This window comes from uncultured Rikenella sp. (genome assembly GCF_948810725.1).
Taxonomy (GTDB): Bacteria; Bacteroidota; Bacteroidia; order Bacteroidales; family Rikenellaceae; genus Rikenella.
Window position 1 is genome coordinate 57,672 of record NZ_CAQIVA010000005.1, and the last position, 43,619, is coordinate 101,290.

Sequence of the window (43,619 nt, forward strand, 5' to 3'; positions counted from 1 at the left end):
GAGTTGTTTCCCTATCCGAAGGTGTTCGGGATGCTGAAGTTTCTGAACATCGATCTGGGGGGGATTTCGGGTTCGCTGGGGAGGCAGGAGCACCGGACGCTCATCGTCAATCCGGAAGGAACGCGCGCGGGGGTGGCGATCTGCTACGAATCGGTCTACGGAGCGTACTATACGGAATATGTGCGACGGGGGGCGCAGGTGATGTTCGTGATTACGAACGACGGCTGGTGGGGCGACACGCCGGGATACAGGCACCACTTCAACTATGCGCGGCTGCGGGCGGTGGAGACGCGCCGGGCGATCGCACGGTGTGCGAACACGGGCATCTCGGGCCTCATCTCTCAGCGGGGAGAAGTGCTCGACCGCAGCGGCTGGGACAAACGGGACTTGCTGGCGGGCGACATCCGGTCGAACGACTCGCTGACGCCGTATGTCCGGGGGGGGGACTACGTAGCGCGCTTGTCGCTGCTGGTACTGGGGTTGTGCGTGCTCTACTCGGTGGCGTGGCGCTTCCGAAAACGCTCGCTCCTTGATGAATAAATTGTTCGTTGGCTGTGTCTACCCGCAGGGAACTGCCGCTTTCTTGTAAGAAAGCGGCGCAAAGAACTTTCGTGATAGCTACGCTACTCCTTAGGCTCCGCAGTCCTCAGGCTTTGTGACTGCTTTTGGGTCGGGGTTCTCCGGGCGCGTTAGGGTAATTCCCGCATTATCGCGCCCGGAAGAATCCCCGGCCCAAAGAAGAGTCCGAGAGCTGGGCCGCCGGCAGCTTTAGGATGCGTAAGCATCCTCTAAAGTTTTTTTGGTTCTTTTTGTTCACAAAGAGAACAGTACCCTCCCGATAAGCACAAGCAAAACAAAATAAGATTATGCAATAAGCTATGGTTCGAAGACTGATAGAGCGACCGATCGCCGTGACCATGTGCGCCATCGCCGTGATCGTGCTCGGGATCGTGGCCTCTCGGCTGCTGCCCATCTCGTTGATGCCCGAAGTGGACATTCCGCAGATCACCGTCCGGATCCACGCCCCCAACACCCCCGCCCGAGAGCTTCAGGCCTCCGTCATCGCCCCGCTGCGGTCGCAACTCATGCAGGCAGGCCACCTGCGCGAGATCACCGCCGAAGCCAAAGACGGCGCCGGTCTGATCTTTCTGCAATTCGACTACGGCTCCGACATCGACTACCTCTTCATCGACGTCAACGAGCGCATCGACCGCGCCATGGGTTCGCTGCCCAAAGAGGTCGAGCGCCCCACCGTCGTGAAAGCCAGCGCCACCGACATTCCCGCCTTCTATCTGAACCTCACCCTCTCCGACGAACGACCCGCCGACGGAGCAGCTGCCAACAGCCGTGCCCGCGAGAACCGGCTGATCGAACTCAGCAACTTCGCCGCCACCGTGATCGCCAAACGGCTCGAACAGCTTTCGCAAGTCGCCTTCGTCGACATGAGCGGCCGCCTGTACCCCGAACTCGTCGTGATCCCCGACGCCGCCCGGCTCGAAGCCTTGGGCATCGAACCCTCGCAGCTCGAAGCCGCCATCCAGGCCAACCACATCAACATGGGCAACCTGACCGTCCGGGACGGCCAGTACCAGTATAACATCCGGTTCAACTCCACCCTCTCCGGCCGGCGCGACATCGAACGAATCCCCCTCAACATCGAAGGCCGGATATTCCGCCTCGGCGAACTCGCCACCGTGGTCGAACGGCCGCAACAACGCCAGGGCATCGTCCTCTCCGACGGCCGCGAAGCCGTCACCATGGCCGTCATCAAGCAGTCCGACGCCCGGATGGGCGACCTCAAAGCCGAAATCAACCGCCTCGTCCACCATTTCGAACACGACTACCTCGACATCGACTTTACCCTCACACGCGACCAGACCCAACTGCTCGACTACTCCATCGGCAACCTCGAGAGCAACCTGATCGTGGGTGCCGTGCTGGCCTGCCTCGTGATCTTCCTCTTCATGCAGGACTTCCGCGCCCCGCTCCTCATCACGCTGACCATTCCGCTGTCGTTGCTCGTGTCGCTGCTCTTCTTCTTCATCCTCGGCATCTCGATCAACATCATCTCGCTCTCGGGACTGATGCTCGGCCTCGGGATGATGGTCGACAACTCGATCATCGTCATCGACAACATCTCGCAACGGTGGGACCGCGGCGAACGGATGAAAGAGGCCGTCGTCGTCGGGACGGACGAAGTCTTCTCGGCCCTGCTCAGTTCGGTGTTGACCACCTGTTCGATCTTCGTGCCGCTGATTTTCCTGAGCGGCATCGCCGGCGCCATGTTCTACGACCAGGCGATGGCCGTAACCATCGGCCTCGTCTCCTCGCTGATCGTCGCCATGACCATCATCCCCGTCTACTACCACCTGCTCTATCGCGGGAAAGAGCAGCGCGGCCGGAACCGCATCCTGCAACGAATCGGCGTGCGGGACATGGCCGGAGCATACGAACGGAGCCTCAAGTGGGTCTTCCGACACCAGCGGCTCGTGTGGTTCTCCGTCGCCGGATTCACCCTGGCCGGCATCTGGTTCTATCGGGAACTCGACAAGAGCACCATGCCGGCGATGGACAAAGAGGATATTATTTTGCACGTGGACTGGAATCAGCCGATTACCGCCGCCGAAAACCGCCGCCGGACAGACCGGCTGGTCGGCGAACTGGGAGCAGGGGCCGAGCATGCCACCGTGCTGGCCGGCCGGCAACAGTTCGTCCTCTCGCATACCCGCGAGACGGGAAACAATGAGGCGTTAGTCTATGTGCGGGTGAACGATCCGGACTCCTTAGGGGCAGTCGTCGCGCGGGCACAACGGTACGTGCAGCGGGAGTTCCCCGAAGCCGCCTTTCAGACCGAAGAGGCGGGGAACATCTTCGAGATGATCTTTTCCGAGACCGGCGCGACCCTGACGGCGCGGCTGCGTCCCACGGCGGGGAGCGCCGAGCCGGACAAACTCAATCCGCTGCTGGCGGCCCTTCGGGACAGTCTGCCGGGGGTGCGGATCGAGCCCGTCGTCTGGCAGGAGCACCTCACCCTCTACGCCGATCCCGACCGGATGTCGCTCTACCGGGTGGGGTACGACGAACTTTACTATGCCCTGAAAAGCGCCTTCAACGAGAACCGGATTATGGAGATTCGGCAGGGACAATACTCCCTGCCCGTCTCGTTAGGGGCCGCGGAACGAACCGTGCGGGAGGTGCTGGCCACCCACACCGTACTGTCGGGCGACCGGGTCGAGATCCCCGTATCGCTCCTCCTGACCGAGAGCCCCGACCGCGACTTGCGGAGCATCGTCTCGGGCGCCGAAGGAGAGTACTACCCGCTGCACCTCGACGTGGCCGACGAACAGGTGCCGGAGACGATGAACGTCGTCCGGCGAGCGGTGGAACGCGACGGCAACTTCGAAGTCGGCTTCTCGGGCGGCTGGTTCGACAGCCGCGACACCCTGCAACAGCTCGTGACCGTGCTCGTCGTCTCGCTGCTGCTGCTCTACTTCATCCTCGCCTCGCAGTTCGAATCGCTGGTACAACCCTTCATCATCATGTCCGAAATCGTCGTGGACATCTCGGGCGCGCTGTTAGTGCTGTGGCTGTGCGGATCGAGCCTCAACCTGATGTCGCTGATCGGCCTCGTGGTGATGAGCGGGATCGTCATCAACGACTCGATCCTGAAAGTCGACACCTTCAACCGGCTGCGGCGCGAAGGCCACGGCCTGTTGCGCGCCGTGCTGACCGGCGGCGACCGGCGGCTCAAACCGATCGTCATGACCTCCCTCACGACCATTCTGGCCATCCTGCCCTTCCTCTTCTCGGGCGGGATGGGGAACGACCTCCAGCGGCCGCTGTCGCTCGCCATCATCGGCGGGATGGTCTTCGGAACCATCGTCAGCGTCTACTTCATTCCGATCTTCTATTACCTCATCTACCGCCGGAGCGATAAACGGCGCCCCTCTTCCCGGTCATGAGCACGCCGACACGACGCATATCCCCCTTCACCGTGATTCTGGTGATGGCGACCCTGATGGTGATTGGGATCGCCATGATCCCGCTGCTCCATGTGCAATATGCGCCCGGCGTGAGCCAAAAAGGGATCACCGTCTGGTTCAGCTGGCCGGGCGCCTCGGCACGGGTGGTGGAACAAGAGGTCACCTCGAAAATCGAAGGCACCCTCGCCTCCATTTCCGGCATCCGCGAGATGTACTCCGCCTCCTACAAAGACGGCGGCAGCATCTCTCTCAGTTTCAAAAAAGAGGCCCGGATGGACGCCGTCCGGTTCGACATCTCGTCGCGGCTGCGCCAGCTTTACCCCTCGCTGCCCGACGGCGTCTCCTACCCCCAGCTCTCGACCGGGATGGACGGCGAGAGCGCCTCGCCGGTGCTCACCTACACCATCAACGCCGACCTGCCCACCTGGCAAATCGAGCAATACGCCGAAAAGAACATCGCCGAACCCCTCTCGCGGGTCGAAGGGGTACGACAGGTCTCGGTGACCGGCGCCACGCCGTTCGAGTGGGTCGTGACCTTCGACCCGAACCGCTGCGCCACACTCGGCCTGACCGGACAGGATATCCGGAACGCCTTCCAACGGCTGGCCCGCAACGACCAGCTGGGGATCGGCACGCTCGAAACGGACGACCGGACAGGCGAACCGCGACAGATCCGCATCGGTCTTCGGCCGCGCCCCGTACCGCCCGAAGCGTGGGAACGAATCGAAGTGGGCAACTGCAGCGGCCGGATCGTTCGTCTGGGCGAAGTCGCCACCGTCGAACACCGCCAGAAGCTGCCCGAGACCTACTACCGGATCAACGGACTGAACAACATCAACCTGACGATCTACGCCGAAAAGCACGTCAACACGCTGGTGGTGACCGACGCCCTGAAAGCGAAAGTCGAAGAGATCCGCGCCTCGCTGCCGCCGGGCTACGCCATCCTACTGGCCGACGACACCTCGGTCTATATCCGGGGCGAGCTCAGCAAAATCTACTGGCGGACGGGGCTGTCGGTGCTGATCCTGCTGCTCTTCGTCTTCCTCACCAGCCGGAGCTGGCGCTACCTCTGGATGATCGTCCTGACGCTGGCCTGCAACGTGCTGGTGGCCTTCATCTTCTACAACCTCTTCGGGCTGGAGATCCACCTCTACTCGCTGGCCGGCATCACCGTCTCGCTCGGGATGATCATCGACACCTCGATCATCATGATCGACCACTACGGCCGGTTCCGCAACCGGCGGGTATTTTTGGCGATTATGGGCGCCCTGCTCACCACCATCGGCGCGCTGAGCATCGTGCTCTTCCTGCCCGAGAGCCAGCGCGAGAATCTGGTCGACTTCTGCGCCGTCATCGTCATCAACCTCGTCGTCTCGATGGCGATTTCGGTCTTCTTCATCCCCGCCCTGCTCGACAAGAGCCCGATCTACGGACGACAGCGTTCGAAACGGGCACGCCGTTTCCGCACCCGCGGCAAACGGCGCGCCGCACGGATGACAGCCCGCTACGCCCGGTTCCTGCGATTCGCCCGACGGTGGCGATGGGCCTTTATCGCAGCGGCGGTGCTGGGATTCGGCCTGCCCGTTCAGCTGCTGCCCGCCAAGATCGAGCACAAGAACGATCCGGCCCGGGATTCGACCCTCTGGGTACGGGCCTACAACGCCACGATCGGCAGCACCTTCTATCAGCAGAAAGCCAAGGAGTGGTTCGAAGGGGCCTTGGGCGGTTCGATGCGGCTCTTCGCCAAGAAGGTCTACAACTCGAACTTCTATAACGATCCGGAACGGACGCGGCTGATTATCGGCGCCCGGCTGCCCGAGGGGTGCACCGTGCACCAGCTGAACGAGACGATGCGCGACATGGAGAATTTCCTGAGCGGATTCGACGAAATCGACATGTTCCGCACCTCGATCACGGGGTACGACAACGGGCAGATCACCGTGACCTTCCGACCCGAAGCCGACCGGCAGGGCTTCGCCTTCCGGCTGAAAGACCTCGCCACCTCGAAGGCCATCAGCCTCGGCGGCGCCGACTGGAGCATCTACGGCGTGGGGCAGGGATTCAACAACAGCCTCAGTTCGGGATGGAAATCGAACCGGATCACACTGCGGGGCTACAACTACGAACAACTCTACCGCTATGCGCAGGAACTGGTGGACTCGATTTCGGTCAACCCGCGAGTGTCCGACCCGGAGATCATGGGGCGGGTCACCTTCGGCGGGAAAGACAACCGGACGGAGTTCTACCTCGACCTGAATTTCGACCGTTTCGCCTTGTACGGCGTGACCCCGTCGGCCTACTACCGGACGCTGAGCGAACAGGTCTACCGCCAGGGATTGCCGTCGTTCTACCACGACGGACGGATGGAACAGGCGGTGCTGGTCTCTTCCGAAGCGGAACGGTTCGACGCCTGGCACATGCGGAACGACATCCTGACGGTCGGCGACCGGAATGTCAAACTCTCGGAGCTCGGCGAGCTGGCCAAACGCCGCTCGGGAAACAACATCTACAAATACAACCAACAGTATTCACTGATCGTGGCATTCGATTTCGTGGGCTCTTACGAGCTGGCGAACCGCTTCACCGACCGACAGGCGGAGCGGCTGCGGGCCGAGCTGCCGGTGGGCTACAGCGTAGCGAACGACCGGGGCGGAGGCTGGTGGGGCGATGGCGGCGGCACACCGTACTGGCTGCTGGGCCTGATCATCGTCATCATCTACTTCATCTGCTCGGTGCTCTTCGAATCGCTTCGCCAGCCGCTGGTGATCATCGCGATGATTCCGATCTCGTTCATCGGCGTTTTTCTGACCTTTTACCTCTTCGAGTTGCGGTTCGACCAGGGCGGCTTCGCCTCGTTCGTCCTGCTGAGCGGGCTGGTAGTCAATGCCGGCATCTACCTCATCAACGACTACAACCTCTTCCTTCGGAACGGTGTGCGGACAGGTTTGCCGACCTACCTGCGGGCTTACAACCGCAAGATCGTGCCGATCCTGCTGACCGTGCTTTCGACGGTACTGGGGCTGGTTCCGTTCGTGGTGGTGAGCCGCGAACCCTTCTGGTTCTCGTTCGCCGCGGGAGCGATGGGGGGTATGCTCTTTTCGCTGATCGCAATCCTGCTCTTCCTGCCAATCTTCCTGCCCCTGAAACAGCCAAGAAAATCATATATCGACAGTACCAAAACCATACATCATGACTAAATTGGGAAATCGGTTTCTTATCCTTCTTCTAACCGGTACGCTCTTTTCGGCGCAGGCCCAGGAGCCGGCGGACAGCACCTTCCTGACCCGGGAGCAGCGGGACGAGGAGTTGGCGTTTATCGTTCGCCAGATCGACTCCGTATATATCTACGGTCACCGCGGAGCCAGCGACGAAGAGTGGGAGAAACGGGTGGAGGCGCTACGCGAGAAACTGCAAGCCGCCAGGACGCAGAACGAATATCTGTATGCCTTGCGGTATACGGGGACGTTGATCCAGGACGGCCATTTCACCTTTTCCGACATGACGTATTACAACCGTCATCGAGTCTTCCAGCCGACCGACACGCTGTTTCCGATCAGCATCAAGAACTGGAAAGACAGGACGACGTTCGTTCAGAGAGACCCTACGGGACACCTGCCGGAGGATGCCCGGATTCTTCGTGTGAACGGCCGGTCGGCGCAGGAGATGGCCTGTGTCATGCGCTCCATACCTGCTTGGGAGAAGGACGGCGAGGGCTTTTCTATCATCGAAACGGGAGAACCTGCCTATTTGGTATAGCCTGATGAACTTTCTGTTCATGGAAGGAGAACAGGCGCCCTATCGGGTGGAGTACGTTTTGCCGGGGAGCGAACGGGTCGATACGGTTACGTTGGCCGGCATGACCCGCGGAGAACTTCGGAAAATAGCTAAAAAGAAGAGACAAAGATCCAGGGACGACAATGTGTGGAGTCTCTTTTTCGGCGACAAGACGATCTCCCGACAGCGGATCGGCGCGCACAGCGCGGTGGTGAGTATCGATTATTTTGTGGGTCAGAGTCCGGTGGCTATGCTTCTCGGCTTGGGTAAGAAAGACCGGCGTTATTCCCGAAAGCTGCGGCGGGCCATGGCATGGGTCGACCGGAACCGGATCGACACGCTGGTGCTCGACATCAGCGGGAACGGCGGCGGGATGATCGACAACGTCTACAAGACGCTGAACTACCTGACGACCCGGTCGGTGGATGCGAACAAGGCCTATCGGGTGACGGACGCGAACCGCGAAAAGATCAAGACCGTGATTCGGAACACGCAGTACGACCTGTTCGGCCTGACACCCGAACAACAGGAACAGATGGCGGCGTATGTGGACAGCATTCCGGACGGGAACTTTTTCACGACTGACATGGTGTACGATCTTCGTTTCCGGCCGGACTCGGTTCTGAAACACCGGTATCGGGGGCAGGCGGTCTACCTGCTGACCGGTTCTGGGACTTACTCGGCAGCGCAGCTCTTTGCCCAGCATTTCAAGGAGCAGGAGATCGGCCTGACGGCGGGCGAGCCTTGTGGAGGCTATGCGAGCATCAGCGGCGGAAATGCGCAATGGGTCAGGCTGCCGTATACGGATTTTTCGTTCACGATTCCCTATTCGAGTTTACGAAATGATGTTCATGCACCACGGTTCGAGTTCGAACCGGTGGACATTCCGTTGCAACCCGAGCCGATCTCCTGCGAGGAGTGGCTGGCCGGGAAGCAAGAAGAAGGCATTCTCCCGCGTTTCCTCCGCTGGTTGCAGGAACAACACCTTTCGAAATGATCGGATTGAAAAGCCACAAGCAATTTCCCTTTCACTACAATGAAAAGCTGGTTTTCCGACTTTTACGCAAAAACGGCACAATCAGGAGGAAAGCCTGACGGATTTACTCCTTCAGCGGCAGCATCGCCACCACCAGATTACTCCGTTCCGTCACGCCGGCAGCAACCGCCCGTAACGCCGGATCCGTTATCCGCTCTTTCCGATCCAGCAAATCCAGCAGATCGAGTTCGCCGACCAGCCGGTTCCGGCGGAGGCTCCGTGGCGTAAAGCGCACCCCGTCCACGAACAGCCCCTGTCGCCCGTCATCTCCCTTCGGGATGTAGCACGCCCCGTCGCTCTTGTCATACACCAGCAGCGTCCGATCTCCCATCAGCCCGTTTTGGAGCGAAAGAAACAGATATCGATCCCCGGCCAGCAGATCCACCAGCCGGTAGTAATCCGGCCACTCGTTCATCGCCTCGAAAGTCATCTTTTCCGCCGGGAATCGATACCGCCCCATCTCCAACCGGCAGGCAGGCCGCACCGAATCGCCGCTCAGACGACATATCGTATCGCTGAGCTCCTCCTTGAACGACAACCCGTTCCCCCGATCGCACAGCACCTGGAATCCGACCTCCACCGCCACCCGCCCCTTGTCCGCCCCCGAATCTCGCCCCGGGGCGTCAGGTCGTCCGCCGAGTAGCGGGTGAAGAGCATCCGACCATCCCGACGGTCGCCGCAACCCATAAAAAAGCAGCCTCATGACCTAATAATGAATCATATCCGCAAGATAGTGCATATATTTGAGAAACGATTTAACAACATTCAAATTATTTCCGAATGAACGCAGTTCGATACTGGGCCTCGCCCGCGGCGGGAATGCTGTGCCAAATCCTGATTTTCGGGCTCTATGCGGCCGGCGACGCCCTGTGGGGAGAGCATGCGGAGACAGATCCGGGGCCGATCGGCGACGGAATCCTGCTGTTCATTTACGGTGTGATTTCGATTCCCGTCACGCTCTATGCCTACGGTTACCTGATTCTCCTGAGACGACATCCCGGCAAGTACCGTCTCCTGACCTGGATCGCAGCCTGCCCGGTAGCCGTATGCAGCATCTTTGTCTGGTACGAACTCTTCGGATGCCATGCCTCCTCGTGGAGCGCGGGAGTCCGATCGTTCATTGGCTATTTCATCTGGGCGAGCGGTTATTTCGCGCCGGTTTTTTGGGCGGGATACCGATATGCGAAGCGTAATAAGAATTGATCATTCTTTTTTCATGAAAATATCGATCGGATGGTTCGGATTGTTGCTGGGAGCGGGATTGAACGTACTGCCCCTCCGGGCGCAGCAGCATCGGACGGAGCGGCAAAACCCGATAACCCGCTCCCTGCACGAAGACCTCGCCGCCGTTTCGCCGGACGGGAAACAGTGGGAATTGATGGATTTACGCGGGAATATCGTCCTGCCGGATACGGAATACGACTATATCTGGCCCTTGCAGTGTAGTAATGGCCGATATTATTACGGAGTGGAGAAAAACGACCGATACGGTGTACTGGAGGCCGGGACATGGCGGATGGTCGTTCCGTGGGACGACTACGCCTCGGACGAAGCGTTGTGCGACGGCTGGAGCGACCCTCAACTCAAGAAGCAGGTTTCGATACGGGTAAAACCACATATCAAAACCTGCTTCTTGAATTGAGGTCGGTAGCAGATTCGAACTGCTGTACGAGGTTTTGCAGACCTCTGCCTAACCACTCGGCCAACCGACCCGATTGTAAATTGCAGGGCAAAGATAGCGTTTTTTCCCGAATCCGCAAACGCGAATCGACAAACACCCCCATTTCACCGCTCCGACGAACCGCCCTCCGCCGAAAAACCGGCGATGGCATCCGCCACCCGCTGCATCAGCCACTTCGGCGTCGACGTCGCCCCGCACACCCCCACCGATGCGATCCCCTCGAACCACTCCCGCCGGAGCTCCGTCGCCTCCTCCACCTTGTACGTCCGCGGATTCGCCCTCCGACACACCTCGTAGAGCGCCTTGCCGTTCGAACTCTTGCTGCCGCTCACGAAGATCACCGCATCGAACCGGGCGGCAAACTCGCGCAGGTGCGGATTCCGGTTCGAGACCTGCCGACAGATGGTGTCATGCACCTCCACCGTCTCAGGCCGCTCCGCCCGCCGGAGAATCTCGTCCCGAATGGCATTGAACTGCGCCAGGCTCTGCGTCGTCTGCGACAACAGACAGATCGGCCGGCTGAAATCGATCCGTCCCAGATCGGCCTCCGACTCGATGACGATCGCCTCCTCGTTCGTCTGCCCCGTCAGCCCCACCACCTCGGCGTGCCCCGGCTTGCCGAACAGCACGACCTGCCCCTCCACCCGCCGCATCGCCTCCCACGCCCGCCGCACCCGCTCCTGCAACTTCGCCACCACCGGACAAGTGGCATCCACCAGTTCGATTCCGTAACGCCGCGCCTCGGCATACGTCGCCGGCGGCTCGCCGTGCGCCCGGATCAGCACGCACCGGCCGGCCAGCTCCGGCAACCGGTCATGCCCGACCGTCTGCAGCCCCAACTGCTCCAGGCGATCCACCTCGACCCGGTTATGGACGATATCGCCCAGACACCACACCGCCCCCTCTCTGGCCCTCAGCCACTCCTCGGCCGTCGAGATCGCCTTGACGACCCCGAAGCAGAAGCCCGATTGTTCGTCGATTTCAATTCTCATCGCACCGGCGTATTTTCCCCCACCAGCAGCTCGTCGGCCGGAAAATCCGGCACCGCAAACTCCCGTCTCCCTCCCGGCGACCATTGCAGATAGGTGATCGGCAGCCCCTCCGCCAGAAAGCGCGTCTCGTAAGCCGTCTTGATCGCCAGCGCCGCATCGGCAATCCCCTGCGGCCCGTAAATATCGTTGCAGCAGACCGTCGGCGCCATCCCATTGGCCGCCAGCACCGCCTTCGTGTATTCGTGCAGGTGCCCCGAGTCCGTCTTCAGGTGGATCGTCCCCTCCGGTTTCAGGAAACGCGCATAGCGTTCCAGAAATCCCGGCGCCGTCAGCCGCTTGGCCACCCTCCGTTTGTTCATCTGCGGATCGGGAAAGGTGATCCAGATTTGATCCACCTCGCCCGGCGCGAAGAACGAGTCGATGAATTCGATCCGCGTCCGCAGAAAAGCCACATTGGCCATCCGGTTCTGCGTAGCCGTCTTGGCCCCGCGCCACATCCGCGCCCCCTTGATATCGACCCCGATGTAGTTCGTCGCCGGATCGGCCTCAGCCAGCCCGACGGTATATTCACCGCGTCCGCATCCGAGTTCCAGCACGATCGGCCGATCGTTGCCGAAGAACTCGCTCCGCCACCTCCCCTTGAGCGGGTGGTCGTGACGGAATACCTCTTCGAATTGCGGTTGGATCAGGCAGCGAAAGGTGAGATTTTCGCTGAATTTTTTGAGTTTATTTTTTCCCATGCTCGCAAACAGGTTCACAAAAAAGAGCGGTCACCGTCTCCGCACCGGCCGCGCTCCGCTGACGACGACCCCGATGGATCGAATCCCCCGGATCCGCTCCGTCCCGGTCAGCTGGCGCACCGACAGCGCATATTCTCCCCGCTGAGAGAACCGGACGCCGCTGCGGTAACGACGCGTGATATCGTTGTGATTGGAATAGTGCCTTCCGGCCCTGCGATACGCCCCTTCGCCCGGCTCTCCGTCTGCCGCCGGCCTCCTCAGTGCGAATTCGACCGTGTCGGCCCAAAAACGTTTGTCGGGCGTCACCGCCTTGATCACCAGCGGCAAAGCGACATACGGATAGTCGTCGTCATACCGGATCGAGATATCGATCCACTGCCCCCCCCTCGCCCCCGCCGCCGAGTCGGTCTCGAAATAGAAGACGACCGCCTCTTCCCGTCCCCACCCCTCGCGCGGCAAGTCGTACATTTCCATATACTTCCCCCCGCTGCACCCCACCAGGAGAGAGGCCCACACGAGGCCGAAGAACACGCATCCGTATCCGATCCTCCGCCCCATGCCGTCAAGCCCCCTGCCCGCCGTTGTTCGTTCCTCCGCCCTGCGAGCGATTGCCCGGCCTCCGCCGCGGACTGCGGTTCCGATAGTTGTTTCCTCCCCGGCCGCCGTTATTACCGCCATTCCCCCCTCCGTTTCCAGCTCCGCCTTGCTCGCCATTCGCCTTGGCCAACAGTTCCGGCCTCGCCGTCGGTCGTGCCTCCGCCCGTCCGTCCGCTTCGGCCCGAGCCGCCATTTCCGGTCTTGCCGTAGGCCGCCCGCCGCCCGATTTCTCCGATTTCTCCGCCTTTTCCGTCCGGTCTCCCCGCTGATTATTGCCCCGGTCGCGATTGTTCTCGCGGTTATCGCGATTGCCATTCCCCCGGTTCCGTCCCTGTCCGCCCCGCTTCCGACCTCCGCTCCGTGCGTGGTCGAACCGCGTGATGCTCTCCTCGCCCACCACATTCTTGATCTCCGGCTCTGCCGGCGCGCTATGCTGCGCCGCGAGCAACGCCGCATCCTCCAGTTTGTCCACCTTCTCGCCCCGACGGTTCATCACCACGATCTGCCGCACCCGTTCCGTGGTCAGCGGAATCATCACCGCCGTGGAGTGCGGATCGGGGCTGAACCACATCAGTTTTTTGAAGATATCGCTCTTGACCAGATGATAGCTGCCGTCCATCGCCTCCAGCGGCCCGTTAAGCCGCGGAAACGCCCGCCGCGCATCGATATAGGAATCCAATTCGTAATTGAGACAGCATTTGAGCTTGCCGCACTGTCCCGCCAGCTTCTGCGGGTTGAGCGAGATCTCCTGATGCCTTGCCGCCCCGATCGTGACCGACGAGAAGCTGTTCATCCAGGTCGAGCAGCAGAGTTCGCGTCCGCACGGCGCAATTCCGCCGATCCGTCCCGCCTCCTGCCGTGCGCCGATCTGGCGCATCTCGACCCGAACGCGGAACTGGTCGGCCAGCACCTTGATCAGTTCGCGGAAATCGACCCGTTCGTCGGCAATGTAATAGAAGATGGCCTTCAACTTATCCCCCTGATACTCCACATCGCCGATCTTCATATTGAGGTGCAGGTCTGCCGCGATCTGCCGCGAGCGGATCATCGTCTGATGCTCCAGCCCGATGGCCTCCTGCCACTTTTCAATGTCGTAAGGTTTCGCCTTCCGATAGATTTTCTTGCATTCGAGCCCCTGCGGATTGAAGCCCGTGCGCTTCATCTGCCGGGTCACCAGTTCGCCCGTCAGGGTGACGATCCCGATATCGTGTCCCGGGCTGGCCTCGACGGCCACGATGTCGCCCACCTTGAGCGAGATGCCCGTATTGTTCCAGTAGTATCCCTTCCGGGTGTTTTTGAACTGCACCTCGTAGATGGCGTTTTCGGCCAGCGGATCGGGCAGATCGGCCATCCAGTCGAAGACTTCGAGTTTATGCGCCCCCGGACAGTTTTGCGCCGTCGGTTCGCCGTTGGCGTCGGTCGAAAAGCAGCATCCCCGGGTAATATTTTTCTGACAAGTCATCCTCTTCGCGTATTGAATGCCCCGACGACAAAACGGTCGGAGCCTGAATGTACAAAGGTATGACTATTACAGCACTTCTGCAACCGTGAAGGTGCTGCCCCCGACGAAGACGAGGTCTCCCGGCCCGGCCAATTCGCGTGCCCGACCGAGCGCCCGCGGGACGTTGGCGACCGTTTCGCCCCGTAACCCCGCCGCGCGACAGACCTCCGCCAGCCGTTCCGCCGCCAGCGCCCGCGGCAGCGCAGCCTGTGTGAAGAGATAGTGCGCCTCCCGCGGCAACAGCGGCAGAATGTGCTCCAGCTCCTTGTCCGCCACGACGCCGAGCACGAAATAGAGTTTTTTATAGACCTGCTTTTCCAGCTGCCCCGCCACAAAGGCCAGCCCCGCCTCGTTATGCCCCGTATCGCAAACGATGGGACACGGATCCTCTCCCGTATCGATCCGCTGCCACCGCCCCGGCACCCGCGCCTCGGCGAGCCCCCGCCGCACTTCGTTCGTCGTGAGCGGCCTCGGCAGCCGTTCGGTCAGGATATCCAACGCCGCCAGCGCGGTGCAGAGGTTCCGCTGCTGATAGTCTCCCTCCATCCCGAGCTGTACGGTAAACCGGTAGCCGTCCCCCCGATTCTCGACCTCGAACATCCGCCCGTCGTGCCCGTCGCAACGATACCGCTGGTCGGCAAAAAGAATGGGCGAGCCGGTCTCGCGGGCTTTTGCGATGAAGGTCGGCGCGGTCTCCGGCTGAAACTCGCCCACGACGACCGGCACGCCGGGTTTGATAATCCCCGCTTTCTCGCCGGCAATCTCGGGCAGCGTCTCGCCCAGGAACTGCCGGTGGTCGAAGCTGATATTGGTAATGACGCTCACGAGCGGAGTAATGACATTGGTGCAGTCGAGCCGTCCGCCCATCCCGACCTCGACGACGGCGATATCCACCGCTTGGCGGCGGAAAAAGTCGAAGGCCATGGCGGTGGTAATCTCGAAAAACGAGGGTTTCAGCCGTTCGACATGGGGTTTCAGCCGTTCGACGAACTCAACGACCTCCTGTTCGGAGATCATCCGGCCGTCCACCTGCATCCGCTCGCGGAAGTCGCGCAAGTGGGGCGAGGTATAAAGCCCCGTCTTGTATCCCGCCTCCCGCAGCACGGCGGCGAGCATCTGCGAGACAGATCCTTTGCCGTTGGTTCCGGCGACGTGCACGGCGGGATAAGCCTTATACGGGTTCCCGAGCAGTTCATTGAGGGCTTCCGTAGTTTCGAGTCCCTCTTTATAGGCGCGGCTGCCAACGCTCTGGAACATGGGGGCGGCGGCGTACAGATAGGCTATGCTTTCGTCGTAATTCATGGAATTTCTAAGAGAACAGAAAATCTGGTTATGCGATTCATTCGAGCAGGGGGTCGCCGGAGGCAGACGGAGCCGATCGTCTGTGGTAGAGGCGGTCGTTTTTCGAGCATCGAGCGACCCGCCCCGGGCTACCGCGATTCGCACTCGGGCGTACAGGTAAATGTCGGCTACCACGGATTCAGCTATTCGTCGTCGGTGAGCGGCAACAGCGGGGTATACTTGAATTTCAGCGTGACGGATCTTAATCCCAGCGGTACGTACTACCGCGGCTACGGTTTTCAGTTGCGGTGCCTCTCGGAATAAACGGGGAAGAGAGGCACTCAAATACTGGCTAGAACTACCCAAGGGGCAGCCGCTACCCGAAAGCGACCCCAAGCGGCCACATCTACCCTACTTTTGAGTGGAATCCTGCGGTTCGTAGAACCGCTCGGGCCGGAGCCACCCCAGGCGTAGGGCCGCAACTTCGCGGAGCTCGTTCGGCCCACGCTGGCTCCGACCCTTAATATTCACTCTCGACTAAAGTGGGCCGGACGCCCGGGAGGAACGGCAACTCTCGACGCGCGAGCGGCGTGTTGCGGGCCGACCGGTGGGAGGCGTCCGGCCCGCGCGACCCAATGGGTCGCAAGAGCACGGCCTCTTTGCGATGAGCTTCGTCCTCGGCGCGCCCCCCTCGCGCCGCTAATGCGTCGCTCTTGCCGAGGACGGCGATTCCGAACGGAATCGCGCTATTCGCTCTCAGACTAAAGCACTACCCAAAGTACGGCCAACAAGTTCAGCCCAAATCTCAGCCCCAAGCTCGGCCCGGCGCAGCGGGAAAACCGATTGCGGTTTTCCCGCCCAAAGAACAGGCACAGCCCAATTCTCCGCCCCGTGTCCGCCTCACTGCGGCTCCGCTGTCGCTCCGCCGGTGCCGCTCGGCACTCAAAAAATGGACGTATCTACTCCTAAACGTCGCCCGCGGCAATTCTTGCCGGATTGGCTCATCGCCAACCGGCAGAATATGCCCGTTCAAGCAGGCGGGCGACGGAGTTTTTGCGCACCACTCTTTTTTCGCGCGCCTTGGGAAATCCTGTCAAAACGCGCCAGCGCATTTTGACGATTTCCCTCTTAAGGCGGGGCGCGCGTCGTCCTACAGGAGGGTACTGCCCTCGGGCCGGGCAGGCCCCACGTCCCGTGGACGGGCGAAACTACGTTTCGCTGTGGCAGCCTCTACCCCTGTTCTCTGTCCGCGCGCTGGCGGAAATCTTATTCAAAGCGTTTTACGCTTTGAATGATTTCCTACTTCAGCAGTCGCGCGCGGGCGAGCTTTGTCCCGTCTGAAACTGCCCTACGCGGGCGGCGTCCGGTTAGTAAGGCAAAGACAACCCTAACAAAACGATGGGCGCACCGGCGGGACGGAGCGATACTACGTATCGCTTAATCTGTTCGGCCCAATCGCCGTCCGCCACCCCAAATGAAACAGTCCTCGGCCCCAACCCCCTCCCCACCACAACGAGCCTTACTCCAACTCGGCCAAACGCAAGTCGATCCACCGCATCTGTTCCTCTACCGTCATCCCGCTATTATCCAGCACCACCGCATCCGCCGCCCGACGCAACGGACTCACCGCCCGCGTCTCATCCTGATGATCCCGTTCACGGATATTCCGTTCGATTTCAGCCAACGAGATCTCTTCCCCCTTTGCAATCAACTCCTTATAACGCCGCTCCGCCCGTACACGCGGATCCGCCGTCATGAAAATCTTCAGTTCCGCCTCCGGAAAAACCATCGTCCCGATATCCCGCCCATCCATCACCACCCCCTTGCGCCGCCCCATCTCCTGCTGCATTGCCACCAGCTTGGCCCGCACCGCCGGAATGCAGCTCACCCCACTCACCCGATTGCTCACATCGATACGACGGATTTCCGTTTCGACATTCTCGTCGTTCAAATAGACATCGCTGTGCCCCGTCTCCTGATCGAACCGGAAATCGATCCGCACCTCCGGCAGCCTCTCCGCCAGCGCCTCCGGATCGTCCGTCAAACCGTTCCGCATGGCGAACAGCGTCACGGCACGATACATCGCCCCCGTGTCGATAAAAATATAACCCAACTTCGCCGCCACCGCTTTGGCAAAAGTACTTTTCCCGCAGGACGAATAACCGTCTATGGCAATAATAATCTTTTTTTTCATTGTCGGAATTTAAGCTAAGATCCGCTCCACCGGCCCCAAATCCACCACCAGACTCAATACCAGCAAGACCCCGAAAAGGATAATCACCGCCCCCGTAATTTTGTTGATCCACCAAAGGTGCCTGAGCCGAAACCTCCTCCGCAGTTTGTTCACCGCATAGGTCAGCAGAAACCACCAGCACGCCGCCCCCACCAGCACGCCGAAGATCAGCGACAGATTTCCTCCCGTCTGCCCCCCCTCGCTGCTAATCCCCAGCGCGGCGAACAGAGTAATGAATACCAGAATATAAGCCGGATTGGTCAACGTCAGAAAAAAGATCGAGAGGTAGTCGCTCAGCAAGCTGCTCCGGGTCTGCCTGCGCTGGCTGGCCCTCCTGACCCGTTTGTAAAAGATCGAAAAGCCGACCACGATAATCAGAATCCCCCCGATCGCCGTAAACCAATGCTTATGGGCGTTCATAAAATCGGTCATGAACGATAGGGAAAAGACGGCGAGCGTGGCGAACAACGTGTCAGCCGTCGCCGCACCGAGTCCGGAGAAGAAGCCGCTGCGGTGTGTACCGTTCAAAGTCCGTTGGATACAGATGACGCCGATCGGCCCCAATGGCACCGAGGCCAGGAAACCGACTAACAACCCTTGTAACGGCAACAATAACGAATTCATATTTACTTACTCTGGTGACCGGGGCTTTCCCTGCCCCTATCTCCTCCTGCCAATTTCTGCTGCTTTAACTTCCGAACGCCGCCAGGCGGAGTTCCGTCTTTTCCGCTCGGTCGAGCAACTGCTCCTCTCCGTTTATTCCGAGAGGCAACGCAACTGACGACCCGTGGCACGGTCGTTCGCATCGCTGGGATCGAGGCCCTGCGAATTGAACCACAAGAATCGCCCGTAGATACCGCTAACCGTGCGGTTGGTTGTAGACGACCAGCTGTAACCGTAATGGCCGATGCCGCCCAGCACGCCCGAGGTGTAGTAGCGGTAGCCCGGGGCGGGGACGGAACTCTGCGAGCCGCAGAAGATCAACCCAAAGCACAGCCCAACCCACCACTCAAAGTTCATCCATTCTTTCAAGTTCGTCCTCGGCCGCCCCCCTCGCGCCGCTAATGCGTCGCTCTTGCCAAGGATGGCGATTCCGAACGGAAACGCGCTAATCGCTCTTGACCTCCAACTGTTTGCCGCCAGCGGTAGCGCAACGAGACGCAACCAAGCCTAAGAAAGTCCAATTGCCTTAGCGGGTTGAAACCTGCGGGGCCTAAAACGAGCATGGCGAGTTGCGGGCCTCCGCGGTCGGAGGCTTCGGCCCGCGCGGCTCTGCGAGCCGCAGAAGCTCGGCCCAAAGCGCCGCCCCGTGTCGGCCTCACTGCGGCTCCACTATCGCTCCGCCGCTTTTTCGCGCGCCTTACGCGATTCATCTATATTTGGCTCACTGCCGAAATAGTTGAATCGCTTCTTTAGGCGTGGCGCGCGTCGTCCTACGGGAGGGTACTGCCCTCAGGCCGGGCAGGCCCCGCGTGCCCGCGGTGGGCAAAGGGCTGTGTTGGCCCAAATTTTCGCCCCGTTCTCTGACCGCGCGCTGGCGGAAATCTTATTCAAACACGAATCACGTGTTTGAATGATTTCCTACTTCAGCGGTCGCGCGAGGTCGAGCTTTGTCCCGCCTAAAACTGCCCTCAGGCCGCGCGGGCCCCATGTCCCGTGAACGGGCGATACTACGCATCGCTACAGCAGCCTATACCACAAAGCCGCACAAGTTCTCACCGCCGTTTGATCTCCACCGCAGAGCCGTCCGCCAGGTTGAGATTCCCCGAAACGATCACCGCATCCCCCACATTCAGCTCCGCCCCCCGATCCGTATTCGGCACCACCGCATGCGAATCGCTGTTCGACATCTCGATCAGCACATACGTCCACATCGCCCGCCCCGTCTCCCGATCGTAACGGAAAAGCACCTCCCGGTCGTCCCGCACCAACACCGCACTCTTCGGCACCACCAGTTTGTCCCCCACCGAGCTCTCGACAAAGACCTTCACATTCATCCCGTCGATCAGCGTCCCCGGATTCGGGATATTCGCCGTCACCGTAATCTGCCCCTTTTCATCCACCGTCGGATTGACCTGCACCACCCGCCCCGCATAACGTTTCGTCGGTTCGACGAACGTCGCCACCCGCACCTCCTGCCCCGGCCGGACACTCGAGAGCTCGCTTTCGAGGATATTGAACTCCACGTCGAACGAACGGTCGTTGATCACCGAACAGAAAAAGTCCCCCTTCGGATTCTCGTGCAACTTCGTTTTCAGGTTCGCAATCCGCCCGCCGAACGGCGCCGTGAGCACACAATTATCCGCCGCCAAGCGCGCACTCCGCAAGCCCGTCACCGCCGCATCGTATCCCGACCTCAACCGGGCGATCCGCATCGTCTCGTCCGGCACCCTCGCCGTATCCGCCACATCGTACCCGAACCCCAGCAACGCATCCTGCAAGTCGAGATCCGCCTTGTGCATCGCCTGCCGGGCCTGTTCCAACCGGATCTGCGCCTCGCGGTCATCGATCCGCGCAATCTGCGCCCCCGCCCTCACCGCCGTCCCGTTTCCGCCCGCCAGCCACGTCACCGTCCCCGACGCCGCAAACCTCAGGTCGCTCTTCTGCTGCGCCCTCAGCTTTCCGTTGCTGATGAGCTGCGACCGGAACGTCCCGCGCCGCAACACGATCGTATCCACCGGATTGGCGATCTGCGTCTGCGCCTTCTTCAGGACAGCCGAATCCCCCGCCTCCTCCGAAGTCGCCCCGCCCGCGCAGGAGACCAGCCAAACCCCGCCCCACCCGAATAACAAACGGAAGATATGCCGAAATAAGTTCGTTCCCATGACCGACTATTGTTTTTCCAGCGAAACGACATCGAAACACGCCGCGATATTGCGCCCGTGCATGAAATCGAACAGCGTATAGCGCTGTATCGCATAGTAGTAGTTCCAGTAGTTCTGCAACTCCGCGAGATAACTCGTGTGCGCCGTATTGCGTTCGCTCTGGGCCGTATTGAAGTCCAGCACACTGATCTTCCCCGCCGCGAACTGGCGCAGCGAGAGCGCATACCGCTCCGCCGCCACCGAATCGGCCCGAGCCGAAATCGCACACTGCGCATTCTGGTTATTGAACTGCATCACCTTCAGGTAGATATCCTGCTTCCGGTCGATCCGCTCCTTGTCGATTTCCGCCTCCGTCACCTCCTGCCTGAAGAGCGCCATCCGCACCTTTCCGCGCGCCACCCCGCCGTCGAAGATCGGCACCGTGATCCCCATCCTCACCGTCTCCTGATCCAGCGGATTGCGATACGCCCCCCCGATCGTCTCCGCCACCTGATTGAGCCCGAACCGCGCATAGACCGTCGCCTGCGGTCTGCGATTCGCCTTCGCCTGCGCCACGCTCATCTCCGCTTCGAGCTGACTGATCCGGTTCCGGTACTCGAACGACGTATTGGTAAAGGCCAGCCGATACGCCTCCTCGATCGGAATCTCCACCCCCGGGACACTTCCCGGAATATCGAGCGCCACCGAGTCCCCCTCGTCGAGCCGCAAATAGGACTTGAACCGCGCCGCCGCCAAATCCAGCTGCAATTTATTGGTATTGATCGACATCCCCTCGTTCAGCAGCCTCAATTCGAGCTGCATGAGGTCGTTTTTCGAGATGGAGCCGATCCGGAACCGCTCCTGCGATATTTTGTAGAGCGTATCCGTATTGTCCCGATTTTTCCGGGCGATATCGAGGTTCTGCTGCGCCACGAGGAGGTCGAAAAACAGCGTCACCGCTTGGGCCGTAATCGCCTCCATTGACTCCAGATATTCATACTTCGCCTTTTCGTACCTGACCGGTTCGATCCGCTTGTCCCACCTGAGCTGATTGAAGCCGCCGATCGGCTGGTTGAGAATCAGGCTCACCGGCGCCGAATTCCAGGTCACCTCCCGCTCCGGCGCGAACTGGTCGAGCCGGTCGAGCCCCGTGTAGAGCTGGATATTCCCGCCCGTGGCCGCGATATTCTGTTGGAGATAGAGCCCCAGCGAGTTGCGCATCGCGTAATTGTCCACATAATTATACCCCCCCGTCACCGCATTCTGGAGCGACGTGTACGACTTGTCGAAATTGGGAATCGTCCCGCTCAAAGAGAGCGAAGGCAGCATCTGCGCCCGGTAGGAGCGATACTGCCAGTACTGGCTCAGGTAGGTATGCTTGGCCATCATGGCATCGATCGAGCAAGCCTGCGCCCGCTCGATCGCCTCCCCGAGCGACAGACGCACCGCCCCCGTCTCCCGCCCCCCCGCCGACCCGACGGCCGCCCCGAGCGACAAAAGACAACTCCAGAGACAGATGCTTATCCGATTTCCCATTCCGATCGTATGTATAGGACAAATATCGTTATTTTCCGCCGGTCGGACAAATCGAATCGCCGAATAATGATCGATTCGGAACAGGTCGCGCAAGGCTCCGTTTCTCCGAATCGGGAAAAGCGTCTATTTTTGCAGCCGACCTAAACTCAGTCATTCATGAAAACCATCCGTTTGCTTGCGGCCGGAGTGTTGCTGCTGTGCACCCATCCGCTCGTTGCCCGTCAGACCTTTCGCCTCGCCGACCTGCGCCCCGAAGCCGTACACCAGATCTACGGTACCGCCCGGATCGGCCGTTCCGTCACCGGCCGTCCGGCCACCGTCGGCGGAGAGACCCTCGCCGAAGTGATCGGCACCCATGCCCCGTCGATACTGAAAATCGACCTGCACGGGACGGCCCGCTCGTTCCGGGCCCGGGTCGGTGTGGCCGACAACGACATCGACTACGCCGCCCCCTCCGGCCTGAGCCCCATCGCCCTGACGGACGGCTCCAGACTGTGGTATGCGACGGACGGAGACACCCGGCAATTCGTCGGCCTCGCCCGACCCGACGGGACAGTGGGCCCCGGCTCCGTGCGGTTCGTCGTGCGGGGCGACGGCCGCGACCTTTATGACAGCGGCATCCTGCACGCAGGCGATGCGCCGAAAAGCTACCGCCTCGACCGGGAGTACCGGGCGACCCTGCACGTTACTATTCCCGCCCGGGGCTACACGTGGTACACCATCGAATAGCGTCCGACCGCCCCTCTCACTCCTCGCCCTCGGCGTGCCTCGTCTCGTCGTTTTTGGTCATCTCGCCGAGGGTCAGCGGCTGGGGCGCCTCGAACGGCTCCCGCCGGTAGGGACAATCCGCCACCTCGCAATGCGCACAGTGGCGCTCCTCGCACGAATCCGAATGCGTCGAGACCAGCACCCGCCCGTCGAACACCGCATAGAGCGCGTCCTTCAGCTCCTCGCACGCATCGTGCCCCTGCGCGACATTGAAATACCACGGCAGCGTCAGGTCGCAATCGACATAGAGGAAACTGCCGTACCGAATAGCCTTGAGGTTGTGCACATCGATCCACTCCGGCCTCCTTCGCGCCGCCACCCCGCGGACGATCTGCTCCAGCACCTCCCGATCCGCCTTGTCCATCAGCCCCCCGATCGTCTTGTGCAGAATCCGGCCGCCGGCCACGCCGATCAGCACGCCGAAGAGCACCGCCAACGCGCCGTCGATCCACGGAATGCGGGTGAAATAGAGCAACAACAGCCCCGCCACCAGCCCGACCGTCGACCAGGTATCCGTCTGCAAATGCTTTCCGCCCGCCACCAGCGCGATCGAGTCATACCGCCGCCCCATCCGGATGCTCCACCACCCGGCGATATAGTTCACCGCCCCGGCCGCCGCCACCACCGCGATCCCGATATCCAGCCTCCCCGGCATCCGGGGTTCGAAGAGCCGCTTCACCCCTTCGACACCGATCCAGGCCCCGGCCAACAGAATCATCAGCCCTTCGATCGACGCCGAAATCAGCTCCACCTTCCCGTGCCCGAAAGGATGCCCCGCATCCTTCGGTTTGGCCGCCAGATGCAGGCTGTACAGCGTGATGAACCCAGCCGTCACATTCACGATACTCTCCAGCGCATCCGTCAGAATCCCCACCGAATCCGTCAGGAAAAAGGCGACGAACTTGCCGACCATCAGCACCACCGACACGGCCACCATTCCGGCCTGTACCCGTTGTTTTACACGATCCACTGTCTTCATAACGGACAAATATACGAAAAAAGGCCCGCCGCCTCCCCGCCTCGCCGGCAGCGAGACGAACGGAAGCGGCAGACCTGCCGTTTTTTATGAAGAAAAGATAGAGCGGACTAATCCCTACAGCTCGTTCTTGACGCTGTCCACGATCTGGCCGTCCAACAGGTTGATGATCCGGTGGGCATAAGTCGAGTCGCGCTGCGAGTGCGTCACCATGATGATCGTCGTCCCCTCGCGGTTCAGTTCCGAGAGGAGCGTCATCACCTCCTGCCCGTTCTTGGTATCGAGGTTACCGGTCGGTTCGTCGGCCAGAATCAGCTTCGGCTGCGCCACCACCGCCCGGGCGATCGCCACACGCTGCTGCTGCCCCCCCGAGAGCTGCTGCGGGAAGTGCCCCGCCCGGTGACTGATGTTCATCCGGTTCAGGATGTCGTTCACCATCTCCTTCCGTTTCTTGGCCGGGATCCGCAGGTAGATCAGCGGCAGTTCGACATTTTCGAACACATTGAGTTCGTCGATCAGGTTGAAGCTCTGGAACACGAACCCGATGTTTCCCTTGCGGTACAGCGTCCGTTCCTTCTCCTTGAGCGACCCGACCTCCTTGTCCAGCAGATAGTAGGTCCCGTCCGAAGGATTGTCGAGCAGGCCGAGGATATTCAGCAGCGTCGATTTGCCGCACCCCGACGGCCCCATGATCGCCACGAACTCGCCCGGCGCGACCTCCATCGAAACATGGTTCAGCGCAATGGTTTCGACCTCTTCCGTGCGGAAATATTTGCTCAGGTCTGTGATGCGGAGCATCGGATCGGTGATTTGAATGGTATTTTCCATGATTGTTTAATGTTTTGTCGTTTGGTTTGATTGGTTAGCGACATCCTGTTTCATGCCGAAATCATGCCAAAGTTAATAATTTTCTGGTTCACAGCATCTTGCAAATTCAGCTTCCCGGCTTTTTTGTCTAAAAATTAGACAGTCGGTGTCTATTTTTTAGACACCGCACCGCCTGTCGCAAATCCCTACTCCGTCTTGAACGCCTCCACCGGATTCGCCGTCGCAGCACGCCAACTTTGGATCGTCACCGTAGCCAGCGTAATCGCCAGCACGATCAGCAGTGACACCGCGAAGACCCACCAGTAGATCGGCGTCCGATAAGCGAACGTCCCCAGCCACTCCCGCACTCCGTACCAAGCCAGCGGAGCCGCCACCACGAAGCAGATCAACACCAACCGGACAAACGAGCGGTTGAACATCGCCAGAATCTCCGCCACCGTCGCCCCCATCACCTTGCGCACCCCGATCTCCTTCCGCCGGTACTGCGTCTCGAAGACCACCAGTCCGAAGACCCCCACCAGCGAGAGCACCACAGCCAGCAGCGAGAAGACCGTAATCAACGTCGTCACCTTCAACTCCTTCCGGTACAGCGCATCGAACGCCGCATCGAAGAATTGCAGGTCAACCGGGTAAGCCGGATCGATTTCGGCTGCCGCCCGCCGGATGTGTTCGACCGCCGCATAAGGGTCGCCCTTGATTTTGAAATAGGCGGTCTGCAGCCGGTCGGCATCGAGCCCCGACTCCCTTCCCACCAGCACCATCGCCATCGGCCCCACTCCGGCATGCAGCGACCCGTAGTTGAAATTCCGGGCGATTCCCGTCAACCGGGCCTCTCCTCCCCATCCCCGTTCGTTCAGCGGCTCCTGCATCGAGAGTCCGAACTCCCGGGCCGCCGACTCGTTGAACAGATAGTGATAACACCCCTCGCGCCGCGCATCCGTCTCCGTGAAGTAGTCCCCGTCCAACAACTCGACCCCCAGCATCCGGGGCAGGTTCCACGACACCATATCCGCCGCAAACAAAATCGTCGTTCCCCGGAGTTCGCGGCCCCACTGAGCATGCAGATTGGTCAGCCCCAGCGGCCTCTCCGAATAGCCCACCTCCTCGACCAGCGGCGACTGCACCACCCGCTCCTCGAACGCCTTCGATCCGCGGAGCTCGCCGCCCATCCGGGCCATCGCAATCCCCTCGTAATCCAGTCCCGTATTGATTCCGCGCAGATAGCGATTCTGCAACTGCATGAACATCGCCGCCACGATCAGCCCCAAAGAGACCACGAACTGGAAGCCGATCAGCGCCGTCCGCAGCTTACGCCCCTTCGGCGAGAGACCGAACGTCCCCTTCAGCACCAGCGCCGGAGGGAACGAAGTGGTGTAGACCGCCGGATAGATCCCCGCCAGTATCCCGACGCCCAGAGCTACCCCCAGCCCCAACCAGATCACCCCACTGTAGGTCGAGAAAGAGATACCGCCCGAGATCAGTTCGTTGAAACCGGTATCCCCCAGCAGGTAGACCCACAACAGGCCGAGGCCGAAGCCCAACAACGAGATGCCCACCGACTCGAAGACCAGTTCCGCCCGCAGTGTCCCGACCGGAGAGCCCAACACCTTTCGTGTATTGATATTCTTGATCCGCAACGGAGTAAGCGAAGTGGCGAAATTGACGAAGTTCACAGCGGCGATACCGATCACCAACAGCGCGATCGACAACAACAGCGTCATCGTCGTCCGGTTGCCGCGTTCCGTCAGCGCGCCCGTCCCGAAAGCCGCCGACCGGTCGTCGTAATAGCGATCCGACAGCCGAACGAGATTCGCCGTTATCTCCATCCCCATATCCATCTTATTGGTAAGCGGAAACGCTTTCCACCCCTCCACGATCTGCGCCGGATCGACCCCCGGACGGAGCAGCGCATACATCTGATAGTTGGCGTTATCCCAACTGTACTCGTCGGACCCGAAAACGAGCGGCAGGATGACCCGGTTTTTGATCTGCGAATTGTCCGGGAAATCGCGGTAGACCCCTCCGACCTCATACTCCTTTCCTCCCACCGTCATTCCGCGCCCCACCACACCGTGTTCCGTTCCGAACAAGCTCTGCGCCAGCGACGCCGGCAGAAGCACCTTGCCCGGTTCCCGCAGCGCATCCGCAACCCCTTCCACCATCTCCGGCGTGAAGATATCGGTAAACGCCGCCTGGGCCGCCACCACCGGCTGTACGAATCCGACCTTCGTCCCGTTGCGTTCGACCGTGATATACGTATCTTCAAAAGGCGGTATCAACAGCGCATACGCCTCGATCCCCGCCCCCATCCCGCCGAACGTCCGGCCGAACTCCGACGAGACGACCGGCACGAACCCCTCGGCCATCAGCATTTCGGCCTGGCAGATCCGGTCGGCATGCCGGTGGAAGCGGTCGAAAGTCGACTCATACCTCACCTGCATCAGGATCAGGATAAAAGCTGCGAAAGCCACGCTCAGCCCCACGATGTTCAACCCGCAGGCCAGCCGGAAACGACGCATCGTCGTCAGAAATTGACGGAAAAACAGTCTCATTTTACTTGCATTCAAAAAATTAAAAACCGAAAGAACGACAGAGCGGCCATACCGTCCAGCCACCCCGTCGTTCATAAGACGCATCGAAACGGGATTTCGGATGCGTCCGAGGGTCGGTTTCAACACCCTTTCAACAAATGTTCATACAAGAGACGCATCCCGGCCCCGTTTCGGATGCCCTCCCCCGACGATTTCGTCGCGCCGCCCCCCTATTTGAGCAGCAGCACCTGATTGTCGCCGTAGGTATCGTAGCTCGACACAATCACCCGTTCGCCGTCCTCGAGCCCTTCGAGCACCTCGTAGTACATCGGATTCTGGCGTCCGATCCTCACCGGCCGGCGGTAGGCCTTGTCCCCGTCCGGCGACACCACGAAGATCCAGCTGCCGCCCGTCGTCTGGTAGAACGCCCCGCGCGGGATGATGATCCCCTCCGTCGGCTGTCCCAGCTCCAGATTGATGTAGTAAGTCTGCCCCGAGCGAATATTCTCGGGCCGCTCGCCCGTCAGGTAGCACCACGTCCGGAACTGGCCGTTGCGCACCTCCGGGAAGACCGTCCGCACCACCAGTCCGAACTTGTTTCCCTGCCGTTCGAACGTCCCTTCGAGCCCCGGTTTCACGCGGTCGATGTAGTGTTCGTCGATCATCGCCTCGATCTTGTAGTCGCTCAGGTCGTTGATCTGCCCCACCTTCGTCCCGGCGTTGACATACTGCCCGAGCACCACATCCAGCTGCCCCAGCTCGCCGTCGATGTTGGCCTTCACGTTGAGGTTGTCGACCCGCTGGCGGATCAGCTCCATGTTTTTCTTCATGCTTTCGAGACTGATCTCCATGTTGTCGACCTGGATGCTCCGGAAGATCGAGTCATGGAGCTGCCGTTCGAAGACCAGCTCTTTCTGTTTCAGCGAGAGTTCGTAATTCTCCTTGGCCTGCAAGTACTCTTCGTTCGAGATGAGGTCTTCGCGGTGGAGCGCCTCATACTGTTCGTACTTGCGTTTGGCCCGCGCCACATCCATATCGAGCTGGAGTCGCTCCTTCTGGAGATTCAGCTTCTCCTGTTCCATGCTCACCCGCGTGTTTCGGAGCAGGTTCTCCTTTTCCGCCAGGTCGGCCTCGCTCGTCAGGATCTGCATGTTGAGCTGCGGGTTGGTGAGCCGGACGATCACATCGCCCTTGCGCACCATCGCCCCCTCCTCGACCACCTTGACATCCACATTTCCGCTCTCCAGCGGGCTCACCTGCACCGTCGTGATCGGCAGCACATTGCCGTTCACCCGCACATAGTCGTTGAACTGCCCCCTGCGGGCCGTCTCGATCGTCACCGTCCGGCTGTCCACCTTCATCGACGCGCTGTGGTCGCCGAAGATCAGCCAGCCCAACAACACCAGCAACACCGCCCCGCCGGCTACATACGGGATATGTTTTTTCCGCAACCCCTTCTTTTTTTCGATTACTCTGTCCATAGTTCTTATCTGTTTTTACTTATTTATCACCGTTAAAAAATCCCCGCCATATCTCCCCGCATCCCCCTTACTCCCGTTTGATCGCCACCGCCGGGTTTTCGACCGCCGCGCGGTAGCTCTGCCCCAGCACCGTGAAGAGCGCGATCACCGCCGCCGCGAGCCCCGCCACTGCGAATATCCACCAACTCATCCCTGTCCGATAGGCATACCGGCTCATCCATCCGTTCATCAGCCACCACACCAGCGGCACCGCGATGACGAACGCCAGCCCCAGCCACCTCAGGAAGCTCAGACAGAGCATCCCCACCACCTCGCCGACCGTCGCCCCGTGCACCTTTCGGATCGCGATCTCCTTCCGCCGCCGCTCCACCGAGTATCCCACCAGCGCGAAGAGCCCCAGACAGCCGATAAAGATCGCCAGCACGCTGAACGTCAGCAACCGGGCCCGGAACAGGTTCTCCTGTTTGTACATCCGGTCGAACTGTTCGTCCATAAATTCATACTGGAAGACCTCGTTCGGAAACATCTCGCGGAACGTGCGTTCGATATGTCGGAGCGCCGGTTCGATCTGCCCCGCCGCAATCCGGACATAGGCGTCTCCGCTCCATGCCCGAAACAGGATCAACGGCATAACCCGTTCCGTCATCGGCCGGTTCTGGAAATCGCGGAATACCCCGATGAACTTCGACCCAGGAATCTGTACCTCCGGCGCCACGCTGCGAATATAGTTGGCGAACGATTCGTTGATGACCATACACTCCCATCCCAGTCGGTCTAAATTGGTCGCCATGATCGAATCCCCTTCGACCATCGGCACCCCCAGCACATGGAGTGTATGCTGGTCACCGTTCAGGAGCCTGGGCGTAAAGCTCTCCGTATCATTGATTTTGATCGTCGTCATATTGGAGACATACATCGGATCGCCTCCGATGAGCGACGCGTCGATAATCGTCGGTGAAGTGAGCAGCTGTTCGCGATAGGCCTCGAATCGGTCATTATTCATGAACGGCCCGCCCGTCACTTTCACCACATTCTCGCGACTGTAGCCCAAATCGATCGTCGCGAGGTAGCGCATCTGTTTGTTGATGATCAGCGTCGCCGCGATCAGTCCGATCGAGATGACGAACTGGAAGACGATCAGCACGTTCCGCACCGTCGACATCTGCCGTCCTCCGCTCGAACGGTTGGCGATGGCATCGATCGGCTTCATCCGCGTGAGTACCACCGCCGGGAAGATCCCCGACAGCACCCCGCATACCAACGGCAAGACTCCGAACAACACCAGCAAAATATCCCAGCTCAGGTCGAACGGTAGCGCACTCCCGAGCAGCATCGGATAGAGCGGCCTCAGCAGGTAAGCCAGCCCGAAAGCCGTAACGGCCGAAACAAAGGCAATCAGCACCGAATCCCCGATAATGAAGCCGATCAGACTGCTTCGGCTCGCCCCCATGATGCTCTTGATCCCCATCGCTCGAACCACCTCTGTCGAACGCGCCGTATAGATATTGACATAGTTGACGATGGCGATCACCAGCACCAGCACAGCGATAATTCCCAGTACCACCAGCGCCCCGGGGTCGTACGTATTTCCGTTTTCGCGCACCTCAGGCGTGAAATAGCACTCGTTGAAGGGCCGTATCTGTAACAGTTTCGGACTTTCCGGCCCGCCAGCCTGCATAATTATCGTATCGATATCGTTCGTCGATTCGTCGTAATAGTAGTCGGACTCGAACATCCGCTCCAACAATGCCCGCTGGAATTTGCGACCGGAAACCGCCGCGTCCGTTTCCGGATGGACGCGGAAATAGCACTCGCTCATCCAGGTAGTCCACCTGTCGTTCTGATAATTCGGCTGTCCGTTCATGATGTTGATAAACTTCATCATCAGAATCAACTCGGGGGTGTAAACCGAATTCTGCGGCACATCCTCGAAAACTCCCGTCACCGTTACCGGATAGGTATTGTTGATTGCGACCTGTCGCCCCACGACATCCGTCGTGCCGAACAGCCGCATAGCCGCCGACCGGCTCAACATCCCTTTCGTCGCATCGGCCATCGCATCGGCTCCCCCGCCGTTCACCATCCGGAACGGCAGCACCTGCAACAGCGTCGAATCTCCGACGACGGTGTTCAGATGGAAGCGCTCGCCATCGGCCCGATCCGCTGCAGAGACCGTCATGCCGATGCCGGACATCAGCCTCGTCGCCGTCACCACCTCCGGAAACTGCGTCATGAACCGCGCCAGCGGATCGGGACAGGTCGAACCCATCTCGTCGGACTCGATCTCGCACCGCCAGACGTCGTCCATCGGCCGTTCGAAGCAGTCGTCGTGCCGCACCTGCCCCATGATGAAGATATACATCACGATCACGGCCGCAAACCCGAAGGTCAACCCCAACCAGTTGATGAAAAATGAAAACGGCCGATTCTTTTTGGTCCGCCAGCTCTCGATGAAAAATTTTCCGAACATATCCTGTTTTGTTTATCGATTTCCGCCCCTCCCTATCCACACCCCGTGCCATAACATAAAATCGACTCATTATCAAACTCTTGCAATTTCACCCTTCGCCTCCGAATGTCTAATTTTTAGACACCCTCCGTCTATTTTTTAGACACCGCACCGCCTGTCGCAAATCCCTACTCCGTTTTGAACGCCTCCACCGGATTCGCCGTCGCCGCCCGCCAGCTCTGGATCGTCACCGTGGCTAAAGTAATGAAAAGCACGATAGCCAGCGACACCGCAAACACCCACCAGTAGACCGGCGTCCGGTAAGCAAACGTTCCCAGCCATTCACGCACCCCGTACCACGCCAGCGGAGCAGCCACCACGAAGCAGATCAACACCAACCGGACAAACGAGCGGTTGAACATCGCCAGAATCTCTGCAACGGTCGCCCCCATCACCTTCCGCACCCCGATCTCCTTCCGCCGGTACTGCGTCTCGAAGACCACCAGACCGAAGACCCCCGCCATCGAAATCACGATCGCCAACAGGCTGAAACCCGTAATCAGACTCCCGATCCGCCGTTCGTCGCGATACTGCGCCTCGACCGTCTCATCAAGAAAATGGACATCCACCACCGCATTCGGGTCCAGCGCCGCCACCACTCCGGCCATCCGCCCCAACACCGCCGTTCCGCCGCCCGCCCCGATCCGGACGTAGGCCGTCGGCAGATAACTCTGCTCCGTATTTCCGACATTCATCAGCGCAAACGGCCCCAGCGGCTTGTGCAGCGACTCGAAATTGACATCCTCCATAATCCCCACGACCTCGATCCCGCGCCCCGCCCCGACCTCCAGCCTGTCTCCCAACTCCAGCCCGTACTTCCGGCAAGCCGTCCGGTTGAAGATCGCCCGCGTTCCCGGCTCCGCCCGGTCGTCCTCTTCGACGAATCCCCGTCCCTCCGCGATGCGAATCCCCATCAGCTCCGTGAACTGCGACGTCACCTCCACATTACCGAACTCGACGACCTCGCCTCGGAACCACACCCCCAGGTTGTCGTAACAATCCCGAAACATCGGCGCCATCGACAAAGCCACCCCCTCCACCGCCGGATCGTTCTCCAGCTCATTGAAAAGACTCTGCCGGTCGGCGAAAATCTTTTTGCTCACCGGCATCTCGACCACCCCTCCGCGGTTCATCCCGATCGCCCGCGTAGCGAGGAAACTGTTCTGCAAATTCATGAACGCCGCACAGATAATCAACACCATCGAGACCGAGAACTGAAACCCCACCAGTACATTCCGCAACGTCCGTCCCTTCGGCGAGAGCCCGAAATTTCCCTTGACCGCCAGCGCCGGCGGAAACGACGTCGAATAGATCGCCGGATAGAGGCCCGCCGCCGCACCCGTCAACACCGCAATCGCCGCCCCGAGGAGCACCACACCGCCGTTGTCGCCCGGCAGCAGCGACGTCGCGAAATACGAGCCCAACGCCGACCGCCCGATATAAGCCACCACCCCCAGCGCCACAGCGTAGGCCACCGCCGCCGTCATCGCCGCCTCGGCGACCTGAGCCGCCCGCAACGCCGCCACCGACGACCCCAGAATCTTGCGCGTGTTGATATTCTTCATCCTCACCGGCGCGAGCGCCATCGAAAAATTCACGAAATTGATCCCCGCCACGGCAATCACCAGCACCGCGATCGCCAGCAGGATGCGCGTCGCCGTCCGACTCCCCTTCGGCGCCATATCGTGTACGATATCCGCGGCATAATAGATGTCCGCCAGCGGCATCAGCCGCCATTTCGCCTCCTCGCTCTTGTCCGGATAGTCGATCCGCCCGATCGCCCGCTCCACCTCTTCCGCCTCCCCGGTCGAAGCGAGTTGCAGATAGATCTGGTAATTGCTCCAGCTCCACAAGTTGCGTTCCGCCTCTCCGACCGGCAGGTAGATGATATTCGAAAAGATCGAATTACGCGGAAAATCGCGGTAGACCCCGCCGACCCTTACCGCCCGCCGCACCCCGATCGTCGAATCGGTCTCGGCCGGCGCCAGCAGCCTCCCCAACGCCGGTTCCGAACCGAAAAACTTGCGGGCCATACTCTCCGGAATGAGCGCCGCCCCCGGCTCGTCCAGCGCCGTCGCCGCATCGCCCTCCGCCATCCGCACGCCGAGCAGCGCCAGCCACTCATCCGACACCTCCCGCGTAGTCTCCTCATAGACCGTCCTATTTCCCTCCCGCTCCGCCACCACATTCAGCGTTCGTTCGCGTCCGTCCGCCACCGCCACCCGCTCGATCTGCGGCACCGCATCCCGAATCGCCTCCGCCAGCGGCAGCGGCAACGCAGGCGTGTACGATCCCGCCGGAATATTCTGTCGCGCCGACGAGACCTCCACCCGGAAAATCCGATCCGCCCCCGCATGGAACCGGTCGAAGCCATACTCGTAGTTCACCTGGATCAGAATGATGACGAAAGCCGCAAAAGCCGCCGCCAGACCCAACAAATTAAGCCCCGACGCCAGTTTGAACCGGCGGAGCGTCGTTATGAAATTCCGAAAAACCGTTTTCATTGCCTTCCTTGTGTTTAGTATGATTCACTCCCCCCGAAGCCTACTCCGTCTTGAACGCCTCCACCGGATTCGCCGTCGCCGCCCGCCAGCTCTGGATCGTCACCGTGGCTAAAGTAATGAAAAGCACGATAGCCAGCGACACCGCAAACACCCACCAGTAGACCGGCGTCCGGTAAGCAAACGTTCCCAGCCATTCACGCACCCCGTACCACGCCAGCGGAGCAGCCACCACGAAGCAGATCAACACCAACCGGACAAACGAGCGGTTGAACATCGCCAGAATCTCCGCCACCGTCGCCCCCATCACCTTGCGCACCCCGATCTCCTTCCGCCGGTACTGCGTCTCGAAGACCACCAGTCCGAAGACCCCCACCAACGAGAGTACCACAGCCAGCAGCGAGAAGACCGTAATCAGCGTCGTCACCTTCAACTCCTTCCGGTACAGCGCATCGAACACCGTGTCATAGAACTCAATATCGACCGGATAGAGCGGATCGAGCTCCGCCACCGTCCGTTTGATATGCGCCGCCCCCGCGAACGGATCTCCCTTGATTTTGATATACGCCACCGAAAGATCATACCACGCCTCCTTGCCGAACTGATAGAAACACATCGGCGCGATCTCATTTCTCAACGACGCGAAATTGAAATCCTTTACCACCCCGACGATCGGCACGAGATCGGACTGATGTCCGAACACCCGATTGTCGAGCGTCATATCGAACTCGCTCATCGCCGTCTGGTTGAAGATAAACGCCCCCGCCCGCAGGTCGTCCTCCTCCTCGAAGTCGCGCCCCTCGACCATCGGCAGCCCCATCACCCGGCAGAAATTCCACGACACCGGCAGACACGTAAAATGAATGCTCCGTCCGTCGGACAAACCCCGTCCCCACCGCATATACGTATCCGAGCACCCGACCCTCATCCCGGAAAAAGCGACATCCTCGATCGACGCATCCTCCTTAAGCCGATTGACCAGCGTATTTTTCATCTCCGATTTCGCCAAATCGCGGCTCAAATTCACGATAACGACCTGGTCATGATCCATCCCCGTATCCAAGCTCCGCATATAGCGATTCTGCAACTGCATGAACATCGCCGCCACGATCAGCCCCAAAGAGACCACGAACTGGAAGCCGATCAACGCCGTCCGCAGCTTACGACCCTTCGGCGAGAGACCGAACGAACCTTTCAACACCAGCGCCGGAGGGAACGAAGTGGTGTAGACCGCCGGATAGATCCCTGCCAGTATCCCGACACCCAGAGCTACCCCCAGCCCCAACCAGATCACTCCGCTATAGGTAGAGAACGAAATGCCTCCCGAAATCAATTCATTGAAACCGGTATCCCTCAACAGGTAGACCCACAACAGAGCCAGACAGAAGCCCAACAGGGCAATCCCCACCGACTCGAAGATCAGCTCCGCCCGCAGTGTCCCGACCGGAGAACCCAACACCTTCCGGGTATTGATGTTCTTGATCCGCAACGGAGTGAGCGAAGTAGCGAAATTGACGAAGTTCACAGCGGCGATACCGATCACCAACAGGGCGATCGACAACAATAACGTCATCGTCGTCCGGTTGCCCTTGGGCGCCGTGTCGTACCCCACCGTCTTATCGTAATAGACCTCCTCTATCGGTTGCAGGATAAAGTTCGGTTCTCCCGAAATCCAGTCCGGTTTCCCGAACGCAGCATACGCCTGCGTCATCTGCCGGGCCGCCGCCTCCGGATCGCTTTCCGGCCACAGCGTCACGAAACACCAGTAATTCTGAGCCCCCCAACTGTTTTTGTGTTCCTCCGGCGCTATTTTTTGTTTGATGCAATTGGGCACCGAGCTGTTCGCCGGGAAATCGCGATAAACCGCCCCCACCTCGACCGTACTCTTCTCTCCCATCTCGAACGTCACCAACTTGCCGATCGCCGACTCCGTCCCGAAGAACTTCCGGGCCATACTCTGCGGCAGGATCAGTTTCGTATGGTCGTCGAACGCCTCCCGCGTCCCCTCCGTCAGCTCGTAACCGAACACCTCGAAATCGTCCGGATAGATCGTCGTGTACGGCTCGATATAAGCCACCTTCGCCCCGTTGCGCTCCAGAGAGACATACCGATTATCCAGATAACACGGCCTCATCGTCCCCTGCGCGATCGCCGGCGAGCCCGCCAGCAGCACATCGATCATCGGACGCGCCAGAATCGCCTCGTGCATCGTGCTGTCCTTCACCTCCACCCGGTATACCTGCCGCGGATACCCCTTGTCGAACCCCCGTTCGTAGCTCACCTGCATCAGGATCACGATAAAAGCCCCGAAAGCCACGCTCAGCCCCACGATATTCAACCCGCAAGCCAGTTTGAACCGCTTGATCGTCACCAGAAAATTACGTAAAAACATCCCGTTCATCATTTTTTCATCCATTACCGTTCGTAAAAATTTCCCGCCCTACTCCGCCAGCAGCGGAATCCCCTTGTAATAGTCCACCAGTTTGCGCTTCGCCTGCCACGTGAGCTCGGCATTGAGCAGCGTCGCCCGCGCCTCGAGCAGCTGGTTCGACGTCGTCTGCAAATCCAACGCACTGAGCAGCCCCTCCTGATACTTGTACCGGGCCACCTTGTAGGCCAGCAGCCGCGCCTGCACCTGCTTTTCGGCCTGAATCCGTTCGGCATACGCCCCGTTCAGGTCCAGCACCGCCTGCTCCACCTCCACCGCAATGCGTCGCTGCGTTTCGATATGCGTCTGCTCCGTACTGCGGAGGTTGTTGCGCTGCCGGATCAGGTTGCTCGGCCGGCTCCACGCCGAGAAGATCGGCACGCTCAGACTCGCCGACACCGATTTCGACAAGTTATCCTTGAACTGTTTATGGAACGGCGTGGCATCGTGCTTCAGGTTTTTGAAATACGACGTTCCGATCCCCGCCGACGCCGACAGCGACGGGAAGAGCATCCCCTTCGCCGTCGAGAGGTCGAGCTTCGCCAGCCGGACATTCATCATCGACATCCGGGCGTCCGGCAGCATCGCCGTCGCCACACCCACGATTTCCGAGACCTCCGCCGTTTCGGACGCCGGTTCGGCATACCGGTAGGCCGTATCGATCCGGATCGTCTCCTCGGGCGGGAAATTCATCACCTCCTTGAGCTGTAGCTCCCTCGTGCGGGCATTGTTTTCGACCTTCGTCAGGTTGTACTCATCGGCCGCCAGCGACGCCTCCAGCTGCGCCACATCCGCCGCCCCGCGCAACCCGAGCTCCTTCATGTGCCGCCCCTGCCTCAGATTCTCACGCGAAGCCTCGACCTGCTCCCTGGCCAGCGTCCGCGTGCGCAGCGTGTACGTATAGTTGAAATAAGCCGTCAGGGTCTCCAGCGCCACATTGTCCTCCGTCTGTTTCTGCTGTTCCTCCCCTCGGAGCTTCGCAATCTTCCCCGCCCGCGTGTTGTTGAGCAGCTGCAACCCGTTGAAGACCGTGATTCCGGCATTCACCCCATAGCTGTTATTCAACGTATTGACCGTCGTATAGGCATTTGTCGACGGGTCCACATTCCGTCCGAACCCGGCCGACAGTCCGACACTTCCGCTGAGCGACGGCAAGTGCCTGAGAATAGCCTCGTGATACGACACCTTCAGGTTGGCATTGGCCAGCTGCTGCCTCACCGCCCTCGGGCTGTTCTCGATCGCATACCGCATGCACTCCTGCAAGTTCCACACATGCAGCGAGTCGTTTTCCTGTCCGTAAACGCCCAGTATGCTCAACCCGCACACCCAGGCACATGTCATCCATTTTTTCATCTCGATACAATTCCGTTGTTTTCGGTTCGCGCGAATCGTCGCGCCCCGCACCATTTTTCCGCCCAGATAACCACACAGCGTGCCAAACCACTTAATTTACTATTTATCAACAAATTACAATTCACACCATTTTTCCCGAGTGTCTATTTTTTTGACACTCTTGTCTATTTTTTTGACAATCCTATCCTATCTTTGCCCTGCCAAACGTTCATAAAAGTATCCGGTGCGACGCCTCAGACAGAGAGCGACAAAAGAATGGAGGTAAAGGCTGATAGTGGAAATGCGCGAGCATTTCCCGTCCACGGGACGTGTGGCCCGCTTGGTCGACGCGTTCGCGTCATGGCGCGCGGCCGTTATTACTTCCCAGTTGCTCGCGTGCCGCCGCCTAAAGAAGCGATTCAACTATTTCGGCTTACCGCCGAAATAGAATGAATCGCGCAAGGCGCGCGAAAGAGAACTGCGAAAAGAGAATATAGGGTAGAGATAGCGTGCGAACAAAGAATGGCAACGATTGGGGATGAATTTGGTGCGGGTCGGAGCCAGCGTGGCCGGAAACGAGCCTCGCGAGGTTGCAGGCCTACGCCTGGGGTGGCTCCGGCCCGGGCGGCTCTGCGAGCCGCAGGAATCATTCCCCAAATAATTAAAACGCAGCACCCCATCTGTTTATTCCGAGAGGCAACGCAACTGAAGACCGTAAGCACGGTAGTGCACGCTGTTGGGGTTGAGACCCTGCGTGTTGAAACTCAAGTCCAGATCACGGTAATAGTCGCCCGAATCGACGAACGAGGACGACCAGCTGTATCCATCGTGGCCGACGTTGTGCAGCACCCCCAATTCTCCATAGCCCGAGTCGCGGAAGCCCGGGGCGGGGTCACGCGGCCTCGAACAACAGGCTGCCTCCGGCCCAAGCGAACAAGACCCGCATCACACGCCCCCCCGAGAACCCCATTTAGTTTATACCCACCCATACACCGACCGAAATATGAAAAAAGAGGGAACGATCATCGTCGTAGACGACAACCGCAGCATGCTGACCGCCGTCGAGATCCTGTTGAACGGCGTCTTCGAACGCGTAGTGACCCTCAGCAGCCCCACCCGCCTGCTGAACACCCTGCGCGAAGTACACCCCGACGTCCTGCTGCTCGACATGAACTTCAGCTCCGGGATCAACAGCGGCAACGAAGGCCTCTACTGGCTATCGGAAGTCAAGAAAGCCTCCCCCGACATCGAAGTCGTCCTCTTCACCGCCTACGCCGACATCGACCTCGCCGTGAAAGCCATGCAACGCGGCGCCACCGACTTCGTCGTGAAACCGTGGAACAACGCCAAACTCGTCACCACCCTCCGTAACGCCCTCGCCCTGCGCCGTTCCCGCTCCGAAGCCAAACAACTCGGCGACATCAAACGCTCCTTCTCCACCGACAGCACCGCCGAGAACGCCATGTTCTGGGGCACCTCCTCCGCCATGAAACGGCTCCGCTCCATGGTCGAGAAAGTCGCCGCCACCGACGCCAACATCCTGATCACCGGCGAGAACGGCACCGGGAAAGAGATGCTCGCCCGCGAACTCCACCGCCTATCGAACCGCCGGGACGAACTGATCGTCCCCGTCGACCTCGGCGCCATCCCCGAGACCCTGTTCGAGAGCGAACTCTTCGGCTACGTCAAAGGCGCCTTCACCGACGCCCGCAGCGACCGCGCCGGCAAATTCGAAGCCGCCTCGAAAGGCACCCTCTTCCTCGACGAGATCGGCAACCTCCCCTACCACCAGCAAGCCAAACTGCTCACCGCCCTGCAAAGCCGGAGCATCGTCCGCGTCGGGAGCAACACCCCGATCCCCGTCGACATCCGCCTGATCTCCGCCACCAACCGCGACCTCGACCGGATGGTCGCCGACGGCAGCTTCCGCGAAGACCTCCTCTACCGGATCAACACCATCCACATCGAACTGCCCTCCCTCGCCGAACGCACCGAAGACATCGTCCCCCTGGCCGAAATCTTCCTGAAGCGCTACGCCACGAAATACAACAAGCCCTGCACCGGCTTCGACCCCCAGGCCCGGGAGAAACTGACCTCCCACACCTGGCCCGGCAACATCCGCGAGCTGCAACACACCGTCGAGAAAGCCGTGATTATGGCCGACACCGAATCGGTTACCGCCGACGAACTCCTGATCTCGCGTCGGGAAGGCGAAGAGCCCGGCCCCCGGCCCGCCACCTTCTCAACCCTCGAAGAGATGGAACGCTCCATGGTCACCGAAGCCCTCAAGCGCCACGAAGGCAACCTCTCCGCCGTCGCCGCCCAGTTAGGCGTCACCCGCCAGACCCTCTACAACAAACTGAAGAAATATAATTTGTGATCGCCGCGCCCGGACAGCCATGCCCCCTCCGGAGCGACTTTACGCGGGACGCCGATGTGCCCATGAACGGTACCTTCCCCTATTACTCCGACGGCGTAGCCGGTGAAAAATACACCAATGGGAACTTCAAAGCCACCAACGGCCGTCTCTACAAGGTAAGCACCTCGGGCGCGGGAACCCCGCTCGCCTGGTACCCCGCCCCGGGCTTCCGCGGTGCAGGCAATAATGGACGATTTGGCAATCTGATAGCCCCCGGTTTTTACGGATACAGTTGGGCTTCCACAGTCAACAAAACCAATAGCCTGTTCTTAAGCTTCGACACGAGAGGAATCACGACCAGTTACTCGGACTATCGTGCCCACGGTCTTCAGTTGCGGTGCCTCGCAGAATAAACAGAGCCCCTACCCGCAATAAAGACCGCAAATAAAAGCCGCCACCCCAGGCAACCGCCAATCTCTGCCTTAAACCGCCCGCCGCCCCCAACCATCATACCACACAGCACCATGTACAAAGAACTGACCGCGCGCCTCCTGCCCCTCCTACTTCTGCTCTCCGTCTCCTCGGCCGGCGCCATCGTCACCCTCCTCCACCGCCACTACCTCCTCAGCAGCTGCTGCGCCGGCGCCGTTCTCCTGCTGCTGATCGCCCTTCTGCGGCTCTACAGCCGCACCACCCGCAAACTCGTCTTCATGTTCCACTCCATCGAGAACGGCGACTACTCCTTCAAATTTTCCGAAACCGCCTCGCGCCGCAACAACATCCTGATCAACCAATCCCTCAACCGCATCCACTCCCTGCTGACCAAAGCCCGCGACGAGACCATCGAACAGGAGAAATACTACCAACTGATCCTCGAAAGCGTCACCACCGGCATCCTCATCATCAACGACCGCGGCCACATCACCCAGACCAACCGCGAAGCCCTCCGCCTGCTCGGCATCCAGACCCTGACCCACATCAAGCAGCTCGGGCGGCTCGACGAACAATTCCCCGCCCTGCTCCGCGACATCGTCGCCGGCGAGAGCCGCCAGCTCACCTGCCGTTCCGAGCGCGGCTCCGTCACCTTCTCCGTCCACGCCTCCTCCATCGTCCGGCGCGGCGAGCCCCTCAAGATCCTCGCCCTGACCGACATCGAGAACGAACTCTCCGACCGCGAAATCGAGTCCTGGATCCGCCTGATCCGCGTACTGACCCACGAGATCATGAACTCCATCAACCCCATCACCTCGATCAGCGACTCCCTCGTCGAACGCATCGGCCCCGCCGACGACTCCGAGCTCCACCGCGGCCTCGCCACGATCAGCCAGACCGGCAAGAACCTGATCTCCTTCGTCGAATCCTACCGGAAATTCACCCGCCTGCCCACCCCGAGCCCCACCCTGTTTTACGTGAAAGAGTTCGTCGAGAACCTCTGCGCCCTCACCTCCGCCACCGTTCCCGAAGGAGCCCGCCCCGTCGAGATCGGCATCTCCGTCGAGCCCGAAGACCTGATCCTCTACGCCGACCGGAGCATGATCAGCCAGGTCGCCATCAACCTCCTGAAAAACGCCATCGAAGCGACCCTCGACGTCGCCCAGCCCCGGATCGACCTGACCGCCACCGTCGACAGCCGCGAACAGGTGATCATCACCATCGCGAACAACGGCCCGAGCATCCCGCCCGAAGTCGCCGACCAGATCTTCATCCCGTTCTTTACGACCAAGAACGGCGGTTCGGGCGTCGGCCTGAGCCTCTCGCGCCAGATCATGCGCCTGCACGGCGGCACCCTTCAGTATCGCCCCGGCCCGAACGGCACCGGTTCGATCTTCACCCTGACCTTCCGATAAAAACTTTTGCTGAAAAAAAAAGATGTCCCCCCAGAATCCCCCCTTGGAATCCGCCCGCCTGCTCCTGCGTCCCTGGCAGCTTTCGGATGCCCCGGCCCTCTTCCGCCACGCCCACAGCGCACGCGTCGGCCCCCGCGCCGGCTGGCCCCCGCACACCTCCGAAGCCATGAGCCGCGAAATCATCCGCACCCTCTTCAGCGAGCCCGAGACCTACGCCGTCGTACTGAAAAGCCTCGACGAACCGATCGGCTGCATCGGTCTGGTACCCCGCCGCCACGAGCACTACGGATCGATCGCCCCCGACCAGCGGGAAATAGGCTATTGGCTCGGCGAAGCACACTGGGGCAACGGCTACATTCCGGAAGCCGTCGAGCTACTCGCCGCCCGCTACACAGCCCTGTCCGATATCTCCGCCCTGTGGATCACCACCCGCGCAGACAACCTCAACTCCCAGCGCGTCGCCCTCAAGTGCGGTTTCGTCCGCCAGCCCTCCTTCACCGACATCGACGGACACCTCAACGAGCTGTTTTTTAGAGACCTGGAAAGATAAACCCGCCCCTCTCATACAAAGCAGACGCGCCTACAGCTTCTTCCCATACGCCAAATCGCCCGGATCGCCGATCCCCGGCACGATATACGACTTGACCGTCATCTCCTCGTCCACCGCCGCCGTCCAGAGCGTGACATGCTCCATCGGGAAATGCTTCCGGACATACTCGACCCCATCCGCCGACGAGATCACCGAGGCCAGATGCGTATGCGCCGGCACCCCACCCTTTTCAATCAGGGCATAATAGGCCAGTTCGATCGACGCCCCCGTCGCCAGCATCGGATCGACCACGATCAACACCTTTCCTTCGAGACTCGGCGTCGTGACCTGCTCCAGAACGACCTTCATCGTCCCGTCCTTGCTATACTTTCGGAACGCCGACACGAACGCATTCGACGCATCGTCGAACACATTGAGGAATCCGTTGTGCATCGGCACCCCCGCCCTGAGGATCGACGCAATGACGACCTCATCCGCCGGCACCATGACCTCCGCCTCGCCCAACGGCGTCACGACCGTTTCGGCCCTGTAGTTGAGCGTTTTGCTGATTTCGTAGGCCATCACCTCTCCCGTGCGTTCGAGATTCCGTCTGAAACGCATCGGATCCCGCTGCGTGACCTCATCGCGCAACTGCGCCACGTAGCGCGACAAAATCGTATTTTCCTGATTCAATACCTTAATCATATCCGTTTTGTTTTTGAACTTCCCCCTTCTCCCCGCCCCGATTTTCCCGGTTTCCGGACAATCGTTGCGCTCTCCGTGTAATGATTTACAAATATAAACTTTCCGAGCAACAAAACAACTCCGCCGTCCGTAAAAATGCCCTTTCCCCCCGCCCCGGGCTTCCGCGACGCGGGCAGCAATGGACGATTGGGAGATCTGATGGGCATCGGAAATGACGGATTCAGCTATTCGTCGTCGGTGGAGGACAGCAACAGGGTGTGCTTGTACTTCTATACGCAACGCCTCGATGCCAGCTACTTAGGCTATCGTGCCTACGGTCTTCAGTTGCGTTGCCTCTCGGAATAAACGGGGACGCGCGGCACTCGAAAGCTGGCTGGAGCTACCCTGAATAATCCGGCACTCTCTACAATTGTGCCCCTGCGGCTCTTTGAGCCGCGCAGTTCGCCGCCACCCCAGGCGTAGGCCTGCAACGTCGCGATGCTCGTTTCCGGCCACGCTGGCTCCGACCCTTAATATTCACTCTCGACGAAAGTGGGTCGGACGCCCGGGAGGTACGGCAACTTTCGACGCGCAAGCGGCGTGTTGCGGGCCGAGCGTGGCGGGAGGCTTCGGCCGCGCGACCCGTTGGGTCGCAAAAGCAACACCCCCATTCACCCCTTGACCAACA

At 60.2% G+C, this 43,619-nt stretch carries 35 protein-coding genes and 1 tRNA gene (1 of these 36 only partly in view); 14 read left to right on the top strand and 22 right to left on the bottom strand.

Annotated elements, in window-relative coordinates; translation table 11 throughout:
- From lnt to Q9S52_RS03670, 5 genes are all read left to right on the top strand, one after another.
- Positions 1 to 540 carry the final stretch of an apolipoprotein N-acyltransferase gene (gene lnt / locus Q9S52_RS03650; RefSeq protein WP_304708193.1) on the top strand. It extends 1,026 nt beyond the left edge of the window, so only the last 540 of its 1,566 coding nucleotides appear in the window; its start codon lies off the left edge, out of view; its stop codon occupies positions 538 to 540.
- Between the two features lie 338 nt (positions 541 to 878).
- Positions 879 to 3,962: an efflux RND transporter permease subunit gene (locus tag Q9S52_RS03655; RefSeq protein WP_304708194.1), complete on the top strand. Its 3,084-nt coding sequence runs from the start codon at positions 879 to 881 to the stop codon at positions 3,960 to 3,962.
- Positions 3,959 to 7,180, top strand: a complete 3,222-nt coding sequence (locus tag Q9S52_RS03660) for an efflux RND transporter permease subunit (protein ID WP_304708195.1) — start codon at positions 3,959 to 3,961, stop codon at positions 7,178 to 7,180. The genes Q9S52_RS03655 and Q9S52_RS03660 overlap by 4 nt, the downstream gene beginning before the upstream one ends.
- The gene (locus Q9S52_RS03665) at positions 7,173 to 7,739 is read left to right on the top strand and encodes a hypothetical protein (protein WP_304708196.1); all 567 of its coding nucleotides are present in this window, start codon (positions 7,173 to 7,175) and stop codon (positions 7,737 to 7,739) included. Before Q9S52_RS03660 ends, Q9S52_RS03665 begins: the two co-directional genes overlap by 8 nt.
- Positions 7,740 to 7,743: 4 nt before the next feature.
- On the top strand, positions 7,744 to 8,754 hold the full coding sequence (locus Q9S52_RS03670; protein ID WP_304708197.1) for a S41 family peptidase: 1,011 nt from the start codon (positions 7,744 to 7,746) through the stop codon (positions 8,752 to 8,754).
- 103 nt (positions 8,755 to 8,857) lie between these two features.
- On the opposite strand, the gene Q9S52_RS03675 is transcribed toward Q9S52_RS03670, so the two are convergent.
- Positions 8,858 to 9,496 (bottom strand): hypothetical protein, encoded by a 639-nt coding sequence (locus Q9S52_RS03675; RefSeq protein ID WP_300828253.1) that lies wholly within the window; start codon positions 9,494 to 9,496, stop codon positions 8,858 to 8,860.
- A 77-nt stretch (positions 9,497 to 9,573) separates the two neighbouring features.
- Here Q9S52_RS03675 and Q9S52_RS03680 point away from each other — a divergent pair, with 77 nt between their 5' ends.
- Both Q9S52_RS03680 and Q9S52_RS03685 read left to right on the top strand, forming a co-directional pair.
- Positions 9,574 to 9,996: a hypothetical protein gene (locus Q9S52_RS03680; protein WP_300828254.1), complete on the top strand. Its 423-nt coding sequence runs from the start codon at positions 9,574 to 9,576 to the stop codon at positions 9,994 to 9,996.
- Positions 9,997 to 10,009: 13 nt separating this feature from the next.
- On the top strand, positions 10,010 to 10,435 hold the full coding sequence (locus Q9S52_RS03685; protein ID WP_300828255.1) for a hypothetical protein: 426 nt from the start codon (positions 10,010 to 10,012) through the stop codon (positions 10,433 to 10,435).
- On the opposite strand, the gene Q9S52_RS03690 is transcribed toward Q9S52_RS03685, so the two are convergent.
- The 6 genes from Q9S52_RS03690 to Q9S52_RS03715 form a co-directional block, all read right to left on the bottom strand.
- Positions 10,435 to 10,505, bottom strand: a tRNA-Cys gene (locus Q9S52_RS03690). The genes Q9S52_RS03685 and Q9S52_RS03690 overlap by 1 nt on opposite strands.
- A gap of 73 nt (positions 10,506 to 10,578) precedes the next feature.
- Positions 10,579 to 11,466 carry a 4-hydroxy-3-methylbut-2-enyl diphosphate reductase gene (locus tag Q9S52_RS03695; RefSeq protein WP_304708198.1) on the bottom strand — a complete coding sequence of 296 codons (888 nt, stop codon included), beginning with the start codon at positions 11,464 to 11,466 and terminating at the stop codon, positions 10,579 to 10,581.
- Positions 11,463 to 12,206, bottom strand: a complete 744-nt coding sequence (gene trmB, locus Q9S52_RS03700; protein WP_304708199.1) for a tRNA (guanosine(46)-N7)-methyltransferase TrmB — start codon at positions 12,204 to 12,206, stop codon at positions 11,463 to 11,465. The genes Q9S52_RS03695 and trmB overlap by 4 nt, the downstream gene beginning before the upstream one ends.
- Positions 12,207 to 12,236: 30 nt before the next feature.
- The gene (locus tag Q9S52_RS03705; RefSeq protein ID WP_304708200.1) at positions 12,237 to 12,764 is read right to left on the bottom strand and encodes a hypothetical protein; all 528 of its coding nucleotides are present in this window, start codon (positions 12,762 to 12,764) and stop codon (positions 12,237 to 12,239) included.
- A 4-nt stretch (positions 12,765 to 12,768) separates the two neighbouring features.
- A complete protein-coding gene (locus tag Q9S52_RS03710) occupies positions 12,769 to 14,265 on the bottom strand; it encodes a regulatory iron-sulfur-containing complex subunit RicT (protein ID WP_304708201.1) in 1,497 nt (498 codons plus the stop codon).
- 66 nt (positions 14,266 to 14,331) lie between these two features.
- The gene (locus tag Q9S52_RS03715) at positions 14,332 to 15,606 is read right to left on the bottom strand and encodes a folylpolyglutamate synthase/dihydrofolate synthase family protein (protein ID WP_304708202.1); all 1,275 of its coding nucleotides are present in this window, start codon (positions 15,604 to 15,606) and stop codon (positions 14,332 to 14,334) included.
- Positions 15,607 to 15,636: 30 nt separating this feature from the next.
- On the opposite strand from Q9S52_RS03715, the gene Q9S52_RS03720 reads away from it, so the two are divergent.
- On the top strand, positions 15,637 to 15,909 hold the full coding sequence (locus Q9S52_RS03720) for a hypothetical protein (RefSeq protein WP_294593900.1): 273 nt from the start codon (positions 15,637 to 15,639) through the stop codon (positions 15,907 to 15,909).
- A gap of 1,195 nt (positions 15,910 to 17,104) precedes the next feature.
- Here the strand turns inward: Q9S52_RS03720 and cmk are convergent.
- The 5 genes from cmk to Q9S52_RS03745 all read right to left on the bottom strand — a co-directional run bounded on the left by cmk (position 17,105) and on the right by Q9S52_RS03745 (position 22,158).
- The gene (gene cmk, locus Q9S52_RS03725; protein ID WP_370648988.1) at positions 17,105 to 17,788 is read right to left on the bottom strand and encodes a (d)CMP kinase; all 684 of its coding nucleotides are present in this window, start codon (positions 17,786 to 17,788) and stop codon (positions 17,105 to 17,107) included.
- Positions 17,789 to 18,442 carry a LysE family translocator gene (locus Q9S52_RS03730; RefSeq protein ID WP_294594811.1) on the bottom strand — a complete coding sequence of 218 codons (654 nt, stop codon included), beginning with the start codon at positions 18,440 to 18,442 and terminating at the stop codon, positions 17,789 to 17,791.
- A 132-nt stretch (positions 18,443 to 18,574) separates the two neighbouring features.
- A complete protein-coding gene (locus Q9S52_RS03735) occupies positions 18,575 to 18,838 on the bottom strand; it encodes a hypothetical protein (protein WP_294594812.1) in 264 nt (87 codons plus the stop codon).
- Positions 18,839 to 19,533: 695 nt separating this feature from the next.
- Positions 19,534 to 20,643, bottom strand: coding sequence for an efflux RND transporter periplasmic adaptor subunit (locus Q9S52_RS03740; protein ID WP_300828860.1), 1,110 nt, complete (start codon positions 20,641 to 20,643; stop codon positions 19,534 to 19,536).
- A gap of 6 nt (positions 20,644 to 20,649) precedes the next feature.
- Positions 20,650 to 22,158 carry a TolC family protein gene (locus Q9S52_RS03745; RefSeq protein ID WP_304708203.1) on the bottom strand — a complete coding sequence of 503 codons (1,509 nt, stop codon included), beginning with the start codon at positions 22,156 to 22,158 and terminating at the stop codon, positions 20,650 to 20,652.
- 156 nt (positions 22,159 to 22,314) lie between these two features.
- Between Q9S52_RS03745 and Q9S52_RS03750 the strand changes: the two genes are divergently transcribed.
- Positions 22,315 to 22,887: an NPCBM/NEW2 domain-containing protein gene (locus Q9S52_RS03750; protein WP_304708204.1), complete on the top strand. Its 573-nt coding sequence runs from the start codon at positions 22,315 to 22,317 to the stop codon at positions 22,885 to 22,887.
- A gap of 16 nt (positions 22,888 to 22,903) precedes the next feature.
- On the opposite strand, the gene Q9S52_RS03755 is transcribed toward Q9S52_RS03750, so the two are convergent.
- The 9 genes from Q9S52_RS03755 to Q9S52_RS03795 all read right to left on the bottom strand — a co-directional run bounded on the left by Q9S52_RS03755 (position 22,904) and on the right by Q9S52_RS03795 (position 38,361).
- Complete coding sequence (locus tag Q9S52_RS03755; protein WP_304708205.1) at positions 22,904 to 23,905, bottom strand: cation diffusion facilitator family transporter; 1,002 nt, start codon at positions 23,903 to 23,905, stop codon at positions 22,904 to 22,906.
- 114 nt (positions 23,906 to 24,019) lie between these two features.
- On the bottom strand, positions 24,020 to 24,700 hold the full coding sequence (locus Q9S52_RS03760) for an ABC transporter ATP-binding protein (RefSeq protein WP_294592771.1): 681 nt from the start codon (positions 24,698 to 24,700) through the stop codon (positions 24,020 to 24,022).
- 215 nt (positions 24,701 to 24,915) lie between these two features.
- Positions 24,916 to 27,282 (bottom strand): ABC transporter permease, encoded by a 2,367-nt coding sequence (locus Q9S52_RS03765; RefSeq protein ID WP_304708206.1) that lies wholly within the window; start codon positions 27,280 to 27,282, stop codon positions 24,916 to 24,918.
- 209 nt (positions 27,283 to 27,491) lie between these two features.
- The gene (locus Q9S52_RS03770) at positions 27,492 to 28,742 is read right to left on the bottom strand and encodes an efflux RND transporter periplasmic adaptor subunit (protein WP_297832400.1); all 1,251 of its coding nucleotides are present in this window, start codon (positions 28,740 to 28,742) and stop codon (positions 27,492 to 27,494) included.
- A 67-nt stretch (positions 28,743 to 28,809) separates the two neighbouring features.
- Complete coding sequence (locus Q9S52_RS03775; RefSeq protein WP_304708207.1) at positions 28,810 to 31,212, bottom strand: ABC transporter permease; 2,403 nt, start codon at positions 31,210 to 31,212, stop codon at positions 28,810 to 28,812.
- A gap of 167 nt (positions 31,213 to 31,379) precedes the next feature.
- The gene (locus tag Q9S52_RS03780; RefSeq protein WP_304708208.1) at positions 31,380 to 33,755 is read right to left on the bottom strand and encodes an ABC transporter permease; all 2,376 of its coding nucleotides are present in this window, start codon (positions 33,753 to 33,755) and stop codon (positions 31,380 to 31,382) included.
- Positions 33,756 to 33,795: 40 nt separating this feature from the next.
- Positions 33,796 to 36,144, bottom strand: a complete 2,349-nt coding sequence (locus Q9S52_RS03785; RefSeq protein WP_304708209.1) for an ABC transporter permease — start codon at positions 36,142 to 36,144, stop codon at positions 33,796 to 33,798.
- Positions 36,145 to 36,192: 48 nt separating this feature from the next.
- Positions 36,193 to 37,533: a TolC family protein gene (locus tag Q9S52_RS03790; protein ID WP_300727909.1), complete on the bottom strand. Its 1,341-nt coding sequence runs from the start codon at positions 37,531 to 37,533 to the stop codon at positions 36,193 to 36,195.
- Between the two features lie 663 nt (positions 37,534 to 38,196).
- Positions 38,197 to 38,361, bottom strand: coding sequence for a hypothetical protein (locus Q9S52_RS03795; RefSeq protein WP_304708210.1), 165 nt, complete (start codon positions 38,359 to 38,361; stop codon positions 38,197 to 38,199).
- A gap of 154 nt (positions 38,362 to 38,515) precedes the next feature.
- Between Q9S52_RS03795 and Q9S52_RS03800 the strand changes: the two genes are divergently transcribed.
- The 4 genes from Q9S52_RS03800 to Q9S52_RS03815 all read left to right on the top strand — a co-directional run bounded on the left by Q9S52_RS03800 (position 38,516) and on the right by Q9S52_RS03815 (position 42,268).
- Entirely contained in the window at positions 38,516 to 39,892 is a 1,377-nt protein-coding gene (locus Q9S52_RS03800; RefSeq protein ID WP_294592765.1) for a sigma-54 dependent transcriptional regulator, read from the top strand.
- 62 nt (positions 39,893 to 39,954) lie between these two features.
- The gene (locus Q9S52_RS03805) at positions 39,955 to 40,284 is read left to right on the top strand and encodes a hypothetical protein (protein WP_304708211.1); all 330 of its coding nucleotides are present in this window, start codon (positions 39,955 to 39,957) and stop codon (positions 40,282 to 40,284) included.
- A 111-nt stretch (positions 40,285 to 40,395) separates the two neighbouring features.
- The gene (locus Q9S52_RS03810) at positions 40,396 to 41,718 is read left to right on the top strand and encodes a PAS domain-containing sensor histidine kinase (protein WP_297628808.1); all 1,323 of its coding nucleotides are present in this window, start codon (positions 40,396 to 40,398) and stop codon (positions 41,716 to 41,718) included.
- A gap of 22 nt (positions 41,719 to 41,740) precedes the next feature.
- A complete protein-coding gene (locus tag Q9S52_RS03815) occupies positions 41,741 to 42,268 on the top strand; it encodes a GNAT family N-acetyltransferase (RefSeq protein ID WP_304708212.1) in 528 nt (175 codons plus the stop codon).
- 30 nt (positions 42,269 to 42,298) lie between these two features.
- On the opposite strand, the gene upp is transcribed toward Q9S52_RS03815, so the two are convergent.
- Positions 42,299 to 42,952 carry a uracil phosphoribosyltransferase gene (gene upp / locus Q9S52_RS03820; RefSeq protein WP_297831348.1) on the bottom strand — a complete coding sequence of 218 codons (654 nt, stop codon included), beginning with the start codon at positions 42,950 to 42,952 and terminating at the stop codon, positions 42,299 to 42,301.
- A 135-nt stretch (positions 42,953 to 43,087) separates the two neighbouring features.
- On the opposite strand from upp, the gene Q9S52_RS03825 reads away from it, so the two are divergent.
- Positions 43,088 to 43,297, top strand: a complete 210-nt coding sequence (locus tag Q9S52_RS03825; protein ID WP_304708213.1) for a hypothetical protein — start codon at positions 43,088 to 43,090, stop codon at positions 43,295 to 43,297.
- Positions 43,298 to 43,619 lie beyond the last annotated feature (322 nt).

Coding starts and splice junctions, on each gene's coding strand:
- Q9S52_RS03655 (WP_304708194.1), top strand. CDS start 879: ATGGTTCGAAGACTGATAGAGCGACCGATCGCCGTGACCATGTGCGCC.
- Q9S52_RS03660 (WP_304708195.1), top strand. CDS start 3,959: ATGAGCACGCCGACACGACGCATATCCCCCTTCACCGTGATTCTGGTG.
- Q9S52_RS03665 (WP_304708196.1), top strand. CDS start 7,173: ATGACTAAATTGGGAAATCGGTTTCTTATCCTTCTTCTAACCGGTACG.
- Q9S52_RS03670 (WP_304708197.1), top strand. CDS start 7,744: ATGAACTTTCTGTTCATGGAAGGAGAACAGGCGCCCTATCGGGTGGAG.
- Q9S52_RS03675 (WP_300828253.1), bottom strand. CDS start 9,496: ATGAGGCTGCTTTTTTATGGGTTGCGGCGACCGTCGGGATGGTCGGAT.
- Q9S52_RS03680 (WP_300828254.1), top strand. CDS start 9,574: ATGAACGCAGTTCGATACTGGGCCTCGCCCGCGGCGGGAATGCTGTGC.
- Q9S52_RS03685 (WP_300828255.1), top strand. CDS start 10,010: ATGAAAATATCGATCGGATGGTTCGGATTGTTGCTGGGAGCGGGATTG.
- Q9S52_RS03695 (WP_304708198.1), bottom strand. CDS start 11,466: ATGAGAATTGAAATCGACGAACAATCGGGCTTCTGCTTCGGGGTCGTC.
- trmB (WP_304708199.1), bottom strand. CDS start 12,206: ATGGGAAAAAATAAACTCAAAAAATTCAGCGAAAATCTCACCTTTCGC.
- Q9S52_RS03705 (WP_304708200.1), bottom strand. CDS start 12,764: ATGGGGCGGAGGATCGGATACGGATGCGTGTTCTTCGGCCTCGTGTGG.
- Q9S52_RS03710 (WP_304708201.1), bottom strand. CDS start 14,265: ATGACTTGTCAGAAAAATATTACCCGGGGATGCTGCTTTTCGACCGAC.
- Q9S52_RS03715 (WP_304708202.1), bottom strand. CDS start 15,606: ATGAATTACGACGAAAGCATAGCCTATCTGTACGCCGCCGCCCCCATG.
- Q9S52_RS03720 (WP_294593900.1), top strand. CDS start 15,637: ATGCGATTCATTCGAGCAGGGGGTCGCCGGAGGCAGACGGAGCCGATC.
- Q9S52_RS03730 (WP_294594811.1), bottom strand. CDS start 18,442: ATGAATTCGTTATTGTTGCCGTTACAAGGGTTGTTAGTCGGTTTCCTG.
- Q9S52_RS03735 (WP_294594812.1), bottom strand. CDS start 18,838: ATGAACTTTGAGTGGTGGGTTGGGCTGTGCTTTGGGTTGATCTTCTGC.
- Q9S52_RS03740 (WP_300828860.1), bottom strand. CDS start 20,643: ATGGGAACGAACTTATTTCGGCATATCTTCCGTTTGTTATTCGGGTGG.
- Q9S52_RS03745 (WP_304708203.1), bottom strand. CDS start 22,158: ATGGGAAATCGGATAAGCATCTGTCTCTGGAGTTGTCTTTTGTCGCTC.
- Q9S52_RS03750 (WP_304708204.1), top strand. CDS start 22,315: ATGAAAACCATCCGTTTGCTTGCGGCCGGAGTGTTGCTGCTGTGCACC.
- Q9S52_RS03755 (WP_304708205.1), bottom strand. CDS start 23,905: ATGAAGACAGTGGATCGTGTAAAACAACGGGTACAGGCCGGAATGGTG.
- Q9S52_RS03760 (WP_294592771.1), bottom strand. CDS start 24,700: ATGCTCCGCATCACAGACCTGAGCAAATATTTCCGCACGGAAGAGGTC.
- Q9S52_RS03765 (WP_304708206.1), bottom strand. CDS start 27,282: ATGAGACTGTTTTTCCGTCAATTTCTGACGACGATGCGTCGTTTCCGG.
- Q9S52_RS03770 (WP_297832400.1), bottom strand. CDS start 28,742: ATGGACAGAGTAATCGAAAAAAAGAAGGGGTTGCGGAAAAAACATATC.
- Q9S52_RS03775 (WP_304708207.1), bottom strand. CDS start 31,212: ATGTTCGGAAAATTTTTCATCGAGAGCTGGCGGACCAAAAAGAATCGG.
- Q9S52_RS03780 (WP_304708208.1), bottom strand. CDS start 33,755: ATGAAAACGGTTTTTCGGAATTTCATAACGACGCTCCGCCGGTTCAAA.
- Q9S52_RS03785 (WP_304708209.1), bottom strand. CDS start 36,144: ATGTTTTTACGTAATTTTCTGGTGACGATCAAGCGGTTCAAACTGGCT.
- Q9S52_RS03790 (WP_300727909.1), bottom strand. CDS start 37,533: ATGAAAAAATGGATGACATGTGCCTGGGTGTGCGGGTTGAGCATACTG.
- Q9S52_RS03800 (WP_294592765.1), top strand. CDS start 38,516: ATGAAAAAAGAGGGAACGATCATCGTCGTAGACGACAACCGCAGCATG.
- Q9S52_RS03805 (WP_304708211.1), top strand. CDS start 39,955: ATGAACGGTACCTTCCCCTATTACTCCGACGGCGTAGCCGGTGAAAAA.
- Q9S52_RS03810 (WP_297628808.1), top strand. CDS start 40,396: ATGTACAAAGAACTGACCGCGCGCCTCCTGCCCCTCCTACTTCTGCTC.
- Q9S52_RS03815 (WP_304708212.1), top strand. CDS start 41,741: ATGTCCCCCCAGAATCCCCCCTTGGAATCCGCCCGCCTGCTCCTGCGT.
- upp (WP_297831348.1), bottom strand. CDS start 42,952: ATGATTAAGGTATTGAATCAGGAAAATACGATTTTGTCGCGCTACGTG.
- Q9S52_RS03825 (WP_304708213.1), top strand. CDS start 43,088: ATGCCCTTTCCCCCCGCCCCGGGCTTCCGCGACGCGGGCAGCAATGGA.